Genomic DNA, 57,671 nt, shown 5'->3' with positions numbered 1-57,671 from the left:
AAGCTTCACAAAACCAATCATTGGAAGCTCGACCTCTCCATTCTTATCAACGACAAAGCCAGTGGCTCTTTGCTGCCCCCCAGGAGCAACGACTGTGTTGTCTGTAGCCGCTTCATTTACGGTTGCCGATGCCGATGGTTCGACGGTCTGAATGGATATATCTAAAATATCATCAGGCTTAATTGTTGGTTCACCGTACGGCGCTTCGGCTATCTTACTATATTCAGAAGGCGATATATTTTTAAAGTATGGTATCGTTTTATTACTACTGCACCCACACATTACAAAAGCTGCTAAAAGGGACATAACCCATAAATTTCTTCTACGCATATAATATTCTGTTTGTCTATACTACTTTTTGCTATCTGTTAATTCTTGAAGATCTTTTTCAAATCTTGTTAAAATTTGGTTCTTGTCGAGATTTGTTGCCGCATAATTTCTGGCATTATCTCGATATTTTTTTAAATCGCTATTTAACGCTGTTAATATGCCCGCCATCAAAGCCTCTTCATTTTCAGGTTCTGTCAAGATTCCAAGAGTGTTTTCGTGGATTACATCATATAAAGAGCTTCCCGGGATCGCCGTTACGATTGCACAACCACCGGAAGCTAATATACTTGTTAGCTTTGAGGGCATCACAAGATCGCTTGCAGACTTTTTTTGCAATACTAAGTGCAAATCAGCAGAGGCCAAAAGGGCAGATAATTTTTCATATGGCTGTAACGGAAAAAACTTGACGTTACTAAGCCCTTTCCCGATAGCTAAGCCTTCCAACTTCTCTCTTCCAGCTCCAGAACCTACAATCACGAAATGAACATTAGTCAAATTTTTCAAACGTTCCGCAATAGTTATTATGGATTCTAATCCTTGTTTTTCTCCTAAATTTCCAGCATATAAAATAACTTTGTCTGAAAACGGTATGCCCCACTCAATTCTCAATGACTCTCTTTGCGATAAAGGCGTTATCACTTTTGAATCAACCCAATTTGGAAACATTCTAAATTTATCTTCAGGAACTTGTTTTGCAATTATCTTTCGTCTCATCCCTATACTTATCGATGTCACCATATCACTTCGCTGTAAAAGACTTTTTTCAAACTTAAACATAAAGTTTAATAAGGCTTTGTTTTTTATCATTTGCAGATCCTTAGCTGCGTCAATTTGTAAATCCTGTATATGTGTAACAAGTTTCGCATTTCTAAGCTTGGAATAAAGGAATGGATATAATCCCAAATGAAAGGGAGGATTGATATTCACCACAATATCATACTTCCGTTTAAACAAGAACGTGAACCATATAGGAAAAACACTTACTATAAAAGAAAGCTCATGTATAATACGTTTAACCGAATTTACGTTTTTAGGAACGTATATAGGGACCCTAAAAACCTCAGCATTATCAATTATCTCTTTGTGCCAACCCCTCTTCGAATAATCCTTATGAACCCGCCATTCTGGATAGTACGGCATTGCCGTTACAACTGCAACCTTATGGCCTCTTTGTGCAAACCAACTGCCCATTTCTCCAGTATATTTACCTATTCCAGTTAGCTCTGGAGCATAGTTAATGCGTAGCCGCCCGACGAACTACATATTTGATTTGTCGCTAATTTGTTTATAGTTCTGCGGGTAAAGATCTTTTAGATTCTTATGGTTGATGGCGGGTATGTTGAGCAAAGTATGCTTTAGCCATTTGAAGGGGTTTACCTCATGCTTCTTGCAGATAGCGAAGAACGAGTAGATCATTGCCGATCGCTGTGCTGCCTCATGGCTACCTGCGAAGAGGTAGTTTTTCCGGCCCAGAGCAACCGGTCTTATGTATCCGTCCTATGGACTACGTGTTTGATTTGAGCATAATTTGTTTATAGTTCTGCGGATACAGATCTTTTATGTTTTTATGGTTTATTGATGCAATATTTAGCAGAGTATGCTTCAGCCATTGGAACGGATTGACTTCATGCTTTTTACATATAGCAAAGAAGGAATAGATCATAGCGGCCCGTTGTGCTGCCTGATGGCTACCTGCAAATAAGTAGTTCTTGCGACCCAGACAACAGGGTCTAAGGGCATTTTCGCATTGGTTTGTATCGATCTGCAGATTCCCATCATACAGGTAGGCTAAGAGGGCATCCCATCTGGAGTATGCGTAAGCCATTGCTTTACCGAGCTGGCTTTTGGGGAGTGTGCTTTTTATCTCCTGAAAGATCCATTTGCCCAGTTCGTTGATGATGGGCAGGGATTCTTCAAGACGCAGTTCTTTGACCTGCTCTGCGGTAAGCTGTTCTTCTTTTGCCCTTCGTTCAATCTTATAGAGCCCCTGTATCATCAGAAGTGCTTTTTCTGCCCTTGGGCGGTCATTATCCAAAGCACGCTCGAATTCCCTTCTTGTGTGTGCCCAGCAGGCCAGATGCGTAACATCTTTTTTCTGCCCATACTTTTCGTAGACCTTGTACCCATCACTCTGCAGGTAGCCTTTGAAGGTATCCAGCAGCTTCTTTGCGGCCACCTGCCCGCGCGTGGGCTGGTAGTCGAACAGCACCATACCGTCCAGCGGGGCATGGTACACCCAATACCAGCCCTGGTGGGCAGCGCCCTTTTTGTCACTGTCCAATACTTTTATTCTGGTTTCATCCACCTGCAGATATCCTTTTGACTTTATGTCAAAAACAAGCTGTTCATAAAGCGGCTGGAGTTTTATCAGGGATTCCTTTGTCCATCCTTCGATCGTTGAAGAAGCGATCTGTATGTTCTCTCTGGCGAAGATCTGTTTCTGGCGGTACAGGGGGAGATGATCGACGTATTTTCCTGTCAGTATCATCGCCAACAGGCCTGCTCCGGGGATACCTCTGTCGATGACACGCTCTGGAAGTTCGCCGATACGTACGCCATCTCCCTTTTTAGGCGTGTATTTATAGCGGATATAGCGTTTGATATAAAACTTTGCAGGCTCGCACTCCAGTTCCTCGGTGATCTCTTTTCCGATGCAGACCATTTCCGACAGGTCTCCTTCGGGATAGATCTTGATCTCTTCTACAGATAGATGTTCAGGTAACTTCGCACGTCCCTTATGCTTTGGGCGTTTGCGGGTATACTCGATCTTTTGTTTGATTTCCTCCTGTTGCTGCTCTACTGCTATAGGCTCTGCCTCAAACGGGAGTGCAGTCTGGTTGGGATCGCCTTCAAAGCGTTCGCGCTTCTGGCCGAACTGCATACGCCTGTACATGGCAAGCTGGGACTCCAGATATTCGATCTTTTCGTCTTTTACAGATGATTCCCGGGACAGCGATTCCCGGTCTTCGGAAAGCGACGATATCTGTAGGGTCTGGGTGGAAACAAGCTCCAAAAGCTCCTCTTTTGATAGATTTTCCAGCGCTGTTTCCATACCCTAAAGATACGGTTTTAGCTGCGTTCCTGCAATCAGAAAAGCTGTTTTTGTGGCAATGAATAGCGTTTTTTCTGTATGCATTTTACAACCTGGACGCCCTCGATGAGCAATACCAGATCGCTCCATGACAGTTCACCTTTTTTAAGTGAGGATGTACCAAAAGTACCCTGCTCCAGCCGTTTGTAATAAAGGACAAAGCCGCCGTGTTCCCAGTGCAGAAGTTTGATATGGGTACGGCTACGGTTCAAAAACACAAATACCTCACCGCTGGTCGGCTGCCGATTCATCACCGAAATCACCAGCCCGCAGAGTCCGTCAAATGATTTGCGCATGTCGCAATGCCCATCGTAGAGGTAGAACCGGTGAGAGGACCCCAATGAAAACATATCAGTAAAGACGGATCAGCCGGGAAAGTAAACCAAGATCGGTATCTACCTTGATCCGCACCCCATTGGGATAGATAACTTCAACTTCGCTTTTCTTGACGGACTTTTCCATTGCTACAAAGCGACCGCTGCACGTGTCGTTTTCTTTGCTGCGCGAAAACCAGTAATAAAACGTAGCTTCATTGATACCTTTCTCCAAACAGTAAGCCTTCTTACTTTTCCCGCTCTGCTGCCAATCTGCTATCACCGATAGCATCTGCGATCTTTTTTCTTCTTTGCTCATACAGCAAAGCTAGAAACAACATAACACTATTCATAGACGTGGACCATAGGGTGGATACGTTAATGCCAAAAATCAGTATTCTCATGCGATAATATATACAAACTCTTTACTCTACTACATAAATAGTAGAAAGTTTTTTTTCTTTATTTTAATCTTTCCACCGTGTACTTACACGTACGGCTGGGTTGCCTCGATATATACTATTTCCCTCAGTTGACTTTGTAATTACAGACCCTGCCGCAATTATAGTATCGGTAGCAATTTCGACATTCGGTCCTACAAAACAAGAGGCGCCAACCCAACACCCACTATCCAATACTATAGGCCCATTTTTATAAGGCATATTAAATTCTCTATAATTGTGATTGCCTCCACACAAAAATGAGCGCTGACTTATACAAACATTGTCACCAATCGAAACACCTTCAAAATTTAGAATAAAAACTTCTTCTCCTAGCCATAAATTCTGTCCTGCAACCATTTTCCAAGGAAAGTGTATGTTAACTCTAGGCTTTATCACCAAACCCCTCCCTATTTTTGCACCGAACCAAATTAGAATCTTCCTTTTGAAGCCGTTAGGAAAGGGAATTGAAGAAAGAAAAAAAAGAACCTTGACACAATACCACAAAATTTCCTTAAACCTGCTTGCGCCACGATCAAGTCCGGCAGAGGCATTGAATGCGCCTAAATCGACCTTTGACTCTTTATTTATATTATTTCTCATGTACTTCTTTTAAACCGTTCACATATACTTATATATTGAGAAGCCCGCTCTGCAGCTGACGGGATAGTTTTTAAAATCTCGAGTCCCTTTTCGACGAGTTCTTTATACACACTTTCATCGGATTTAAGACGAATAAGTATATCGGCAATACTCTTTGGGCTAAAAGGATCGAAGTACATAGCTGCATCACCACAAATTGCTTTAGCAAAGTCCAAATTCGAAGTTACTATAGGCTTTCTCATCTTCATTGCCTCTGGATATGTCGCAGTGAAGCATTCCAACTGAGTCGGCAAAAACATTGCATCACACTCTGCATATAACCTTGGGCATTCGGAAGCCTTTACTGTTCCTAAACAATGTATATTGGAATTAGAACCAAAAAGCAAAGTTCCATCCTTAGGTGGAATTGTAACATAAAAATGGAAGTTGTTATACCCCCTGTTTTGCAACTCTAACGAAACATCTTTTATTATTGATAAATTTTTATGAGGGAAATTAGAAGAGACGGTTAATAAGCGAAACTCATCACCTTTTTCTCGATCTATTAGTTTAACTTGTTCTTCATACTTATAACTGTCAAAATAATGGTTGAACGTATTACTGACAACTTCAATCTGAGATTCAGGAATAGATAAATGTTTTGTCAAACGACTTTTAACATCTTTCGTTTCAACAACATATAAATCAGCTTCTCGTTTCATGAAAAATGTCTTAAAAGCTACTTCTAACCGTTGTTTAAGCCATTGCTTTAATGGAAGTGCTTTGATAAACTTTGAATCCTGATTAATTGCCCATGGATACGCAAAACCATAAATATGTGGTATAGAAGGTTTCCAATAAGTTGGACCGAATATAGAGAAGACACAATCAGGGTTCTCCTCATTTATTAATATAGCTAATTCTTTTCGATAAGACAAATAACCTTTTGTAAAAGGAGGAACAAACGACACTTCCACGAACCGGAAATTGTCTGGGAACGAGGTCATATCTATCTGTGATTTAACCTGTGATGAGAGCAATATCAAGTAAGCATGTTTCTTTATATTTTTGAGTTCTTCTATGAACGACAAAGTTACTTGCAAAGCACCACTTTGTTTAATGTTAGATGTATTTATGACTATTCGCATCAATGTATTATTTAGTTGAAATAATCCGATTTACCGAGTTAACTGCGTTATTCACCATAAAATCCATTGAAAGGTTATTCTTAGCAAACATTCTTGCTTGCTTAGACATTTCCTCAATATCTTTGATATTAAGACTATTAACATACTCCAGAAATTCCTTAAGTGAATCGAAGAGTTTACCATTAACGCCGTCTTTAATATAAGCATATTCCACACATTGTCTAAAATCCTCCGATCTACGGAAAGTAAATATAGGTTTACCATAAGCCAACGCTTCGACAATTGACAACCCAACCCAACCTGGTTGAAAATAAATATCCGCTAGCTGGAACAAGTCATCCTTTATTGCACTTTCATAAACTGCCCCAAAATCATATACATTCTTAAACGATGAAAAATCAGGTTTCAAATATCCCTCACCAATAATAATAAATCCGTACTGAGAGCTATCTAATCTTTTAATCGTTTCAATTAGAATGTCAACCCGTCTTAATGGTTCGTTAAACCTTGCACAATAAATAAACACAGTCGAATGTTCTATCTTATACCTTTTTTTTAAGGAGTCTTTGTCAAATTCGATCATCTCAAGAATCCTACTAATACCTGATATGGTATTGTTAAGACTTACACCCTTTTCAACTGAATTTTTTTCCCAAATAGCTTTCTCCCTAAATGTATAATACCAGACAGAATCCGATAGACTGATCATATAGCTCAATAATCTGCTCGGTTTTTGTTCCTCTTTCAAATACCTTTTAACAGAAATGCCATGCCCCCATAAAACAATTTTTCTCTTATGCAGTAGCTTTGTCAACAATAAAAACCATGTAGTCAAATGCCCAAAATGTAGCATTAATATAACGACGGAATATTCTCTTTTTAAGAAAACTAATGGATTAAATACAAGAAATTTTGCCAGGCTAAATGACTTGATATATTTAACTGATATATTATTTGTTACACTGAAATTGGCAGAATCAGATTTCTTTTGGGTTTCGTAACAATAAATGTCCACATCGAATTGTTGACTAAGTTGCTCAAAAAATTCTTCTCGATAATGAGGAACTAAAGGTTGTAATATTGCAATTCTAGTCTTCATAATTTTCTTAACTGATACTTCTTTTTCTATATGCTATTCTGTCAACCACAAAACATGCAGCTAAAAAACCTACGTAATATGCTATGCCATTCATTAGGTCGCCTCTTAGTAAAAAGAAAAGATAAAAGGAAAAGTAAACAGCACTGTAGAAGCGGCCATCATGCTTTAAAATATTAAACTGAAGTTTTGAGAAATATAAAGCTAGTGCGATACAAAATACTATGACTCCTAATAACCCAAAATTTATATATCCCTCTGCAGGATAGGGAAAGGAAATATTTGTAAAATCAGGTCCATAACGATATATGTAACCCTCTACAACTGTTTGCCCAGAACCATATGGTTTTGTCGCCCACACAGATCTTGGAACAAAAAAGAAAATAGACCCCAACAAAAGCTTGCCAAGTGAATAACCGTAAATCTCAACATAGGTAATGCAGTTCGAAACAACTGACCAAGCATCATAGTGAATTTCAAGAAAGTGCGCATATACTACATCGCCTATTTTATCAATACTAGTTATTGTTGTAACAAATCCATTCCATTTCTCATTTAATGTACCGCTTTTATGTGTAAAAAGAGATGAAAGGGGAAAAAGTACCACGAATACGGAAAAAAACGTTATAAAAAAGTTCTTCCTCTTCTTGAAGAAGTCTTCGAAAAGAAAAAACAAAATAGTCATATACATCGGACCAATGGCATTCCGTTTTTCAGTAATCGGGTTTTTCACGATAAAAACACACATCAATAGCACACAGAATAAAATAATGAATTTTGATTTCGCAATTGCTTTCTTTTCCGACATTAACCTTAATAGTGCAGCGAATGGGATCATCAATAAAAATTTCTTGACTATTAAACTAGAAGAACGTTCTTCCTTAAAATCGAACTGGCTTTCACCTTGAATGGAGCTCAAAAGAAAAGGGACAGAAATACAGACAACAACGCCTACTAAAACAAAAAGAACTTTGATATTGAGTGATCCCATATCTGAAGCAATACCTAGATAATCCACTTTCTCTTTAAAATATCGCGACTGATTAACGTTAACGTTTACAGTATAAATGGTAACAAAAGATAATAGAATAATAATATTTGTTAGTATCGCATTATCCAGCCTAAACAATGTTCCATTAACCAAATTACCCTGATTTACTGAAAGTTGGACTAAAGGTGCTACGAAGAAAAATAATAGATAAAATATGTAGGTGCAAATCAAAAACGGATTAAACTCTGGTCGAGCACTTGATTTGTAGAGAAGAAAACTAAACACCAACAAATTAACGGCAAAGGAAACTTGCAAAGCTATAGGTATTGGGCAAGTAAACACATATAGAAAGCACGCTATGCAAATAAAACCAATTATCTTATACATCTATACTATCTCCGTGAATATCCTTTAATCGTGTTTTCAATTCTCTTTGCGAAGGATTAATTAGTAAATATTTCACTCATTGAGTCCTTAGCTAAATTATATTGAAAATAGTTTACCTTTTTAATTTCCTCTACAAGAAGTGAACTCTCATTGAAAGTTTTATTGAGCGTTTCAAATGTCAAACTTGAGTGGAACACCAATTTGTCAAGGCCTATACTACTATATATGTTATCTATTTTAGAAGTTTTCGCATTTCCATCGGTTATTGCAATTGGAATCGCTTCATAAATTTGCGAAAGTAGCAAAACATGAAGCCTATTGCTTATCAAGCTTAAAAACTCATTATAAAAATCTCTGTCATTCCAATGGAGACACTTTTCGTTAAACAAAACTTTATCACTATGCTCTCCATTTATACTATCGTAAAGTCGCTTGTTGAATTCGCGATCCCGCTCCACCTGATAAAATACAACGACATCAAATCCCTTTTCAATAAAAAACTCTGAATATGTCCGTACGGATTCAAATATAACCTTATTTAGTTCATCATTTTTCAGGTCTCTAAAAGAAATCCCAACTTTACTTCTATTATCTGATAAGATTACCTTTTCTCTCATTAAAAAACACAAGTCTGGAAAGTATTTGGCGTTCAATATATCTATACCCTGTAGTAAATCACGATTCGCAATACTTCGCACATAAATTCCTTTCAGTACGCTAGCATATAACTTTTGCAGTTTGCTATCGAATAAAGATTTTACAATCAAATCCACTCCAACCAAGAAAGATAAACATTGTCGAGATTTCATTACAGCAAAAATGTAATAAAATATAAGGTACCGTAATGCCTCCGACAAAGATGAGGCTCCCCCAAAAGGACCAGGGCTTTTAAAAAGATGCGTAAATCTAAAGTTCTTAAGAAAAGGAAGCAATAGTAGCCCTTTTCCTTTTAAACTGATTGTACTAATATCAGACAACTGATGTACTTTTGGATTATCAATTAATATATTGACAAATTCTTTAGATGCGTTCTTCGAATCTATATAGACTTCACCATAGTTCGCCAATTCATCTACTAAACACTTGTTAATTAAAAGATCACCCATATTATCATACTGCGTAGCAAGTATGAATAGTATTTTTTTTGCCATTTTAAATATATTATATTACTTTGTCGCTTTCGATAAACCAGACAGCGTTCTCGCAAAACCATGGTAATTCATCTTTGCGTTGTATTTTGAGTTCCATATTTGTTTCACCTGTTCTCTCCTTATTGTACTACTTATTAGCTGCTCTATAGCTACGCAAACACTTTGGATATCGATGTTTAAAGGCAATAGCTTCCCTGTCGAGTTGTCTACAATTTCTTTAGTGCCACCCACATCAGTCGCAACAACAGGAATGCCGAACGACTGTGCTTCCATTATCGACACAGGTATTCCTTCGGATGTACTTAGATTAACAAACAAATCAACAGGAGCACTACCGTAAAAATCGTAAATCTCTTGGTTCTTAACGTTACCTCGTAAATCCACTATCAAGTTGTAAGAATTGGTTGAATCGACAAGAGATTTTAAACTGTCAAAAAGAGAACCGGCACCAAAGTGTGTCCACTTTATCTTCAGAGTAGGATTTCTTTCTGAAAATTCTAAAAGCGATCTAAATATCAATTCAACTCTCTTGAGCCCTTCCACTCTAGACACAGAAACTATTGATAATTGCCCATTCTCTGACGTCAGAGAGATCTGGTTCCTATCGAAAACACCCAATCTGGAAACACTAACCTTATCTTTAATTCCGTATCGTTGCTCTAAAAATGTTTTGCCATCGTCAGATACAGAATAAACTTGATCGACGTTCTCCAAACAAAACTTCCTATACGGCCAAAATTGCAAAGTGTCTATTCCTTCTTCATATATATCATACCTATGTGCTCGTGAGACAATTTTAATATCAAGATTTAGCTTCTGCCGAAGTTTCAAAAGCGTATATGTTGATTCGCTAAACCAATAAGTGTATATGATCTTATAATCATTAAAAAGTTCAATATTATTGAGAAAAAATTTTCGAAAAGCAACGACTCGTGAAGTAAAATGAAACACTAACAAAAAATCTTTGTAGGTAGAAACCTTACTACGATGGTCCCATAAACATTTATAAAACATGCCAGAACACAACGTGATTATTGCCCTTGCCACTTTTCGTTTAAAAATTGCTGCAAGCTCCTTTCCCACACGCACATTAGCCGGAACCTCCCTCCGGAAAACCGAAATTTCCGAAGGAAATATCTGAATAGTTTCAAAGTATTCCGACAGTATATTAATTTCGGATTCTAAAAAAGCTTCAGTTTTAAAATAAGGAAATCTCCTCGTTATTAATAGCAAATTATTCTTCATATAAGCGTCTTAAACAAATAGTAACTGATCCACACCGTTGCTCTCAACTGTTTACAAACTTCTCACACCGATCGATCAAATCGTTCGCGTATTTAATATGATCGGTCTTATTTGCTATAAAATTATTGGCAGACAATTTTCCTTCAAAATCGAAATTACGTGTAATGTTTCCGTTTTTGTCAATGTCAATTCTGTTAAAAAAGTCTATCAGGCCTTCAAACCTACTAGTAAATTGGTTGTTTTTGTTTTCAAAGCCTCCATTTAGGAAAATCACCGGAGTACCCATTGCTAAACAGGGTAACGCGCAATGAATGCGAGATGTTAGAACAAGTTTCGCGCTGCATAATTTTTTAAGATACTCATCGGCAATCTTAAAACTGGTTTCAACATCTGTCATAGGCATAACTTGTGTCAACTGTTTACCATTCTCTAAGATATCCTTGGCAAAATTTCCCTCTAGCACTTTGTTTTTTAATAGAAAGTCCGTAAACCGACCTTTCATTATACGGCCAATTAACTTTCTTGGATTTTTTAGCATTGTTCCTAAGGACCAATAGTGGAATAATGGGTCAACAATAAAAATGTCATCCGTAACTGTTTCCCTCTTATAGGTTTTACCAAGAGTCAGCGTTAAGCATCCTGAAAAATATGCATCAATACCTTTAGATTGCAACAATCTTGCAGTTGCTTTGTCTCTGCACCCTATTGGAGAATGTGCTTTAAAATGCTCCACACTTTTCTCTGTTGTCATTGGTGAATAAACAGATGAGTTTATATGCATTGACACATATAAAGGATCAATTTTATCAGATGGGGGCCAATTGTCAGCATTGTGCATGTACCATCCATTCATAATCATTTTTACCTTTTCGCCATTATAAGTATTGAGCTCTTCCCTGTCGCAATATGCATCGACACTTGGTAAAAATTGTCTAGCGGCAATTGCTTGCACGAAATCACCAATGTTAGTAAGAGGCCTAGAACAGGCCATTACTCCGTATTTATTATCTGCCATTATTGAATTTTGTTTTAATTTTATTAATGTAACTCTTATTTAAAAAAACCACCAACGAAAGAGATAGGATGAGGCAAAGTACAAATAGACTATCACGATAGTAATAGTTACTCGCACTAACAAATAGAAACATCAAAGTCAATCCGCCTACAAGCACTGTAGGAAACTTAACGTTTATAAAGCTTTTTGTCTGCTTAATTCTAATGGCTAACATTATAAAATAACCAAGGAGAATTGAAAAAGAAACTCCGTAAAGTCCATACAGTTTAGTAAGAGGAAAAGAAGTTAATACCGTAACTAGACCTCCTGTAAGAGAAGAAGTAAATACTCCAACAGTTTTTTTCGTACTTAAATACGAAGCTCCATAAAACGCTGAAATAGCCTGCAAAAAAACTGCGTATAACAGGATAGGCATATACTTCCACGCCTCAACAAACTCCTTGCTAACGAAGTTTTCAATAAAAAACCTTGACGTGCAAGACAGAACAATTATTAGACAAAGTAAAAATTTCGCGTACTTTTCCAAAGTGTCTGAAAAACGCTGTTCCAACTGTTCACTTTTAGCTTCCTTAATCGCTTTTTCCTGCCACGCTAAGTTAAAAACATTTGAAAGCACAAGCAGAATAGTGGGATATTTATAAGAGATTGCAAATATTCCGTTGCTCTGAACACCAAGATATAACAAAATTGTGTATCGTGTAGCAGAGCCTACTAACCACCAGCTCAAGCTATTTGGTAAGAGTGGTAATGAATATACAACAAGCGTTTTTAAAAAATCTCGATCAAAGTATTTGAAAGAAATATATTTAATCCAACCCAACCTGATCAAAAGGTAAGCGACAACTAGAGCTACGGAAATTATGTTTGCTATAAGCACACCCTCAACGCCAGTTTTTATTACTACAAGGAAAACTACTGTTGAAATAACGTTAAGAAAAGAGTACACAACGCCAATGGTTGCATACAATTTGTTTTTTCCTATTCCTCTTGCTCCTTGTTGAAGGACCGGCAAACAAATTTGGAATAATGTAAGTAAATACAAATACTCTGCATACTTTATATCGGTTATTTGATACAGTACCCAAAAAAGTACCGAGTAGATCAATACATTGAATCCAAGCATAACAAAGGCATTCCCCAACACCTTTTTTCTGTTTTCTTCACTGGGATCGTCTAATAGCCACCTTAGGACGGCGCCATCAATTAGTAAAGAAACACAAGGAACAATAAAGGATGCGGTCGTTATAATTAAGTCGTATTGCCCAATTTCCTCTCTTGTCAAAAAATAAGTCATGACAAATACAAGAAGAAAAGAGAATATTTTCGACGAGAAATTACCGATGACATAAATCATCGTCAGTTTTGCTAAACTTGTTTGTCCGGATTGTGCCAAAGCTTTCTATTAACTTTTCTAATCTACCCTACTAAATGCTCCCATTGTGTTGTATTGTCTTTCTTGAAAATTTCGACGTCACTAGCAACCATCTCTTTACAAAGCGCCGCTAAATCGTATTCAGGCTCCCATCCTAATTTTGTCTTCGATTTAGTAGGATCACCTATTAATAGTTCCACCTCAGTTGGCCGGAAATAAGCAGGGTCTACAGATACGACTTCTTGGCCAACGACAAATTTGAATTCAGGATTAGAAATTGATTTAATATATCCTTTTTCATCCACGCCTTCTCCTTTAAATTCTACTTCGGCGCCTACTTCTGCAAAAGCCATTTTAACAAAGTCGCGCACAGGCGTCGTGATACCGGTAGCAATCACATAATCCTCAGGCTTTTCTTGCTGAAGGATTAACCACATAGCTTTCACATAATCTTTCGCATGTCCCCAGTCTCTTCTAGCATCTAAATTTCCCAAGAACATTTTCTCTTGAAGGCCTAACGCAATTGCAGCAACCGCTCTTGTTATTTTTCTCGTAACAAACGTTTCTCCGCGCAAAGGGCTTTCATGATTAAACAGAATTCCGTTGCAAGCAAACATTTTGTAAGCTTCACGGTAATTCACTGTGATCCAATAGGCATATAGCTTGGCTACAGCATAAGGGCTTCTAGGATAAAAAGGGGTAGTTTCAGATTGAGGCACTGCCTGAACTAAACCGTAAAGTTCAGAAGTTGAAGCCTGATAAATGCGTGTTTTCTTCTCCAAACCTAAGATACGAATTGCTTCCAATATCCGTAAAGTTCCTATACCATCTGCGTTAGCAGTGTACTCCGGTGTATCGAAACTTACTTTTACATGGCTCATTGCCGCCAGATTGTAAATTTCATCCGGTTGCGTTTCTTGAATTATACGGATCAAGTTGGTGCTATCTGTCATATCCCCATAATGAAGCTTGAACTTTACATCTTTGCTATGAGGATCTTGGTATAAATGATCAATTCTGTCAGTATTGATTAACGACGATCTACGTTTTATACCGTGAACCATGTATCCTTTTTCTAATAAGAGTTCTGCCAAATAGGCTCCATCTTGCCCATTCACTCCAGTGATTAATGCTGTCTTCATATCCTTAATTACAATATTATAGTGAATTCAAATACCTTATGTTTACCTTTCTGCTAATACAGCGGTTTCTAAAAAATCCTTATATGCTTTCTTTAAACCTTCTGCCAAGGATGTATGGTGTTTCCAACCCAAACCGTTCAATTTTGATACATCCATCAACTTGCGAGGAGTGCCGTCCGGTTTAGTAGGATCAAAAACAAGCTCGCCTTTATACCCGACCGTTTCTTTTACCAATTCCGCAAGTTCTTTAATAGATAAGTCCTCACCTGTACCGATGTTAATTAATTCCTTTTCTTCATAGTTCAACATCAGGTAAATGCAAGCTTCGGCTAAATCTTCAGAATATAGGAATTCTCGTTTGGGCGTTCCTGTTCCCCAAATAGTAACTGACGGTAAATTGTTCTCTTTGGCTTCGTGGAAACGCCTAATTAAAGCGGGTAGTACATGAGAGTGCTCTGGATGGTAATTATCACCTAAACCATATAGATTGGTCGGCATAACGCTGATGAAATTTGCTCCATATTGATCCCTGAAGGTTTCGCAGAGCTTTATTCCGGCAATTTTTGCTATTGCATAAGGTTCATTGGTTTGTTCTAGGAGACCAGTGAGTAGGTACTCTTCCTTAAGTGGCTGAGGGGCCATCTTGGGATAAATGCAACTGCTTCCTAAAAATATAAGCTTCTTTACTTTGAAATCAAAAGCGGCTTTAATGACATTGCTTTCGATCATCAGGTTCTCGTATAAGAAATCAGCCCTGAAAGTATTGTTTGCCAATATTCCACCAACCTTTGCCGCTGCTAAAAAAACGTACTCGGGTCGCTCCTTCTCAAAAAAGTCTCTAACTGATTGCTGATTTCGTAAGTCAAGTTCTGATGAGCTTCTAGCTATGATGTTGTTATATCCACTGCTTTTTAGATTGCGAGTGATGGCTCCGCCAACCATGCCTCGATGTCCTGCGACATATATTTTAGCGTTTTTATCCATGTATATTTTTCAGAAATATTTTATCAATCCAATAACCTTACTATATCTCTCTCATCCGAAGGATGCTCGCCATCCACATGCTGCCATACCTGCGCAATAATCGCCCAGTCTTGTAAGCCTACTAAACGATGGCGCGTACCTGGCTCTAGCATAATGAAATCGCCTTTTTTCTTTAAATAGGGATCGGGCTCTTCATCGCTATCACTTAGCTTTACACCTATTTCGCCCAGCACTACTTGCCATAATTCCGCCCTTCGTAAATGATACTGCCAAGAAATAGCCTGATGAGGCGCTACCACCAAAAGCTTAGGGCGTAAAGGTAGATTTAAGGTAGCCTCCGCCATGCTCGCCGCCTGCTTGAAGTAGGTTTGTAAAAAAATCGAGGCTTGCGCCTCGTCAATCAATAATGATCCGCCCCATGCTTGCTGATCATCATGATCTACAATGCGGAAACCTTGCGACACTAATTTTAACCGGATTTCTTCAAAAAGGTCTTTCTTCTTCGAAATTCTCATCTTTATTGCCGTGTTTGTGGGTTGACTTCTTTCTTATTTTTTATTTTGCCGCATTAACAGCTTTTATATTGGCCCTCAAAGTAAGGGCTAATTCACAAACACTCCCTGTGTTCTGCCATTTTTACAATTATCACGCCACAATGTGCCATCCACTCAAATTAATCAATTTTCATAAAAACAATCATTTTAACAAAAATTTAATAAAAAATAAATGCCAAAACAAAGAACTATTCAATTTTTACCGCAAATCTTCATCATTGGCAAAAATAAGAAAAGCTTTCGATTCTCATTTATATACATACTGTGATGTATATGAACTGGGTGTTTTTGTATATAACTTTTTTATTTTTGCCTCCAAACTCAGTAGTGTGGACCGAACCCCCAACTAATCCTCCACTCAATTACTTAGCTATTTGCGCAACTGACAACACAGAATTAAAAAACCTCCTTTTGCAGCTTACATGCATCTGAAAATTTAATAAGGGGAACGTATTTTTGTGCTAAATTGTATACAATTGTATAGTTTTTTATACATACAAACGAATCTGCACAAAAAAGCTCACAAAAAAAACACAAAAACACCTGTTTTCAGGGAGTTTATGGGAAGAAACGAGATTTAGGCGCAGGCATTTGAGATCGAGAACTAATATAAGACCCTCGATCGAACGATCGAGGGCTGCTGGTTGGTTCGAAGGCTATATTCAAGAAGCTAATCGATAACCAATTGAAGCACCACGGCAGGACCATTATGGGATACTAGCTGACCGCAATCTCCCGCCTGTACTGCAAATTCGTCGCCAGAGACGAGCAGATATTCCTTGTTTATATTAATGTTGTTTATATACAATGCTAAATTCCCTGTTAAAATCTTGAAATGAGCCGTCTTTTTTATCTCCAGCTTCAGAGCCTTCCCTTCGGCTATTATTAATAGGCTAATTTTAAAGACACCTAATGCCAGCCGGTTCATTAAATGTGGATAGTGGATTCTGGCAAACCCATACTGATACATGGGCAGTATCTCTGCCAAAATACCCCAGTTACGGGTTACGTACTTGGTTGATAACTCAAAGCCTTGCTTGAGCATCATGGAATAGGTGGCATAAAGTGCCTCTTCACTTGCTTTCATTTCTCTAAAGATTGGAAAACACCGCTGCCGCCTTCATTCAATCATCAAAAAGCATCAAGTAATCGTCACTAATATCAAAGTCACCATACTCTTCCTTTTCTTCCGAAAATTGAGCTTCATTTAATTCATTACGACAGCTGTCTGCGTCAAATGGTGTTATTGTTGTTGGTTTGAGGTCCGCCATTTTTTTCTCTTGAAAGATGGCGGACCAATTTGTTCTGAAATTCATTCGTTCCTCCCCTCATTAGGTTTATAATTGGCTCGACGAAGACAACAATTTCATCGAGTAAAAAATAGCGCTACGCTATTTTGATTTGACTGTATGGTTATCTCCAGACGTAAAAGGTTCGCATACATCGTGGACAACGATAATGCTTGAGCGGAAAAACCCCTAGGATTGATTTCGCGAATATTCCCCTTTTAATACGAAAACAATCTGTAGTGTGGCAATTACGGCACCTGACATCGGCTTTTACCGATGATTTATGGGCAGTTACGGTATTTGGTAATGTTCCCATACAACTGTTCGTTTAGATGACTCCTTACTTAGATCGACAATCAATATTAAAACTAATAGCGCAGGCTACAAAATGAACGTGTATGAAGTGAGGGGAAATGTGTAGGAAGGAATTTTTACTTTCTTTTACCTCAAAAGAAAGTAACAAAGAAAACTCGCAGCTGCAAAGTTTTTTTCATCGCATCTACAGTTACTTAGCCGCTGCCTGCCAAAAACTTTGGAGGCTGCATTTTAGGGTTTATGATGGTTTTTCCTTCGATTTATTGCCCGTTTCAGCTTTTGTTTCTCATACGGAAGCTTCATTTGGATCGTCCGGGCCCTATGGTGGTGCAGTTTGTTTGAACGTGTATGAAGTGAGGGGAAATGTGTAGGTAGGAACTTTACTTTCTTTTACCTCAAAAGAAAGTAACAAAGAAAACTCGCAGCTGCAAAGTTTTTTTCATCGTATCTACCGTTACGTAGCTTGTGCCTGACAAAAACTTTGGAGGCTGCATTTTAGGGTTTATGATGGTTTTTCCCTTCGATTTTTGCCCGTTTCAGCTTTTGTTTCTCATACGGAAGCTTCATTTGGATCGTCCGGGCCCTATGGTGGTGCAGTTTGTTTGAACGTGCATGAAGTGAGGGGAAATGTGTAGGAAGGAATTTTTACTTTCTTTTACCTCAAAAGAAAGTAACAAAGAAAACTCGCAGCTGCAAAGTTTTTTTCATCGCATCTACAGTTACTTAGCCGCTGCCTGCCAAAAACTTTGGAGGCTGCATTTTAGGGTTTATGATGGTTTTTCCTTCGATTTATTGCCCGTTTCAGCTTTTGTTTCTCATACGGAAGCTTCATTTGGATCGTCCGGGCCCTATGGTGGTGCAGTTTGTTTGAACGTGTATGAAGTGAGGGGAAATGTGTAGGTAGGAACTTTACTTTCTTTTACCTCAAAAGAAAGTAACAAAGAAAACTCGCAGCTGCAAAGTTTTTTTCATCGCATCTACCGTTACGTAGCCGCTGCATACCAAAAACTTTGGAGGCTGCATTTTAGGGTTTATGATGGTTTTTCCCTTCGATTTATTGCCCGCCACGGTGTCCCGGTTTCCGTATGCAGAAGCCCGTACCGTTTGTCCGACTTTCTGCGAATGTGAAATCTATTGAAGGCCGCAAAAATGAACGTGTATGAAATGAGGGGAAATGTATAGGAAGGAATTTTTACTTTCTTTTACCTCAAAAGAAAGTAACAAAGAAAACTCCCAGCTGCAAAGTTTTTTTCATCGCATCTACCGTTACTTAACCGCTGCATACCAAAAACTTTGGAGGCTGCATTTTAAGGCTTATGATGGCTTTTCCTTCGACTTTTGCCCGCCACGGCGTCCCGGTCCCCGTATGCAGAAGCCTGTACCGTTTGTCCGACTTTCTGCGAATGTGAAATCTATTGAAGGCCGCAAAAATGAACGTGTACGAAGTGAGGGAAAATGTGTAGGAAGGAATTTTTACTTTCTTTTACCTCAAAAGAAAGTAACAAAGAAAACTCGCAGCTGCAAAGTTTTTTTCATCGCATCTACCGTTACTTAACCGCTGCATACCAAAAACTTTGGAGGCTGCATTTTAAGGCTTATGATGGCTTTTCCTTCGACTTTTGCCCGCCACGGCGTCCCGGTCCCCGTATGCAGAAGCCCGTACCGTTTGTCCGACTTTCTTCGAATGTGAAATCTATTGAAGGCCGCAAAAATGAACGTGTATGAAATGAGGGGAAATGTGTAGGTAGGAATTTTACTTTCTTTTACCTCAAAAGAAAGTAACAAAGAAAACTCGCAGCTGCAAAGTTTTTTTCATCGCATCTACCGTTACTTAACCGCTGCATACCAAAAACTTTGGAGGCTGCATTTTAAGGCTTATGATGGCTTTTCCTTCGACTTTTGCCCGCCACGGCGTCCCGGTCCCCGTATGCAGAAGCCCTGCCTGGCTGACCCTACGAGCGTGAAATTTATTTGAAGGCCGCAAAATGAACGTGTACGAAGTGAGGGGGATGTGTAGGTAGGAACTTTACTTTCTTTTACCTCAAAAGAAAGTAACAAAGAAAACTCGCAGCTGCAAAGTTTTTTTCATCGTATCTACCGTTACGTAGCCTGTGCCTGACAAAAACTTTGGAGGCTGCATTTTAGGGTTTATGATGGTTTTTCCCTTCGATTTTTGCCCGTTTCAGCTTTTGTTTCTCATACGGAAGCTTCATTTGGATCGTCCGGGCCCTATGGTGGTGCAGTTTGTTTGAACGTGCATGAAGTGAGGGGAAATGTGTAGGAAGGAACTTTACTTTCTTTTACCTCAAAAGAAAGTAACAAAGAAAACTCGCAGCTGCAAAGTTTTTTTCATCGTATCTACCGTTACGTAGCCTGTGCCTGCCAAAAACTTTGGAGGCTGCATTTTAAGGCTTATGATAGTTTTTCCTTCGATTTTTGCCCGCCATGGCGTCCCGGTTTCCGTATGCAGAAGCCCTGCCCTGCCTGGCTGACCCTACGAGTGTGAAATTTATTTGAAGGCCGCAAAATGAACGTGTACGAAGTGAGGGGAATGTGTAGGAAGGAACTTTACTTTCTTTTACCTCAAAAGAAAGTAACAAAGAAAACTCGCGGCTGCAAAGTTTTTTTCATCGCATCTACCGTTACGTAGCCTGTGCCTGCCAAAAACTTTGGAGGCTGCATTTTAAGGCTTATGATGGTTTTTCCTTCGATTTTGCCCGCCACGGCGTCCCGGTCCCCGTATGCAGAAGCCTGTACCGTTTGTCCGACTTTCTGCGAATGTGAAATCTATTGAAGGCCGCAAAAATGAACGTGTACGAAGTGAGGGGAAATGTGTAGGAAGGAAATTTTACTTTCTTTTTCCTCAAAAGAAAGTAACAAAGAAAACTCGCAGCTGCAAAGTTTTTTTCATCGCATCTACCGTTACTTAGCCGCTGCATACCAAAAACTTTGGAGGCTGCATTTTAGGGTTTATGATGGTTTTTCCCTTCGATTTATTGCCCGTTTCAGCTTTTGTTTCTCATACGGAAGCTTCATTTGGATCGTCCGGGCCCTATGGTGGTGCAGTTTGTTTGAACGTGTACGAGGTGAGGGGAATGTGTAGGTAGGAATTTTACTTTCTTTTACCTCAAAAGAAAGTAACAAAGAAAACTCGCAGCTGCAAAGTTTTTTTCACCGTATCTACCGTTACGTAGCCTGTGCCTGACAAAAACTTTGGAGGCTGCATTTTAGGGTTTATGATGGTTTTTCGCTTCGATTTTTGCCCGCCACGGTGTCCCGGTTTCCGTATGCAGGACCCCTGCCCTGTCTGGCTGGCCCTACGAGCGTGAAATTTATTTGAAGGCCGCAAAATGAACGTGTAGGAGGTGAGGGGAATGTGCAGGTAGGAACTTTACTTTCTTTTACCTCAAAAGAAAGTAACAAAGAAAACTCGCAGCTGCAAAGTTTTTTTCATCGTATCTACCGTTACGTAGCCTGTGCCTGACAAAAACTTTGGAGGCTGCATTTTAGGGTTTATGATGGTTTTTCCTTCGATTTTTGCCCGCCGCGGTGTCCCAGCCCCCGTATGCAGAAGCCCGGTACCTTCCAAATTAGTAAGCGTTACCTAAAAGAGTTCTTTATTCTTTAATCCTAAATGGCCTAACTCGCGGTATGCGTCACCGCTTTTAATGTATTTAGTCAGTTTGGCTAAATGACGTTCATGATGCAAATCGGTTCCTACTAAATCGTATAGCCCATTTTTTATCATGTAAGACGCTGCTTTGGCTACTTCTCTACCATAATAGCCTGTGGGAGATAAGAGGTTTAATTGCAGTAAACAACCCATCTCTTTTAAACGATGATAGGCTTGTGGATTGTTAAAATAGAAAACATAGCGCTCGGGATGGGCCATGATGGGTTTATATCCTTTTACGCCTATCTCAAAGATTGTCTGTTCTAACTGCATAGGCTCGGCGATATAAGGCATCTCGATTAGCAAATGCTGGTCTGGATAGACTTTCATATCGCCCGCCGTTAATAGTGACGAAAATTGCTCGCCTAACATGTATTCAGCAGCCGAGTGCAAATAAAGATCCGCCAAACCGCGTTGCTCCATGACGGCATAGAGTTGCTGGTGGGCCGCGTTTATACTTGCGGGTGTATTGGGATGCACCTCGTCATAAATATGGGGCGTTACTATAAATTGTTCGTAACCTAAATCAATGAGCGCTGTGATAAATTTTATACTCGTTTCTACGTCTTTTACACCATCATCGATGCCAGGCAACAAATGCGAATGAATATCAGTACGTACCCATGAGATATCGGTTACTTGCTTTTTTTTTGATTTAAAAATACTGAACATCTTCTTTTTAAGTAATAAGTGTTAAGTTGTAAGTAATGTGGTATAACTTAACTGTCAGCCATCTGAGAGTAGCTTTAATATTTCTATTAAGCTGAAAACCGATGGCTCAATGCTGAATTTTCATTTTACAGCTGCAAAGATAGTTCCTTTTTATGAGGTTTTAAGGATTTAGGTTTTCGAGACCAAGATGTTTTAAGTTGTAAGTCGTACGTTTTAAGTAACAACTTACAACTAAAGAAGGTCTTGGCGTTAATGATCGGTATGAGTACTCTTCCTAATAGGCTTGTTTATCGCCGATTACCATCCGCCAAAAGGTAAGAAAGATAATCTTTAAATCGAGCAGGAATGTCCAATGCTCAATATACCATATATCGTGCTGAATACGAGCTTTCAATAAATTGGGATCTGCCGACTCACCCCGTAGGCCATTCACCTGCGCCCAACCGGTAATACCGGGTTTGGCTTGATGGCGCACCAGGTAGTTTTTGACGACATGTGTTGACTCAATATTCATTAATGAAGCATGCGGACGTGGGCCAACGACACTCATTTCTCCGGAAAGTACGTTTAGAAATTGCGGGAACTCGTCCAGACTGCTTTTCCTAAGGAACCTACCGATCGGTGTAATACGGGGATCGTCTTTTTGCGCTTGTTGGAACTTTCCGTCGTTATTGGTATCGGGTGCCTTTACATACATCGACCGGAATTTGTAACATAAAAAGGGACGGTTGCGTTTTCCCCAGCGTTCCTGTTTATAAAATACCGGGCCCGGCGACCCGATTTTGATAAGCAACGCAATGATTGGAAAAAGCCACGAACATACAAAAACAAGTACGAATAAACTAAATATGATGTCGAACGCACGCTTGGCTGCCCGATTGTACACATCTTCTAATGGCTCATTACGCACGCTGAGTAACGGAAAACCACCCATCATACTAAAGCTGTACATGCCCGAGCTGCTCATATTGAACATACTTGGAATAATACGCAAACGCACGGCATAGGCACTTAATACCGTTGCGATTTCGCGGGCATTAAGATGCCCGTCAGTTTCTTCGGTAATGAACACTTCATCAATGTCATTAATGTTCTCTAAAGGGCTATTACCGATCAGTAAGGTACGGTTATTGTAATCTCTAGTTCCGTTTTGCGATAGGGTAAGCGATCCGTTAATGTATCGAACCAGCTCATAACCGTAATACTTGTTTTCGCGCAGGTATTTACAGAACAATTGCCCATTCTCTCCTCCACCTATAACCAAGGCCCTCTTACGCAAATAACCATGACGATATAAGGCTAGATAGATTCGCTTGAGGGTAATCTTACTTAACGGCACCAAAAAGCCCATCGATAAACCGTAAACCATAACGAAGGTGCGGGAATACTCTTTTTCTTTGATTACAAATATGAAGAGTACCGCCAGCATTACCTGCCAGATAATGGTGTTGATGGTTTTGAAGAGCTCACGCATTTGATTTTCCTGCACTTTATCGTCATATAAACGATTAGACCGCGCCGTAAAATACCAGCCGCAAAGCAGAAATAACAAAAACCCGGCATCATACAATCCAAGATGCGAAATGGCATCCCGATCGCTGATAAAAAGCCCAATAAAAAATGAAAGCACCAATATACACATATCTGCTACCACATGTGTAAAATAGAAAAAAGTACGGTTACTTATGTTCATATTTAATCATATCTAATCAACATTTTTTCACATAGCTTGTGTCGATCTAAGCTAAAGGTCAAGTCGAGGAGAGACGCCCACTCTAAACAAAAAGTATACCGAAAACCGTATATTTTTAAAAGATCGAATTAAAATTTTGTTAATATTCCATTCGCTCTTTTTAAATAACATAGCATTTTATGGCAAATAAAAGAAAAATTTTCAAAAAAAGCAATACTTATTGAAATGACCGCGTTTTATTCGATTAACGCCCTTCTGATTTACCTATCAAGTTAACTACCTATTAAATAGCTTTATTTTTTTATACAATCACAAAATTTTTACGTGCAAAAATGTAAATTAGCCTACACAATAAGAACATGGCTGCCATGTGGGTATCCAGAATTCATTAGTTGAATAGCAATGCAGCAGTTAGTCTCTTGGTGGTTACTTATTTTTTTTTACTTTTATGTCTCCTCGACGAAAACGTTTGCTCAGGACCGGATCACCACCGAGCTTGAACATTCTTTTTTCGACAAAAAGACATTCCTCGAGAACACACCTATAACAGAAAGGTGGTATCTGTTTGTATCGACAGGCCTGAATATTGTAGCAACACGGCATGAAAGCATAATAACAGAAGGTGACAAACAGGAACAGTTGTTGCTACAAGAGTACAGGCATGAGGGAGTTACAACTCAACAGAAAGTGGTAATTACTCTTATATTGTTATTGTTTATGGCATTGGGCTTTATAAACTACATACGTTTTAGAGATAAAAGGCGGCACGCAATTGAACTGGCAAATAAGAATAAAAAGATTGATCGCCAGTACAATCAGCTTAAACGTACGAATGAGCAGAATGAGCTCCTATTACGTGAAATCCATCATCGTGTAAAAAATAATTTACAACTTGCCGCCTCGCTCCTAAATCTGCAAATACGAACTACCGACAATCGGGAGGCAATTGATGCGTTGCGCGAAAGTGCCAGCAGACTTTATTCGATGCTACTGGTACACCAAGAGCTATATGGACGCGACCAGCTTGGCGCCATTAACATCGATACTTATGTGACGAATCTTACAACGTACTTGGAGCAAAGCTATGGACTAACAGATTACAGCGTGATTGCTAAAATTGATATTGAACCGGCGATCTACCTGAATACGGATACGGCTGTTCCGTTGGGGCTTATTGTTACTGAGCTGTTTACCAATTCGCTTAAATATGCCCGGCCCAACGAACCGCTCATTTATATAGCTATTAATTTGTATGCCGTGGATGAAAAAGAATATAAGCTATCTTACACAGATAATGGAAAGGGTTTTCCGCAAGATCTGGACATAACCAAGGGAAAAACAATGGGCTTACGTTTAATACGAGACTTGACCCGACAGCTGAAAGGCACCATTGATTTACCTTATCAAAACTCTTCTTTTATAACAATTACTTTTAAAGACATTTAAATGCAACATTTACGAATTGCCATTGTGGAGGATGAAATGATCATTGCCGGAGATATCTATGACTTTATCCTCGAGTTTGGGTACGAACCCTGTGAGATTGCCTCTTCATATGAGGAAGCAATTAAAATAGCAACGGAACAGAAACCGGATTTATTTTTATTGGATATTACTTTAAAGGGTAGCAAAAGCGGACTTGATATCGCCAATACGCTTCAGGAATTAAGGATACCTTTCATTTTTATCACTTCGCATGCCGACAGCAATTATATAACAGCTGCCAAAGAAACCCGGCCCTACGGTTACCTCATTAAGCCTTTTACTAAACATGACCTTTTTGCCGCTATTGAAATGGCAGCGAGTCACGTGAAACATCACCCCCTAACTTCTAGCCTCTTCATCCCGATGGGAAAAGGAAAACAACGCGTGGCGCTGAAGGAAATCATCTTTGTAAAGGCGAATGGCAATTACGTAGAGCTTCAGATACAGACAAAGCGTATTGCCTTACGTAAAAATTTAAAGGAGTTTGAGGCAAAATTGCCGTTGTCACACACCTTTGTACGTGTTCATAAATCTTATTTAGTAAACCGCAAACACATCGTTTCGTATAATCAAATGGAGCTGAACCTAAGTGACCAAACGAAGATACCAATTGGTCGTACGTTTTATAATGATCTACGTTATGCCCTGGGGGTAGCATGATTTCAGTTATTAGCTAGTTATAAGCCATACGTTTTAAGTAAGGATTGTCCTAGGCCGCTCGCAATGCGCAACCAGCAACTAACTACACGATACGCTGTACGCATACTACACACGTTTATACACATTTATGTGCATTTCAACACATAAACATGTGTGATTATGAGAAAAATTGGCTGATTTATCTAAATTAGAGCTGGCATCTATAACGCCCTAGACTTTACGCAACATGCTCTCTTTTTTACGCGCGAATACACCTGATACCTTAGGTAGTTTATTGAAGCTGGACATCTGTTTTGATTTGTACGCAGATAAAACCAACGATAACTGGTTAGTGGAACTAGGCAAAACACAACAGCAAGCCGGGTTCGAAGCCATATTGAATGTGGCACACAATATGAATGTGGAATCAATACGATCGCCGAATTTACCGCTCCCTTTACATGTCGTTCCGTTGGTTGGCATAAAAAAGGACGCTGCTTCCGAAATACCTAATATTCAAAAGACGAAACAATCTCAAACCTACGTCTTTATTGAAACTAACAGACAATGCGCTGGAGGTGAATTAGAAGATGTGATTTTTAGGCTAGAACTGCAAGGTTATCTACCAATTCTAACCCAAGCCGACCGTTATACTTGCCTACAGGATAACTATCGAAATGCAAAAAGGTTAATAGACAGAGGCTGTTTGCTACATACAAATCTCCTCTCTTTAACAGGGCATCAAGGCACAACGGGAAAACGTCTGGCAGAGAAACTACTAACAGACGGTCTTGTGAGTTTCTTTGGTACGGGAATCGCTTCAAATGAAGGACTCCAATTAGTTAAATCTTTTAAAGGTACGCGCAAACTACTTCGTGTATTGGCTAATAATCCGATAAAAAACTCAGAGTTGTTAGCAAGTTCTACATTATAAGTATTGCGCTTTAAGTGGTGCCGGTGCTACGACAAAGTCCCTAGAATATTAAAGTTGAAGGCTGCTAGTTGACAGCTTTCCGTTAATAGGCATGCTTATCGCCTACAAACATATTAAAGGCGGTTAAGAAAATAATGCGTATATCCAGCCAGAAAGACCAATTTTCAATATACCATACATCGTAGGCAACCCGCGCCTCTAATAGGGCACGATCACTTGATTCGCCCCGAAGGCCATTCACTTGCGCCCAACCCGTAATGCCGGGTTTAGCCATATGCCGGGTGAGGTAACGATTGATTCGCTCTACCGACTCCAAATTCATGAGCGAGGCATGGGGACGAGGGCCAACAATACTCATATGTCCTAACAACACATTAAAAAACTGCGGAAACTCATCAAGGTTAGTTTTGCGCAAAATACGACCGATCGGAGTAATACGTGCATCTCCTTTAGTGGCTTGCTTAAAGGTTCCGCTTGCATCGGTATCACTTAAATGGGTGTACATAGAACGAAATTTGTAACAGACAAAGGGCTTATTACGACGGCCCCAGCGCTCTTGTTTGAAGAATACCGGTCCTTTGGAACTTAGTTTGATGGCCAATGCAATTAACGGGAAAAGCCAACTACAAACGAAAATAAGAATAAATAGGCTGAAGAACATGTCGAATACCCGTTTGAAAGCCTGGTTATAAGCATCTTCTAATGGTTCTCGCCGCACGCTTACTAACGGAAAACCGCCAAGCATCGTAATACGACGGGGAGCTCCTTTGGCTAGCATGTCATTGATTTTAGGCACAACCCGCAAACGGGCCGCATAACCGGTAAGGATATCGGTAATTGTATTGACATCGTATTCACCGCTGTCGGCCTCTACAACAAATACTTCGTCAATTTGCCCAATATCTCCATTACCAATGGCAATATTGTTGATCTTTGCAACGGCCGAACCGTTTGCCCGGATAATCATTTTGCCATTAATGTACTTAACCATATCATAGCCAAAAAACTTGTTCTGTTGTATATAACGAAAGAAACGACGCCCCGTCACTCCGTCACCAATGACAATGGCCCGTTTACAAAAAAGACCGCGGCCATAAAAATAGCTGAATACTTGCTTTACCAATAAGCGGGTAAGAGGTAATAGCAACGCCAGCGTTGCCCCATACAATGCAACGAAAACACGCGAATACAACAGATTCTTAATCACGAAAATGAACAATATAGCGGCTATTGCCTGAATGGCAATACAGTTTAGTATATTGAGGATTTCTCGAATGTGTAATCCTTGCGCATGGTTAACATATAGATTATACGATCGTGCGGAGAAGTACCAAACCGTCAGTTGATAACCCAGAAAGCTGAAATCCAACGAATAGTTAGCCACGAGGCTATCGGAAAAATAGGCCGCGATACTGAAGGACACACTCACCATCAATAAATCGGCAAACAGTCGCATAAAGTAAAATGCATTTTCACTTTTTGGCATCATAATAACATAAGGTATAGCGATAAGCTGATTTTGTTTACACACAAAAGTGTGAAAAATTGGTTAATTGCAAAATCCCCGTTTCTAGCTATTTTTTCAGCTTATCGTTTATTATAATTGATTCACTCTTCGTTTGGGTAGATCAAAAGCGATACATAACCCCCAGACGAAGCTGCACATTGTTTTTATCCCGGCGTTCAAAGTTCCAAAATTCATTCTTCTCGAAAGTATTCTCGCCGATTTCATACTGGTAATTATAAGCGTGCATAAAAGCCAGATTACCGGTAAAAATAAATTGTTTATAGTCCCAGACGCCGTTTATTGAAGCTCCGACATCTACCCAATTACGACGGATATCGCCACTTGCGTCGTAATAAAAATCATTATTGTGTACTAAACGTTCTAACTGCAAACCTATTTGTTTCATCCCACGTACCCAATCAACACTGAAGGATTGCAAATTGCTTCCGGGGCCAATGCCCGCACCCAGCACCTGTCCTTGATGGGTGTATCCGTGCTGTACAATATTGCTGACATACCAAGTGGGGCTTGTGCGCACCTGAGCTGTACGCGAACGCTCTAACTGGGTAAATTCGAGATTAAATTGCAAAAGGTCATGCTTTGGCCCTTTTAGGGGTACGAGCTTGGTGAAGCCGATGACATAGGCTCTGGAGTGCTCCAGCTGCACCACTAAATCACGCGTGTTCCAAGGAGGATCGGTACGGCCGTACTCCGCATAAATTTCCGCTTTTCCTTTTGGAAAAGCCCAACGGCCAAAAACGGAGCTGTACTGATCGCGCATTTTCTCTTCCTCTGCGTTCGCCGGCCGATCGGGATTTTCCATATCCCGATAGTCAGATCCGGAACCCAAAAGTGGGAAAATATTATTAAGCGAACTACCTCCGTCGTTGTGATAACGCACGAAGCTTCTAGTTAAACCGAAAGATAAACCTGGTATCCACTTAGGTTGGTAAGAAAGAATAATACCCGACAAGTATCGCCAATCATCCCGTTTAGGCTCGTAATATTTGTCGTAATGATCGGGATTACCTAAAGGAGTTGGAGGGTAGCCGGAATTAGCCAGACGGCCGGCAATGAGCTGTCCCTCGAATGAACCGATAGGTGTATGTATCGGCCGAGTGGTATTTAAGGTTAAATGGGCAAATCCCGGCGCCGTATTACTCATTAACAAGGCGTTGCGTCTACCAGGTCCCCACCATATATTCTCGGTAGATAACCCAACTGAAACGGGATCAAAATTAAGGCGTACATGACTTTGACCCCAAAAAGCTTTGGTATAAGAACCATCTCCAAAGCGCTCTGGCATATCTATGTTATTGGCCCATTGATACCACACTTGCCAAGAGGGCTCAGTTTTCCCGTCGAAGCCCAAATAAGCTTTGTTTTGTGCCGAAACGAGTTCGGGTCGAAACTGAACGCTGATAAATTTATATTTAGCATAAATACCGGCGCTGAGATACGTTTGCCATCCGCGTGCGGGTATCATAGCCCCATCATTCCAGCCATAGGGATAAGCACTGGTATATTGGTTTTGCCATACGACCGGCATAAGCTGCACCAGTCCATCGTCACCAAAACGGTGTAAGATACTCCGGCTGCTAGTTAACGATGAATCAGGGTCGTAGATATTACCACGCATTAGAACATCTTGGCTTAAAGGACGAATAGAGAACGAAAGCGTTGAATCCAAACGGCCCAATAGCTGCTCTCTTCTGTAGCGCTCTTCGAGTGCGGGCATACCCACGGGTAGAACCTGTCCGATGAGGGTGCTGCAAGCTGCCAGGCAAAGGACAAGGATAAGAACGAGGTTTTTATGGTGAAGTTGACACATATTCATTTTCTACTAGCTTAAAAACGATACGATGCTCCCAGTTGTAATTGCACATTACTCCAGTCCTTTGGCTCGAAATCCCAGAACAGATCGGGATTTTCATTTTCTTTCAAAGCATATTGATAGTTGTAGGCTTTGGTTACCTGCAATTTTCCGTTAAATATAAAGTGCTTATAGTTCCACATGCCTTGAAGAGCCACACTCAAATCGACCCAGTTTTGACGTGGATCCTGAAAGTCCCAGAACTCAATTCCCTTATAGGATTCATAATATAAATCGTTATTGTGCACCAAGCGCTCGAAGCTGATGCCCAGCTGTTTCATGCCGCGGATCCAGCTGACATCAAGGCTTTGCACATTGCTTCCAGGGCCTACACCTGCGCCAAGTACTTGGCCTAAATTAGTATATCCTTCCCGAACTCGTGAATGGGTGTACCAGGCTAAGCTTTCCCTTAACGTCGCAGTTTTGGGTGTTTCCATCTGGGTGAACTCCATCCCTAGCTGCAAGAGATCACCTGTACTTTTCTGTAAGTCGACCAGCTTCCGGAAGCCGATTACATATGCCCGTGTATGTTCAAGCTGTACCAAGAGATCGCGAAAATCCCATGAAGCATCGGTACGACCGTATTCGCCATACACTTCGGCAAGGGCTTCGGGGATGACCCAGCGACCAAATACCGAAAAGTACTCGTCGTCAAAACGCTGATCGGCCAACACCTCTCCCGTTTCCGGATCGAGCGTACCAGACTTACTCAGGCTGTTAAAAAGTGGAAAGTAATCTTTAAAGCCATTTCCCATGTCTTTTTCATTTACAATAACACTACGGGAAAGGCCCAAGCTGAGCCCGGGTAACCACTTGGGTTGGTAACTTAAAACAGCACCTTGAAAGTAGCGCTTGCTAAGATCATCTTTGATCCGATAAAATCGGTTATAGCTGGCATCCTGCTCAAAAGGCAGAAAACCGGAGGCTTTTGTATAGCCACTTACAAACTGACCTTCAATAGAACCAACGGCCGTACGGATGGGACGCGTTGTATTTAGGGTGAGGTGTGGAAAACCGGGAGCGGTATTTGTCATTAATAGGGCATTGCGCCGACCCGGACCCCACCAAATATTTTCAGTTGACAATCCTACGCTGATGGGATGGAAGTTGAGTCGGATACTACTTTGCCCCAAAAAAGCCTTACTATAGGATCCTTCGCCAAAATAGGTAGGCAAGTCAGTCCGGTTACCCATTAGGTTATAAAAGCGACGCCAAGCTTGCGGATCATCATGTTGAAAGCCTAGATAACGCTTGTTCTGTGCATATACCCATTCCGGCTGCAACTGGATGCTAACAAATTTGTAACTGGCATAAATGCCTGCGCTAAGGTAACTTTGATAACCAGCAGTGGGCACCATGGCACCATCATTCCACCCATAGGGATAATTGCTGGTATATTGGTTTTGCCAAGTTAGTGGCAACAACTGTACTTTTCCTTTACCTGCATCTTGCCAAAGTATGCTATGGCCTTTATTGAAATCGTTTGTCGGGTCGAATATATTCTCCCTTTTTAGGACTTCTTGGCTCAGGGGACGAATAGAAAAAGATAAGGTGGAATCCAATCTTCCCAACAGCTGTTCTCTACGATAATAATCGTCTAAACCGTTGCTGCCTACCGGAATGGTTTGGCTATAAAGAAAGCTCGTACTGAATAACAGTACAAATAAATATGTAAATTTTTGGGCCATAAAAGGGCTCTTTGCTGCAAAATTGTGTAAAAAATGCGAAACAAATATGAAAATTCGTTACTTTTCGACACCGTTTACCAGCAAAGGTCGGTCCAATTCTTCGTAAATTGAGTTTTTACTCTTAAATTCAGGTACAATCTGCTTCATTTTGAGTACAACCGCATGATCATTCTGCTGGGCAAGTGATGCGATCAGGTCGTTGATTTGCTTAGAAACGTCCTGAAAATTGTACAGCCGGACTTTAGCAATCATCACTTTTTCGTGATGGGTTGGTAGCGTATTCTCTTGATCGTTCAGTAATTCTTCATACAATTTTTCTCCCGGACGAAGCCCGGAATAAATGATTTGGATATCTTTTTCGGGTGTAAGCCCGGAAAGGCGGATCATTTTTTTGGCCAGATCGACAATCTTAACGGATTGCCCCATATCAAACACATAAATTTCGCCACCGTTACCCATAGCACCCGCTTCTAATACCAGACGACAGGCCTCCGGGATGGTCATGAAATAACGCGTAATTTCCGGGTGAGTAACTGTAATGGGGCCCCCATGTTCTATCTGGGCACGGAAGCGAGGAATAACAGAGCCATTTGAACCCAGTACATTGCCAAATCGCGTGGTGATAAAACGTGTCGGATTTGCTTTTCGTTGGTCTAATAAGTGATGGAACAAGCTCTGTACATAGATCTCAGCAATACGTTTGGACGCGCCCATTACGTTGGTTGGATTCACCGCCTTATCGGTAGACACCATCACAAATTTCTCTACGCCATGAGCCACCGCCAGATCCGCAATGACCTTAGTGCCCCACACATTGGTATGCACGGCCTCAAGTGGATTGTTTTCCATCATCGGCACATGTTTATAGGCGGCGGCATGATAGACGAAATGAGGTTTAAACATCTCAAAAAGCAAGGACATACGCCTTTCGTTACGCACATCGCCAATAAAGGGATGGAAGCTTAGATTAGTGTAACGGTCTTTTAGCTCAAGGTACAGATCGTGCAGTGGGCTCTCTGCCTGATCGCAAAGGATGATCATCTCGGGCGAAAAGTTGGAAAGTTGATGAACGATTTCGCTACCAATAGAACCGGCCGCACCGGTGATTAGTAAACGCTTGCCCGTTATTTCATTGGCAATTAGCTGCAAATCGATTTCTATGGGTTTGCGCTCTAGCAAATCTTCTATATTCAGTTTCTTGATCTGTATAGGCTTTATTTCCCCATTTATCAGTTGTCGAAGAGGTGGTAGGGTAAGTACTTTGACGCCACATTCTAAACATAGATCGACAATTTGGGTACGCTTTTCTACTTCAATGTTATGGGTAGAGAAAATAATTTCATCGATACGTCCGCTTTTTATAAAATGTCTCAGTTCACCGGAATGGTAGATGCGTACGCCATCAATTACTTTACCCGCCAGCTTCCTGTTATCTTCGATAAAACCAACGATATCTTTATTGACATAACGATTATGGTCGAACGCTCTTTTTGCGGCAATTGCAATTTCTCCTGCTCCAAAAATAAGTGTTCTACTTTTTTTCAGGTTAAGGTTCTTAATGTACATAAAGAAGTACTTCACCAGACCACGGTAAACGATTAGCAGAACGAAATTAACCAAGGATGCAATAGCCAGTGTAGCAGCCGTTATAAATCTTTCATAACCAGAATATTCGCCGATAAGATTGATAGCGTATACCAAGGTATGACTAACCATGATTGCGCCTAGGATTCGAACCGAATCTTGGGAACTGGTATAACGAATGATGCCGGCATGCAATTTAAAAATAAAGAATATTATTCCATTTATCGCGATATATATGGGCAATCCCTTTTCAACGAGCCCAGGTGTTAGGTTGTAAAAATTAAAGTCATGCTTAATGAGGTAAGCTGCGAGCAAAGCTATTGCAGAGCATCCAAGGTCAAGCAAAAAAATAATCCATCGAGGAACGATATTAATATTTTTTGACATTTGGTAGATATTATTCAATAATATAGGCAATTACTTAACGTATTCTTTTCAAACATTAGCCTGTAGAATAAACAGTTAACCGGATAAAATGTTTCCTGTCGTCAAGCAGACTGTCAATTTGAGTCCTGCTAAATTTAAACCAATTATTAAACGAAACTAAATTCTAAATTGTTACACGTTCTGCAAAAAACTCTAGAAAGCAGTTATAAAACCAGCACTGAACTATCCCCGTCTCCAGGGATAAGATGTATCCTGCCTCTGTCCAAATCGTTCAATTTAAACTATCTTGCCTCAAATCAAACACAAAGATAATATTTTGCGTACTTTAATTTTATTTATTTAAGAAAATTATGATATATTTTAATTCTTGATACCTGGTTGCACATACTTACGATAAACATACCACCGCAAAGTGGCGTACCCGCTTGCTAGTATCAGCAGCAGAAAAACAGAAAACAGGAGTTGATGGACAACAGAAAAACCTGCTATCCAAATAATAAAAAACCCAATAAATAACTGAACAGAACTGTAAAAAAAGGCTATCATCAACCTGTTTAAACCTGCTTCATTGCCCAAATATTGGTAGAGATGCATACGATGTGCTTTAAAAATATTTTCCCTTTTTAATAGGCGAATACCAATAGTAGTTACAACATCAATTCCATAAACACTTAAAAATAAAAGGTAAATAGGATTTGCAGCTTTAATGATCAGCAAAAATAGTGCATATATCAGTATAAAGGACATACTGACACTACCGACATCGCCTGCAAAACATTTTGCTTTATTTCTGAAATTAAAATAAAAGAAAACTAAATTCCCGATGGCTAAAAAATATAACAATTGATCATCGATAAAATCATAATGCTCATTCGCAAGCCACAACAGCCATATGATCACAAAGCTATACGCTGCCGTGATGCCGTTGATTCCATCCATAAAATTGTATGCATTGATAACGCCAATGATGACGAATGCCGCAACCAGGATGAGAGGCCAACTTTGTTGGAAGAAATCGAGCTGATGCAGCAGGAATGCTACGGAAATCAGGTGAACAACTATTCGGAGCTTGTTTGAAAGCGTATAAATATCATCTAGAAAGCTGACGAACGCCATGAGACTGAGCCCGATAAAAAAAAATGGATAACGATAACCCGACCAAAAGAAATAGAATAGAGCGGCAAAATAAAAGATGACACCTCCTCCTCTAATCGTTATAAGGGTATGTGAGCTACGCTGATTGGGTTTATCAATAATATTAAAATGTTCGGCAAGCCGAAAATAGCCTGATATTACAAGAAATAAAAAACAAAAAAGGTAAAAATAAATCATATGATTTCTTGGATTTTGCTTAAAACCGGCGTCGGATTCCATCCTATCAATTGCCTGGCTTTACGATCATCAAAGGTAAGGCTGGAAGTAATTTTGTCGAGTTTTACAGAGTTAAACGGAAACTTAGGTCCAATTAGATCTCCTGCCCTCGCCAACAACCGAGCTGCCCATAAAGGTATTTTTTTAGGTTTTTTTTTACTGAGTGCTTCGGAAATTGCGGTTTCCAGTTCCGCGAAACTAGGGTGATAGCCATCGCTTAAATTATAAATGCCTCCTATGGTGGCGAGCTTCGGCAATACTTGTGCGATATCAGCGGCCCAAAGAATGCTCTTCCGCGCGGCTGCTGGTCCAATGCTTAAGTATTTCCCCGTTCTAATCCCACTCACCATTGCTCCTAAATTTCCAGGAGGCTTCGCGCCCGCTAAAAGTGGTAAGCGCAGAATACTGCAAGTAATGCTTCTTTCTTTGCACCATGCCTGAATAAAGTTTTCCGCTAGGATTTTGCTTCGGGCATAGGGCGACTTCCCATTTAGTGGGAAGTTTTCATCTATATTTTCTCCTGATTCCTCTCCATAAACGGCAACGGTACTGATAAAGAAGAAGCTACTTGGCAGGCGTTCTAATGAATCCAACGCTTGACAAAGATGTTGTGTGCCTTGTAAATTCGTTGCATAGAAGGCTTGCTCTTCGGCATTAGTTTGAGGGATAAGGTGGGCCATTCCAGCTGCATGAAACACCCAATCAACACAAATTTCTCGGTCGAAGCTAAACGGACGTGAAATATCTATGTTGAACATAGCGTTCGATCTGCTTAATGTAAGCAATTCGTCTTCGTATACGTTTTTAATTATCTTGCCAAGAAACCCTTCTGAGCCGGTTAATATCATATTTGCCATAGCGTTAATAAAGAAAGGTGTCCTCAATTCTCTTCCACATATCCCGTTGATCAAAATGCTGTACTACAAAGTTACGTCCATTTTTACCATGTTCCAACCGTAAACGGGGATTGTCAATATAATATGCAATTACATTAGCAATCTCTACCGGGTCATGTTCTGTCAGAAAACCTGTATATCCTGTTAAGACGGCATCAACACAGCCGGTAACCTTGGTGGCGACAACCGGAACGCATAGAGACGAGGCTTCGAGGATCACTGTAGGCAACCCCTCTCGATAGGACGGTAAGACAAATACATCTAAAAGTCCATAATAATTACGGGTATCCTCAATATGTCCTGTGCTGATAATATCTTCGTCTAAGCGGATCATATCCTGTAACTGATCGTCGATATTATCGCGTTCGTCGAAAGGCCCTATGAGTACCAGTTTAATATCACGATACCTAGCTTTCAATAATTTCCACGCCTCCAACAACACGCCAATGCCTTTATCAACGGCAATCCTACCAACAAATCCAATGACAATATCCTGGTTTTGGATATTATGTTGGCCGCGGAGTTTCATTATATTAGTTGAGTCTAATTGGTCCGGATTAAATTTTAGGCGCGTATCAATGCCATTAAAAGTACCTTTCCCTAAAACTACATTCTTCTTTTTGTCGCTAAGATGTTCTTGATTACTGATTGTAAGTATGGATGGACTCACACAGACTACCCGTTGAGCCATATAACCGGTAATCCGTTCAATACTTTTTAGCAAGGTTCTTTTTAATCCCTTACTCGTTTCATAAACCAGGCCATGTCGAACATAAACACGCTTTTTTACCCCCGCCAAAAACGCAGCCACCATGGCGATTAAACCGCCTTTAGGTGTATGTCCAAATACTACCTCTATTCGCTCATCACGAATGAGCTTTCGTAGTTTGAATATCGCTTTAATATCTGCTAATGGACTTATTTTCCTATTTATCGCAATCGGGTGAGGAGTGAATTTCTTTTCCGCTGCATAATCATTAAAATGGGCCGATTGGCTACAAACAACATGCATATCCCATCCTTTATCTCGAAAGTGATCAAATTGATCGCCAATAAAATAAGTTAAAGAAAAAGACACGCTTACCACATGTAAAATTTTTTTCTCACTCTGCCTTCTTTTCATGTACTACTTCCTCATATAAATTTGTGTGGGCGCTAAGCATGCGATGAATATCGTATTGTTTTACATACTGTACCGCATCTTTTACCATTGCGCTTGCGTATTGCGCATGTTCAGTGATATGTATGATACGATCTGCCAAACCGTTCACATCACCGAAAGAGAATAAAAATCGAGAGTCGGGTACTACATCATTGATTCCAGGGACGTCTGTACCCAAAAATGGTTTGCCGCTGGCAAGGGCTTCTATTGCAACACCCGATAACCCTTCGTAAGCCGACGATAGGATATTGATGTCAACTGCTTTCATTATGCGAATCGCATCATCACGGAAACCGAGTAAATGCACACGATTTACCAGCGCTTCTTCTTCGATTAACTCTTCCACCTTCTTCAATAGTTCCCCTTCACCTGCTAACAACAAATGATAATTTTCCGGCAAGAACTTAAGAGCTTTAACAACACTTATCTGATCCTTTGGATACGCAAACCGAGCAGCCATAAAGAGCAGACAGGTATTGACCGGAATCCCTAGGTTGTTGGTCAATTGAACTTTCGTCAATGCGGGTAGTTTGTTGATTTGCTCAAGATTAAGTCCGTTGGGTATGATGAGGATTTTGGCACCAAGCTTATAATGTTCCTTCAGCTTCTCGGCGATAGGCTGCGAGATGGCAATAATGCGATCGTACCGTATATAGACATAGCGATCAAGCCACCGCCACCATTTGTTTTCTAACCGACGGTTTACGGTGCTGTGCTCCGTGAAAATGAATCCCGTGCATAAACGCTTGGTTAGCAAGGTAGACAAGATGGCAAAATACATTGCGGGAAACAAGTGAACATGAATACAGTCAAAACGGTGCGATTCCAAGTATTGTTTAAGTCGAAAGATAAGCAGCGGATTATATACGCTTCCATCTCCTAACGAACTACAGGTAATTCCTGCGCTTGCAAGCTTCGCCAAATAGTTTTCAGAGGAATGCCGAGATGAAAGTTGTAGTAGACTCATATCGTAGCCCAACGACTTATATAATGGCAATGTTTCGACCAATAATCGTTCCGCCCCTCCTTTGTCCAGATTATTGATTATATGCAAGATTTTCATGGAAAGCTTCTTACTACTGCACGGTTAATCGAGCAGATAAATCGTTAAATCCATTTGTACCGTTCCACATATTTAAATTGGCAAAACGGATCGCATAAGCCGGTCTTGAAGAAATCTTCTTATTTGCATCGGGCAGATATAACGATACGCGATATGTACCTTTGAGCACCTGTTTGGTAATAGTTAGCTTTTCATTAAGTGTGGTATTACCTGGCTTCCAACTTTTGATATCTGTTCGAAACGGAAAAAAATAGGTTAAACCTGCCTCGTTTGATAATACGAGATATACAGTCCGTGCATTATAAACAGAAGCATATCCTTCATTGACGATATTGGCGCGAAAACTAAAGTTAGATCCCCGAGCTATCGTTAAGGGTAAACTAATGTCCTTTAAGTAAAAGCGATAACCTAGTTTCTTCTTGATATCATCAATACACGGCCTCCAACTCGCCAGCACTTTTTCATTATAAGTGGAATTGAGGTAGGAATAACCATAGGCGGCTAGTTCTCGATCCGCAATCCCACCCTCAACCTGACATTTGCACATTGGGGGGTTGAACGTGGAAGTTTCTCCGCCTACTACATTCGTCATTTGGCGCCTTACATAAGAACGCAAAGCATCGGGCGTATTCTTGCGAACAAAAGCAGGATTGACATCATAGGAGCGAAAGGTTCCGAGGTCATCCTCACTTCCTAAAAAAGCATCGTTATGAAAACCTATTCTGTTTAATTCGGTGCCGTAAAGACGCTTATAGTCTTGAAAGGCTGTAGGTGTACGCACCTGGATCATTAATTCCTTTGGCCATTCGCTGAGCATGGTTTGAAGCAACTTAGCGCGATCCTTTATTTGCTGTTGATTATAGTTACCCGGTATGCCGAAATGGTCTGAGTAATAGCCCTCCCCCCAAAGCCCGATAAAGCCCTGTTGAATGACGGCTATAATATCTTTGTTTGCCTCTATCACTGGTGCTAATTGCTTAATATGGGTAGTAACGATGGGGAGCGACGCGTCTTTATAGGGGGGAGAAAAATCCGGGGCAGGTGTAAAATTATAGCAAAACCTAATAATAAGCTTGACGCCTTCTTCGCGTGCGACGGCAAAATCTTGACTGATTTTCTCCAATAAATCGGCGGATAAAGGTTTTTCTTGGTAGCCATCCAATACGAATACCCGATGTACTAAACTGCAGTTTATTGTATAGCCCGCCTGCTCGAAAGGTACATGCTGCTTCGTAAAGGGACGGATAACCTGTGAACTTAAGGGATCATATTGAGATGCGTATGTGATCGTTGCCCGATAAAAACCGCGTTCGGGATTACTAAAATCAGTTGTATCACGCTTAAATTGAATTTTATCAACCTGGGGCCGCTGCACTCCTGTGCCAAGGGCAATAATGACCACAGAAAATATGATCATGAATGTCCATTGCTTCATGTTTCTTTTCATACTACTTTAGCTTTAAATAGAGTCAGATATTTCTCAACTGTACCTTGTATATGAAATCTTTCTTCGAAGGTTTTTATTGCTTGTTGACTTATTTCTTCTTTATTATCAGCTGCTAATGCACGCGATAGTGCATTTACATAATTTTCCACCTGAAGCCCCTGTGATAGGAACCCCGTCTTGCCCTCCGTAACCATATTTACGATACCTCCAACGGCTGTTACGATTGGTATACACCCACAGGATAGCGCTTCGATAAGCGAAATTGGCATACCTTCATACATACTGGATAAACAAAAGAAATTAGCAACCGAGAGATAATCGCCTATATTGGATTTGCCTCCTACAAATTCTATGCTGTCGTCAATCACCAAACTCTGCAATTGGCTAAAATACGTCTTATCCTGCACTTCACCAACTATTAACAGTTTAAGGCGAATTTGCTGAGTTCTATTTATGTAATTCACTGCTTCAATAAGTAATCCTTGATTTTTTGGTGGATTCAGTCGGGCAATATTCACGAGCAAATAATCATAACCTTGTGTTTGGTACGTTTGCCGAAGGGATTCGAAATCCGACGATTTTTGTATGGGTGGGCTGCCATTTTCAATGAGTGTATACGTCGCTATGCCATAAAACTGAGCAAATGACCTGGCACTCTCATTTGAAATGACTACGGGATGAATATATTTCTTAGTAAATAAATATTTTCGGACACGCTTAATAATCGATTGAGGTCCTGGACATTCCTTATCGGCTTCATTATGGACCGTAAATAACAGTTTAATATCTGGGGAAGAGAACTTAATCGGAATGATATATTCCATTGCACCCAAATGTGCATGAATGACCGATGGTTGAAGCTTCTTAACTAACTTACTAAGTTTGCCGAAAATTCGTAAGTCTACCCCTGATTTTTTACCAAGTGAAAAATAAGAAACCCGCGCATCAATATCCCTTAGAAAAGTAGCTTCGTTACTGTTATCGTATAACGATATTAAAATGACTTCTATCCCTTTACGATTAGCCAAGCCATTACTTAAATCAACAACAAAACGCTCTGCACCTCCTCTAGACAGCGACGGGATAACTTGTATTATTTTCATTCTCTAAAAATCTATTACCTAAGCGAATACCAACATAAAACACAATAAAATAATCGATTTTGTATAACATCGGTCTTTGATAAAATGTCAAAAATATGAATAGGATGGAGAAGATGGAAAAAAGAAGTTGTTTGCGCCAATTATGCATTAGGATATATATCAATAGAATGTAAGCAACAATTAAAATACCCTTGTTATAAAGCATAACATTTAAGCTCAAACCGTCAGCGCCGAACTCTTCCATAGTTGCTCCTTTTCCTTTGCCAAATAGAAAGTCAAAAATATCCAAATCCGTTTTAACTGCTGTGTTTATATCGTCGGTAGTGCGATTGTCAACCAAACCAGTAATCCAGTTACCGCTCCACTCAAAACGATGGTATACTGCAAAAGACAACACGGGATCTTCTTTCGTAGCTAAAGCAAGTTGCACAAGTGTAAAATATCCAAGTATTACAACTAAACTAAAGGTAACCACTTTTCTGACTTTTTTAACAAAATTTAAGGTGCGAAGATTCGAAAAATACAAAATAGGGCCAATTAACACACAATAAAAAAGGGAGACGCTAAGTAGCCCACACAATAGGAAAATATAATATTGCCTTTTTGTGAGTAGATTCCGATAGTAAAGGACGACAATGGCCGCCATTGTTCCTACTACTCCAGGTTCATCCCAAACAGAGGAGAATCGATAGAGTACATTGCCCTGTGCATAGTATAGAAAGAAATAGTTTTGGTAAAGGCGTTGATCCGAATCACGGATATAATCTATGTGCGGAATATTTAAACCGGTTAATAACAAAGCGTAAATAGGTAAGCCGATAATAAAAAGTACAAACCAAATTTTAAGAAAAGACTTTACGACAGATAGTTGTTCTTCATCTTTTAACAGCAAAAACGTCATAATGGGGACTGTGGCCGAAAAGACGTATTGGAGAGAGCTAAGAAGTGATTCTTCTTCCCATAGAACCCAACTGAAAGGGATAATCAAAATAGCCCAAATATACTTCTTGGCCACATTATGCTGAAGTAGATAAAACAACGCAAACAGATTCAAGAACTTCAAGCCATAATTGATGAGCTTGCCGACTAGCGGATCATTCCACATGACAAAAGAATCCATCAGCGCAATGAATGCCACCAAAAAGCATATCAAGTTACGTATACTGAACCTTTGCTGCAGGAATCTATTACTCGTCATTTGTCGCTACCGACTTAAGAAAATTTAAACGTTCCACTTCCTTTACTCTAGTTGATATTAAAGGTTCTATAAGGGATAATGGCACGCGCTTACCTTTCCAACATCGAATGAAATGATCTATTTTTGCTATATTTTCTTTCACGGAATGCTCTCGATTTGGCAAATTTAATACAAAGTCTTGTCCTTCTATATCTTTGTCTAGATAGCCTAAGATCACCGGAATTCCAAAAGACAAGTATTCGCGTACTTTTAATGGACAAGCTTCTTCCATCTTATTTCGATGCAAGGCAAGTGTGCCGATTGCCACGTCCGTCTTTTTATACACCGCTATCAGCCGTCCCTTGTCTAAAAAACCATATTGCGTCAAATTGGGAAGAAGGGCTGGATGACGAGGGCCTACTAAATTAAATTGAAATTGGGGCATCAACCTAGCCATCTCTATAAATTTATCAATGCCATGCCAAGGGCAGTCAGGGCTACCGACAAAGGTTATCTGAGCCTCCTTGTCCTCATTCAAATTAGGCAACGGGGATAAATCCGTCGTCACAAAGATACTATTTGCAATGGTAATAGATTTCTTATCATAGCTGATAAATTGCCTACATATTTCATCTGTAACGCCTATAAAAGCGTTACATCTTTTATACAACTTTTGCTGAAACCACTTATACATCTGTCGCAATTTCAACGATGAATGTTCTAATTCAGTAGACAGGACGGTGTTTGATTCCAATACAACCTTATAATTATTGAAGATGGACAGTAACCTTGGAAAGGCGATCATCTCCCTAAAGTAAATAATATCCGGATTCACTTCTCCTATATACTTACGAACTTTGCTGACGGTAAAAATTTTATTTAAAAAATTAGCAATACCTGTTGATCGAATACGCATAGCTGTGGAATTTTTTGCAATAAAATATCCTTCTACACGCTTTGTCAGTAAAACTTCGTCCGAATTAACGGATGTCATCGGGATGGAAACCACATATACTTGGGCACCGAATGACGACCAAGCATTGATTTGCTCATTCATCTTATGTAGGACACCGCTTGGTTTTTCTAAATTGAACTCGGTTACATATACAATTCTCATAATCTTTGCTTGATCAACTGTACAATTTCTTCAGCTGCGTTACCCTTTCCATACAAATCTTCCTGATAATCGGTCAACGGCTTATTCAAATTTTCCTGTAGACATTCTAAATTATCATATAACAGCGTGTTCCACCCTCCTTTTAGCGTCTCCTTCCATTCTGTTTCTGTTCGAATGGTTATACATCTTTTTTTTAGCATATATGCTTCCTTCTGTATTCCACCTGAATCTGTAATAACGGCTAAGGCAAATTTCTGCCAAGATATAGACTCGATGTACCCAACCGGAGAAATGATGTTGATATTTCGAAAATCTCCCTTCTTAAACCCGTAATTATTGAGTTTGGTGACTGTGCGTGGATGCATCGGAAAAACAACTGGCCAATCGAGTTTATTGAGATGATTAAGTACCTGTAATAACCTTTCTTTATTATCCGTATTATAGGGCCTATGCAACGTTACAAAATAATAAGGATAATCGGCCAGCGCCTTCGCTCTGTTCTCCACCAGTTTGAGCATGTCACACATGACGTCACCAGAGACGAAGACATTTTCGTAATTTATACCTTCTTTCTTTAAATTTTCAACGGCTTCTATCGTCGGACAAAAGAGTAAGTACGCGAATCGGTCTGCAATAATTCGATTAACCTCTTCGGGCATAGCCATGTTATAACTTCGCAGCCCCGCTTCTATATGTATCAGAGGTATTTGCATTTTTGCCGCGACAAGAGTACCTGCAAGGGTACTATTTGTATCTCCATATACCAGTAATGCATGTGGTTTTTCCCGAATACAGACTTTTTCTATCTCTGCCATCATAATACCTGTTTGCTCACCTTGCGGTTTACTCCCACCTATATCAAAAAGATAATCCGGTCGAGAAATATTTAGCTCCTCAAAAAAAACTTGGCTCATATTTTCATCGTAATGTTGTCCAGTATGAACAGTAATGTCGTTAAAGAAACGTTTCAGTTGAATTTGTATCGGGGCATGTTTAATAAACTGGGGTCTAGCACCTACTATAGAAATTATTTTTTTCATCTGAAAAGGGGTCGATATTTCAAAATTTACTTAACATTGATTTTAACTTTGGGATAATCATTATAATTATTGCAGTCATTATCAGCAAAAAAAACAATATTTTTGAAAAAAAACTGTCATTGAAATAATACTTTGAAAATCCTAATAATAGTAGCGACCCTATACTACTTAGAAGGGTAATTTTCCAATCATATGGTATGGGGTAAATCCGTTCGGCCATAATTCCCAAATAAATCACAACAAATATATTTGAACAAAGGGTCGTAAAGGCGGCTCCTTCCTTTCCTAACCAAGGGATAAGTACCGTGTAAAGCAAAATACAAATCGCTGCCGATAATACAATGGCATAACCATACGGCTTGTTATTTTTAGCAATATTGGGGCCAATATTGATGATACTCGGAATCCCTGAAACAAAGACATTAAAAGCCAAGATACCTACCACATTCTCTGCCGAATAATATGATGGTTGAGTGAATAGCATCAGCAGCTCTGACGAGAACATCCAAATAAAAGAGGCTGCGATACTTCCCAACCCTATGTATAAAAGAAAAACAGCCGCGTACACTTCTTTGTGGTTCTCGCTTTTGGATATAGAAAGGGCAAAAGCAGGGAAGGCAGTTTGAAACGCCGTGACAACGACACCCACAATACTACCAAAGGATATCCCAATCTGATAAAGCCCGACCTCTGTTTTACTGGCAAACTTCTCTACAAAATAGCTACCAGCACCCCCTAATATCCAATAAGAAATGCTTGCCGGAATCAAAGGAATGGCAAATTTTAGCATGGGTTTCAGACGATCACGTTTGAAAGTACTAATTGAATACCAGCCCTTCATAACGATTAAAACTACAAAAAAACCGATGGCTGAGCTAATAAGTTGCGAAATAAACACCCCTTTAACGCCTATACGAAGATATACAACAAAAAAAATGGTTAAAAGAATAGTTATCAACGTAATTGACACCGTAAAAGCTACTGTAGGTAGTGCTTTTCGTTGTAACTTATACCAATTCTGTAAAAATCGATGAGAGGTAGCTAAGGGTAGGTTACATCCCATAATAATAAAAATATAATAATAACTTGTCGATGATAGAATGAGCTTGCTCATAAAGCTACTGCTTAGAACAATAATTACTCCAATGAACAAGGCTAAAGAAAATTGAAACCAGATCCAGGAAGAAAAAGTTTTTTTTCGGTCGCCCGTATCATCTGTATCCCAAAACCACACAGCTACTGAATTATCCAATCCAAAGACAACAAATATTTCAATTAGTACAAAGGTTACAGCAATCAGATTAATAACCCCATAATCTGCGGGCTGAAATACCCGCGTGTACATCGGGATTAACAGCAAACCAATAAAACGAGTTAAAACTGTTGATAAGCCATATATCAAGCTATCCCCTCCGAGTTGTTTGAGATATTTTAACATCATATTAGGCCCCTCTCCTTCAATGACGGAATAGACTGCCCGGCGTGTTCAATCCATTGTCTTAGAATTTGTTCATTATAAGCTTTGTCGGTAATGGTCAAAGGGCCTTCCGGTATAAATTTGTCAAGAAAAAAACGTGGGGTATAATCATACGAGTGAGGGCCTGCTTTTTCATCAAGCTTATTTATGAGTTCAATTGCGATTTTATTAGCATCATTGTTCTCTTCCACATATTTTCTCCCTGCAATAGCAAGTTCTTTTCGTAGATGCTTATTAACGATAAGTTCTTTAACCCGCTCATAAATATTATTTGCATCAATAGAAACAATTGGCGGACGAAAACATGAAGGGGACGACTCTAAGAAACGTGTTGCCACTGCACAGCCCGACCCCATTGCTTCCAAGCTCAATACACCTGGTCCATGCAATATCAACTCATCTACCAGGATATCAGCGTCTTTAAGCAATTCCAACAACTTGGCGTTACTCATGTTCTGAATGTGAACAAGCTTAAAGTTCAATCCATCGTCTTTTAAACGTTGTAAAGTATTTAGTATAATATCGGTACCTTTAATTGCTGGCGCTGATGGAGCATGAACAATAATGGGTACATCCCGATCATGAACCTGAAATTGTAAACGTTTGAGATCAATAGGAAGGTGAAAATGATCGTACGGACGTATGGCTAAGCCCATTTGATCGGGTACAGAAAGAATGATGTCACTATATTTTTCAACATTTCGCAAAATATGATTATAATGGCTGTAAGACTCTCTATAGTGTACCGGCCACTCTTTGGTGTCAATGCTGAATTCTTGTTGGAAAGCGGATGCGTAACGGACGTCGCTACCGACTAAAACTGAAATAATTTTTTTTCCTTTGCCACTTATGATGCTTAAATCTTTTGATTTAGCCATAAGTGTTTGCCCCGCCCAGATAAAGATAAAAACATCAAAGGGGTCAATAAAATCACGCTCAATCTTCTTTTCGAAGAGCCCTGTCTCATTTCGCAGCTTTAATACCACTTTGTCCATAAACGTTAGTGGTTCACCGGGCGGAAAATCAGTTTTCCTCCCTAAAAGATAATCTAACCAGAAATCGTACTCGATATCATATTTTTCGGTAGGATAATATTTATTTTTTGAATAGCTGCAGGTAGTAACTGAATGCCCTAAGGCACGCAGAGCACGAGCATAGGTGTTGATCATCCCACAAATTTCAATACATCCGATAAATATATTCATATTAACTAATCTTGCAATAAGCGCTTCGAGAGAACGCTCCGATCAGGGAAGTTCACTAACACACCTAACCCCTTTTGTTGGTATACCACCATACTACCTAAAGCAACTGCAGATGCACCGGCAACTTTTACCGCATCTACAATGTGGTCTATTTTACCGGCACCACCATTTGCAATTACAGGTATTCTTACCGCTTCGGTTACTTTTCGTATCGTATCGAGATCATAGCCACTCCAGGTACCTTCCTGATCAATAGAAGTCAACAAGAGTTCACCTGCTCCTCGACTTTCCAGCTCTTTCGCCCATATAACAGGGTCCTTCCCCGTTTTTTTAGATCCATCGTGACTGTAAACCATTTGTTTGCCCCAGAAATTTTTCTTTGTATCTATAGAAGCGACAACACTTTGGCTGCCGAAATGATTTGCAATCTCTGTAATTAGCGTAGGATTATCGTGAGCAGCCGAATTGATAACAATTTTTTCAAAGCCAATAGAAAGAATGGTTTTAGCTGTAATCAAGTCTTTAACGCCACCACCATAAGATAAAGGCATAAAACACTCATCCGCGATTTCATGCAAGATCTTAAAATTCGGTGTACGCTTTTCAAGCGTCGCTCTTATGTCAAGAAAACATAATTCGTCCACTTCCAGTTCATTAAAAATGCGTACAGTATTAATGGGATCGCCTATGTAACCATGCTTCCCAAATTTCACTGTCTTAACCAGTGCATCATCAATAAGTTGCAAACAAGGGATCAATCGTGTCTGTAACATAATTATAATGCAGCAAAATTCTTAAATAGTTTCATGCCAAACCTATGGCTTTTTTCCGGATGAAACTGTGCACCAATTATATTGTCCTTTATAATCGCTGAATCGAATTCAATTCCATAGGATGTCTTCATTAGGGAGTTATGTTCATCATCAACACAGACAAAATAAGAGTGAACGAAATAATATCGAATCTCTTCTTCTTGTTCGAATCCTCCAAGTATAGCCGAACGCTGCTGTAGCTTCACCGTATTCCACCCCATATGAGGAACTCTAAGATGGGATTCAATCCGTTCCTTAAAATGTCTGGCATAGCCCGGTATCCATCCTAATCCCGGCAATTTCCCCTCTTCACTGCCATTTGTAAGTAATTGCATCCCTAAGCAGATTCCCATTATAGGAATTTTTTCCTCCAGAGCTTTCTTATTAAGGATTTCAAGCATACCAGCGTCCGCAATCTTTTTCATTGCGACATCGAAAGCGCCAACGCCCGGCAATAGTATTTTATCTGCACGGTCTATTTCTGCTATCTCGGAAGAAATTCTGCAATCGGCACCGACTTTTTTGAACATATTTTGCACAGATCCGAGATTTCCCATTCCGTAATCTACAATTACAATCATATTAATCTATCGGGGAAAACAATATTTTAAGTAAAAACTCATGGTAACCCGATGCTTCTTTGCCATAATATAGAAGAATGGTCTCCATTTTTCGAAGCGCTTTTTATAAGTACGAAACTCTTTCCAAGAACGTCGCACTCCTTTCATAACTGAATCGTATTCAGCATCTGACACACCCAATCGCTTCTTTACGTAATTCACGAGCTCGGGATCAGGAACTATCGGTGTATTGTAAATAGCAAGCGCTTCATCTCTTGACATTTTGCCGCTTCGGACGGCTGCGGCTAAGCTCCAATTTCGATTGTCTATCCCAAACTTCTGTGGATTATACACTGTATGCAAAAAGCCCGTAGCCCTATTTTCTAAATGATGACCTCCATAGTATTGCCAACCAGTATTTTCAGTTAACCATTTGATAGCCTCTTCCTTTGAATAATTTAGATACCACAATGGACGAATAAATTCTACTTTATTGAAAAGAATAGATTTTAAAAATTTGAAGAAGGTCATATTAGGATAGGTCCGCATTTTACGCGTCCCGTATTTATGATGAATGTCTTCTATATATTTTCCATCGAAATAGTTATTCCCTTGAGGAGAAATACCCTCTGCTGCGTAAGAATGCCCTTCTAAAACATATTTAATGTTAAACTTTGCGCATGCGTCGCGCAACACTTGCGCGAAGGCAATATCAGTTGACGCATCGAATTCGGGCACGCCCGAGAAAAAAAAGGCCCGGAAAATATCATCGGCTTCCTTATTGTCAATAACGTATGTATAAAGATCAACATCGCAGTAAGCACATATTTTCCGAATATTCTCGGTAGATATGGCGGTGTTCCACGTGTTGTCATAATGAACTGCCAATGGACGTAAACCCCATTCTTTAGCCCTACACAAAAGATACGACGAATCTGTTCCACCACTTACACCGATGATGCAGTCATACTTCTTCCCTTTTCCTTCGTTTTTTATTTTTTCGATCAAATGTTGGAGCGCTTGCATTCCTACCTCATTCCCGGGCTGGTATTGCTCGTTTAATTGTTCTACCTGTATGCAATAATTACACACCCCATCGTTATTAAAAGTAATATGAGGAATTCTATCGTCATAAATGCATCTTGAACAAATTGTCATCATTTCTAAATATAGTTGAATATTACTTCATTATTGTCAGAAATTTCTACCGCTCCAATCTTCTTTGCGGGGTTACCGGCAAAAATTGCTTTATCAGGGATATTATCCTTTACAAATGAGTTAGCACCGATCACTACACTATTACCTATTTCGCAGCCTTTAGAAATGACAACGTTTGGACCAATATAGACATTGCTTCCAATTTTAGTAGGAGCACGTTCAATGGCCGCTCTTTTAGAAGTAAGCGTCTGTTTTACGTTATCGTGAGTATAAATCTGTACACCGGTAGAGATAGTACAGTAGTCCCCAATCACTAATCCTCCTGATCCGTCCAAAACGGTATTCGGTCCAACCCAACATTCTCTACCAACGTGAACGTCACCAATAATTAGCGAGTTATCATAAACACTGGTCCCCGTTCCCCAACCTAATTTCTGAGCTTTTTCCCACCGATCAATTAACAAATCCGAAAAACCGGGAAGTCGATGGAACTCATTCATAAATGCCGCACCTAATTCTTCGTAGAGTCTTTTCATTTTATCGAAAAGCTCAAGTAGAATTGGATCCTCTTTCAAATGGTTTCGTCTATTCATACTGTTTTTTCATCCAGTCGGCCATCCGCAGAATGCCCTCCTCCAAATCCACTTTAGCTTTAAATCCAAGTAATTCAGCAGCCTTTTCAACACTTGGAATACGAAGGGCTATATCGGCGCTTAACGGTGGATCAAACACAATCTTTGATTGAGATCCCAGTACTCTACATACAGTTTGTGCTAGCCCTAAAATAGTAATGACAGCCCGCGCATTACCAATATTAAAACTCTCACCTACAGCTAAGGGGTTTTCTACACAACGCAAAATGCAGTCTACAAAATCGTCCACATAACACCAAGCTCTAATTTGAGCCCCGTCGCCATCGATATGTAAGTCCTCGTTCTTAAGTGCCTTTTTTATAAAAATCTGAATGGCCCCTTCTCCAGTCTGTCCAGGACCATATACATTGAATGGCCTCACTGTAACCACCGGTAATCCGTATTGTTTATAATAAGCATGCGCTAAATGTTCGCCTGCAAGCTTGCTTACTGCATAAGTCCATCTAGCCTCACCAGCAGAACCCGCTACGGTTTGATCGGTCTCAGTTGATCTGAAAGCCATACTGCCAAATACCTCCGAAGTGGAGAAATCGATAAACCGATCTTTTATGCCATTGACCTTTGCTGCTTCTAAAGCATTAGCTGTTCCCATCATATTTACCCGCATGGTACGTACGGGGTCTTTAATTACTGTATCAATACCCGCTATACCCGCCGCATGGATGACAATGTCGGACCCAGCCATGGCTGCTGTAAGCGCATCAATATTTAGGACATCGCCCTTTACGACCTCTATATTGTTATGCCCGGCTAAATCGCTTCCACTTAGCGTATCTCGGTGAAAATTGTCATAAACGGTAATCTGATTCTTCTCCACATAGTTTCGGATTATAGTGTTTGCAATGAATCCAGCCCCGCCTGTCACAAATATCTTCTTATTTTCTATCATAGTGAGTTTATTATTTTAGCAATGTATTGTATAGTGTCATCGTTCAGCTTCTCGTACAATGGTAAGGCAATGCCCTGAGTAAATGCTGCATACGCATTAGGATACAGTAATTTATAATCCATGTCGTATTTATTTATATAATATTTTTGCGCGGGTATGCATTGCGCCCCGTAGTTTGCTCCAATGTTATGTTCGCGTAAATAGTTTAGCACATCTGCTTGTTTTCTGCCATCGTCTATTAATATATGGAATGTCTGCCACGTATGATTTCTATCCGATGGAACGATTGGTAGCGCAAAACTACGGTTTTTTATTCCATTTAGGTAGATTTCCGCTAAACGCTGTTTCTTCTCAAGGATTGCTGACAACCTGGATAGCTGACTGTAAGCAAGCGCGCCTTGAATGTCCGTTAATCTATAATTAAAGCCAGCCTCTTCAAAAACCATCTTACCTTCAACCATGTCAATACCGTGGTTCCTTAACCTACGAACTCGTTGTGCATAGAGGGAATTATGCGTCGTCACAACTCCCCCTTCGCCCGAAGTGATCGATTTTCGCGGATGTAAAGAAAACGAACCAAAATCGCCGAAGCTTCCCACCTGCCGCCCATGCTGGGTAGCCCCTAAAGCGCAAGCAGCATCTTCGATTACATACAGATCATATTCGATTGCTAGCTGCATAACCGCTTCTATATCGCAAGCTAATCCAAATTCATGAACAGGTATAATAGCTTTAGTCTTAACAGTGATTGCCTCTCTGATTTTACTTACATCTATATTATACGTGCCTAAATCGATGTCGACAAATACCGGTTTTGCACCAACCAATTCAACGACATTAGCCGTCGCAACGTAGGAAAACGCAGGAACAATTACTTCGTCTCCCGGCCCAATTCCCAGTAGCCTCAAAGGCAAGTGTAAGGATGCAGTTCCGTTAGAAACAGCAATGCTCTCGGGCACCTGGACAACCTCCGAGAACGAATGTTCCAATTTTTCAACATATCTGCCCTGCACTAACATTCCAGACTTTAAAACCTCATTCACTAAATGGATATCAGCTGCTTGTATATCGGGGCTCGCCAATGGAATAAAATCCATACTACTATTTTCTTAAAGAATAAATACGCTCAATTATATCAACTACTTTTAACCCTTCCAAGGCATTTGTCGTTATACTTGCTCGGCCATTTAGTACATCTACTACATTTTCAATCACATAGTGATGGTTTGCGGCTGAACCTTTATAGGCTCCATAATCATTCCCGGGATTGGTTGGCGCAAGCTCCGGCATTTCATAGTTGCTTACGTTACAAACTTCTACTTTATCCATGTATTGCCCCCCAATTTTCACTGAACCATTTTCAGCAATAATGGTCATGGAACTTTCCAAATTCTGATTCCAAACTGATGTAGAGTAGTTCAGTGACCCCATGCCACCATTTACAAAATCAAAACTGACGAAGCCGCTATCTTCAAAATCTGTTAAGTCGTGGTGGTTAAAATCATTGAATTTGCCCTGAATATTGGTAATATCACCAAAAAGCCAATACATAATATCAATAAAATGGGAAAACTGCGTAAAAAGCGTTCCGCCATCCAAATCTTTTTTGCCATGCCAGCTTTCCGGTTTGTAATAGCGGTTATCTCGATTCCAATAACAGTTTAATTGAATCATATATATTTGGCCTAGTTTGCCGCTCTCAATTAAATCCTTAATCCAAACAGAAGGTGGTGAATATCGGTTCTGCATCACGGCAAAAACCTGACGATGCACATGCAAAGCTTTAAAAATAACCTTTTCTGCATCTAACTTTGTTAACGCCATTGGCTTCTCTACGACAATGTGCTTTCGGGCTTCTAAACATTGCATTGCTTGCTCAGCATGAAAGCCGTTCGGACTGGCAATGTTGATCACATCTACCTCAATCTCGCTGGCTAAAAAAGTAGCCAAATCTTTAAAAAATGGCACATCGTATTGACTGATGCTGAGTTCTGATGGATCTTTTACATCGATTAATGCCACCAATTCGCTTTCTTGATTTCTTATGATCATCTCCGCATGCCGCTTTCCGATATGACCACAACCTACTACAGCAAATTTCACTTTTCTATTAAGTGCTGTCATCTTATTTTGTACGTTTTACAGTATTATCCTCTAATTTATATTCTTGTCCGGTTTCAGGACAGATCGCGATGTAATCCGCAGAAAAGATTAAACGATGGCCATATTCGCTTACCCATCCGATCTGCTTTGCTGGATTCCCAACCACCAGCGCATAAGGAGCTACCGTCTTCGTAACCACAGCCCCAGCCCCAATGAATGCATAAGAACCGATATCGTGGCCGCAAACAATGGTAGCATTCGCACCAATAGAAGCACCCTTGCCAACATAGGTCGTTAAATACTGATCTCTTCTGTTTACTGCGCTTCGCGGGTTAATTACATTCGTAAATACCATAGATGGCCCCAAAAATACGTCATCATCACAAATTACTCCTTCGTATATCGAGACGTTATTCTGAACTTTCACATTTTTACCCAAGGTGACCCCCGGAGAAACCACTACATTTTGCCCAATATTACATCGCTCGCCTATTTTACAACCACTCATTATATGGGAAAAATGCCATATTTTGGTACCGGCTCCAATTTCAGCTCCTTCGTCGACAATGGCCGAGTCATGGACAAAAAATTGTTCTCTCATACACATATTTTATTTGTTAAAAAAATTTCTCACCTGTTCAATGATATACTCCTGCGTTTGTTCCTCCATTTCGGTATGTATGGGAAAGGAAAGCACTTCTTGACATAACTGCTCGGCAACGGGGAAATCACCGGCTTGATAGCCATACGACACATAAGCCTCTTGCAAATGAACAGGGACTGGATAGTAAATCATGCTTGGCACACCCTTTTCTGATAGAAATTGTTTTAGTTGATCCCTCATACCGTGTTTTACCTTACAAGTATATTGATTGAAAACATGGGTAGAATGTTTTGCTCTAAATGGAATTTCAAGGCCATCTAAATCGCTAAACGCTTGGTCATATCGCGCTGCTACATCCTGACGGGCCTCAGTATATTGCGGTAAATATTGAATTTTCACATTTAAGATCGCCGCTTGAATTGTATCTAAACGTGAATTGACACCAATTTCTTCGTGTCTATACTTTTTTCGCTGTCCATGATTAGCTATCATGTCCAGTTTTTCGGCTAAAAGGGCATCATTTGTAAAAAGTGCACCGCCATCTCCGAAGCACCCCAAATTTTTTGAGGGAAAGAAAGAGGTGGTACCCACATCTCCCAAAGTACCGGCAAAGCTACGGCGCCCGTCCGAAAATATCATCTCTGCTCCGATTGCCTGTGCCGTATCCTCAATGATTTTTAGCTTGTACTGTTCTGCAATACGTAATAGGGCTTCCATGTTGGAACATTGGCCGAATAGATGCACTGGCACTATGCCAACAGTTTTTTCGTTAACGACAGAAGCCAGCTGCTCATAGTCAAGTTCAAAGGTGTCGGGTCTTACATCAATAAATCGAGGTATTAAACCCAATAAAGCGATCACTTCTACCGTGGCAATGTAAGTAAAAGCTGGAACGATCACTTCGTCGCCTTGCTTAAACCCTAATCCCATCATTGCAATTTGCAAAGCATCTGTACCGTTTGCACAGGTTATCGTGTGGGACACCCCGTTGAACCGACACAGTTGTTCCCGAAACTCTTGGACGCTAGGCCCATTAATATACGCACAGTCTTCTACCGCTTGAAGCAGTGCTTGGTCAATTTCCTCTTTGATGCGATAATATTGACTTTTTAAGTCAACCATTTGTATAGGTTGTGACATTCAGTTTATTTAAATTTAAGTATTCACTAATGCTCCTGTGATATATTTGCCTATTGATAAACACGACGTGGCAGCTGGTGATGGCGCATTGCCTACATGTATAATACGGTTCGAACGTTTTATATTGAAATCGTCCAGCAAGTTTCCTTGTCGATCGCATGCTTGCGCGCGAACGCCTGAACCTCCAGGGGCTAGATCATCCTCGTGAATGGATGGTATTAGTTTTTGTAAAGCCTTCGTAAATGCGCGTTTAGATAGGGATCTATACATTTCACCCATTCCTGTTCTTCCATATCGGGCTACTACCTTCCAAAAACCTGGCCACGTAAAGGTTTCCCAAACGTCGGTCATATCGAAATCCGAAAAATGATACCCCTCTCTTTTGAACGACAGTACGGCATTTGGTCCTGCTTCAATACCGCCGCTTATCATTCTTGTAAAATGAACGCCCAAAAATGGAAATTTTATGTCAGGAACCGGATAAACCAGGTTTTTAACCAAATATTCCTTTTCAGGCTTTAACTTATAATATTCACCTCTAAAAGGGAGGATTTGTAACTCGTAATTGGAAGAAGTCAACCGAGCGACATTATCCGACTGCAAACCTGCGCAGCTCACAAGTTGTATAGTGGTAAACACCTCCTTATCAGTGTGAACGATCAATTGATTTTGCTTCTCATCAATCTTGATCACTTTCTGACCGAACACAATCTCGGCCCCACGTCCACGACAAAGTTCCAGCAGCTTTTCGGCCATCTGTGGATAGTCAATGATTCCGGTTTGTGGCACATAAATGGCCTTTGTACCCTTTACATAAGGTTCATAATCGGCTATTTCATCTGTCGACAGGAGTTTGAGACCGGTTAAACCGTTTTTTAGTCCTCTATCATAAATAGTTACGAGGGCCGGTTCTTCCGTTTTGTCAGTAGCAACAATGATCTTGCCACAAATATCATGTGAAATTCGATGTTTCTGGGCGAAGTCTAACAACTGCCTATAGCCTTCCATGCAATTTCTAGCCTTCAGGCTCCCGGGTTTGTAATAGATGCCACTATGAATGACACCACTATTGTGCCCCGATTGATGATGGGCAACACCTAATTCTTTCTCTATTATGAGAACCCTTTTCTCAGGGCACCGCTCAAGTAAATGATAGGCTGTTGAAAGGCCTACTAATCCAGCACCTATTACAATGATGTCAATCTCCTTACTCATTTAGCTATAACCTTGCATCAACGAAAGAACGCTCCAAGCAGGCTTTCGTATCGAAAATAACACCATTATTCCGTTTTACTTTTTGATAATCAAAACGGAGGAACTCATTGTGCGCAACGGCGACAATGATAGCGTCATATACGACATCTTCTTCTAATTTGGTCAGAATCTCTAATTGATATTCCTCTTTTACTTCCACTGGATCTGCCCAAGGATCATAAATATCTACTAACAGGCCAAACTGCTTGAGTTCATGGTATATATCAACAACGCGCGTATTACGGACATCCGGGCAGTTCTCTTTAAATGTGATTCCCATAATGAGGGCTTTTGATCCTTTAATTTTATGGTCTTTTTCGATCATTAACTTCACCACCTTATTAGCGACGAAAGATCCCATATTATCGTTCACCCTTCTTCCTGACAAAATAACTTGGGGATGATAGCCTAACCTTTGCGCTTTATGGGCTAAATAATAGGGGTCTACCCCAATGCAGTGCCCTCCCACCAAACCGGGCTTATATTTGAGAAAATTCCATTTGGTGCCTGCGGCCTCAATAACATCATTGGTATCAATCCCTATACGATCGAAAATAAGTGCGAGTTCGTTCACGAAGGATATGTTAACATCGCGCTGCGCATTTTCGATGGCCTTGGACGCTTCTGCAACTTTGATAGATGACGCTTTATGGGTACCCGCACTGATAATAGAGCGATACAGGTCATCCACACGTGAGGCTATTTCAGGTGTTGAACCACTGGTAACTTTTTTTATTTTTGTTAACGTATTTATTTTGTCGCCTGGATTAATCCGTTCAGGAGAATACCCAACAAAAAAGTCTTTATTGAAGGTTAATCCAGATACTTTTTCTAATACAGGTACGCAATCTTCTTCAGTACAGCCCGGATAAACCGTAGATTCGTAAATTACTATATCTCCCACTTTTAATATTTTTCCCAGCATTTCGGATGCTTTTAATAAAGGCCTAAGATCCGGTGCCTTAAAGTTATCAATGGGGGTAGGCACTGTTACAATAAAAGTGTTATATGCTTTTAGATCATTGCCTTCACTAGAAAAAACTATACCACAATCTTTGGTGCCACTTTCTTTGTCAGCAATCAACGCGCGCAAATCTTTTAGATTAGCTTCCTTCGTTCGATCTTCTCCGGCACTCAGTTCCTTAACGCGTTCTTCATTGATGTCAAACCCTAAGACATCATATTTCTTTGCAAACTCAATTGCTAAGGGTAAACCAACATATCCCAGTCCCACAACTGCAATCTTGGCATTTTCGACCTTACTATAGCTTTTAATTTCCTCCATTATATTTAGTTATATATATTCGAAGTCTCTAACCTTTTAAAATTAAATGTAGATAGGTAAACTTTAGAATCTATACAGCGCAGAAAGCGTCCAGTATAAATTGCTCTTATCTTGATGAACAAAATTCCAAAAATTATTCCCCGTTCCGCCTCTTTCCTCTAACCGATACTGATAGTTAAAGGCTTTGGTAAATTGGAGATTACTCGATAATAAAAGTCTCTTAATATCCCAAGCGGCAACAGCGGTGATATTGAGGTCAACCCAGTTACGACGAAAATCTTCGATCTGACGGTAAAAGGTATCATTATCGTGAACCAGTCTATCTAAACGGATCCCAAGCTGCTTTAAGCGGCGTACCCAGCTGATTTCAAGTGATTGAATATTATTTCCCACACCTACGCCAGCTCCTAGAATTTGCCCTTCGTGCGTATAACCGCCGCGTACCACTTGATGCACATACATGGGTGCTGTACTTCTTAAAATTGATATCTTTGGCTGCTCCAGTTGCGTCACCTCTCCTCTTATTTGTAACATGTCTTCTGAGGAAGTCTTTAGGTTTACTAATTTATTAATA

General features: G+C 40.0%; 52 protein-coding genes and 1 pseudogene (2 of these 53 cut by a window edge). 5 read left to right on the top strand and 48 right to left on the bottom strand.

Annotated features, from left to right (window positions below):
• The 19 genes and pseudogenes from ACH11B_RS09510 to ACH11B_RS09420 form a co-directional block, all read right to left on the bottom strand.
• Window positions 1–330 carry the beginning of a polysaccharide biosynthesis/export family protein gene (locus ACH11B_RS09510; protein ID WP_377612052.1) on the bottom strand. The gene continues 444 nt to the left of window position 1, outside the view, so 330 of the gene's 774 nt are visible here — the first part of the coding sequence; the start codon lies at window positions 328–330; its stop codon lies off the left edge, out of view.
• Window positions 331–351: 21 nt separating this feature from the next.
• Window positions 352–1,569 carry a WcaI family glycosyltransferase gene (locus ACH11B_RS09505; protein WP_377612062.1) on the bottom strand — a complete coding sequence of 406 codons (1,218 nt, stop codon included), beginning with the start codon at window positions 1,567–1,569 and terminating at the stop codon, window positions 352–354.
• Between the two features lie 18 nt (window positions 1,570–1,587).
• Window positions 1,588–1,818, bottom strand: a pseudogene (locus tag ACH11B_RS09500) (IS66 family transposase); the annotation flags it as partial.
• Between the two features lie 16 nt (window positions 1,819–1,834).
• A complete protein-coding gene (tnpC, locus tag ACH11B_RS09495) occupies window positions 1,835–3,382 on the bottom strand; it encodes an IS66 family transposase (RefSeq protein ID WP_134089258.1) in 1,548 nt (515 codons plus the stop codon).
• 35 nt (window positions 3,383–3,417) lie between these two features.
• A complete protein-coding gene (gene tnpB / locus ACH11B_RS09490) occupies window positions 3,418–3,771 on the bottom strand; it encodes an IS66 family insertion sequence element accessory protein TnpB (RefSeq protein ID WP_013668143.1) in 354 nt (117 codons plus the stop codon).
• Between the two features lies 1 nt (window position 3,772).
• Complete coding sequence (tnpA, locus tag ACH11B_RS09485) at window positions 3,773–4,054, bottom strand: IS66 family insertion sequence element accessory protein TnpA (RefSeq protein ID WP_041387005.1); 282 nt, start codon at window positions 4,052–4,054, stop codon at window positions 3,773–3,775.
• A 148-nt stretch (window positions 4,055–4,202) separates the two neighbouring features.
• Entirely contained in the window at window positions 4,203–4,778 is a 576-nt protein-coding gene (locus ACH11B_RS09480; RefSeq protein WP_377613358.1) for a WcaF family extracellular polysaccharide biosynthesis acetyltransferase, read from the bottom strand.
• Window positions 4,775–5,905, bottom strand: coding sequence for a glycosyltransferase (locus ACH11B_RS09475; RefSeq protein ID WP_377613357.1), 1,131 nt, complete (start codon window positions 5,903–5,905; stop codon window positions 4,775–4,777). Before ACH11B_RS09475 ends, ACH11B_RS09480 begins: the two co-directional genes overlap by 4 nt.
• Before the next feature lie 7 nt (window positions 5,906–5,912).
• Window positions 5,913–7,004 (bottom strand): glycosyltransferase, encoded by a 1,092-nt coding sequence (locus ACH11B_RS09470; protein WP_377613356.1) that lies wholly within the window; start codon window positions 7,002–7,004, stop codon window positions 5,913–5,915.
• 7 nt (window positions 7,005–7,011) lie between these two features.
• Window positions 7,012–8,307, bottom strand: a complete 1,296-nt coding sequence (locus ACH11B_RS09465; RefSeq protein ID WP_377613355.1) for a hypothetical protein — start codon at window positions 8,305–8,307, stop codon at window positions 7,012–7,014.
• 128 nt (window positions 8,308–8,435) lie between these two features.
• The gene (locus ACH11B_RS09460) at window positions 8,436–9,530 is read right to left on the bottom strand and encodes a hypothetical protein (RefSeq protein ID WP_377613354.1); all 1,095 of its coding nucleotides are present in this window, start codon (window positions 9,528–9,530) and stop codon (window positions 8,436–8,438) included.
• Window positions 9,531–9,545: 15 nt separating this feature from the next.
• Window positions 9,546–10,775 (bottom strand): glycosyltransferase, encoded by a 1,230-nt coding sequence (locus ACH11B_RS09455; protein ID WP_377613353.1) that lies wholly within the window; start codon window positions 10,773–10,775, stop codon window positions 9,546–9,548.
• Between the two features lie 43 nt (window positions 10,776–10,818).
• Complete coding sequence (locus ACH11B_RS09450; protein ID WP_377613352.1) at window positions 10,819–11,790, bottom strand: polysaccharide pyruvyl transferase family protein; 972 nt, start codon at window positions 11,788–11,790, stop codon at window positions 10,819–10,821.
• Entirely contained in the window at window positions 11,780–13,183 is a 1,404-nt protein-coding gene (locus tag ACH11B_RS09445) for a lipopolysaccharide biosynthesis protein (RefSeq protein WP_377613351.1), read from the bottom strand. The genes ACH11B_RS09450 and ACH11B_RS09445 overlap by 11 nt, the downstream gene beginning before the upstream one ends.
• A gap of 23 nt (window positions 13,184–13,206) precedes the next feature.
• Window positions 13,207–14,304 (bottom strand): GDP-mannose 4,6-dehydratase, encoded by a 1,098-nt coding sequence (gmd, locus tag ACH11B_RS09440; RefSeq protein WP_377613350.1) that lies wholly within the window; start codon window positions 14,302–14,304, stop codon window positions 13,207–13,209.
• 42 nt (window positions 14,305–14,346) lie between these two features.
• Window positions 14,347–15,288, bottom strand: coding sequence for a GDP-L-fucose synthase family protein (locus ACH11B_RS09435; protein WP_377613349.1), 942 nt, complete (start codon window positions 15,286–15,288; stop codon window positions 14,347–14,349).
• Window positions 15,289–15,311: 23 nt separating this feature from the next.
• Window positions 15,312–15,803: a cupin domain-containing protein gene (locus ACH11B_RS09430; RefSeq protein ID WP_377613348.1), complete on the bottom strand. Its 492-nt coding sequence runs from the start codon at window positions 15,801–15,803 to the stop codon at window positions 15,312–15,314.
• Window positions 15,804–16,512: 709 nt separating this feature from the next.
• Window positions 16,513–16,929, bottom strand: coding sequence for a hypothetical protein (locus ACH11B_RS09425; RefSeq protein WP_377613347.1), 417 nt, complete (start codon window positions 16,927–16,929; stop codon window positions 16,513–16,515).
• 37 nt (window positions 16,930–16,966) lie between these two features.
• Window positions 16,967–17,158, bottom strand: coding sequence for a hypothetical protein (locus ACH11B_RS09420; RefSeq protein ID WP_377613346.1), 192 nt, complete (start codon window positions 17,156–17,158; stop codon window positions 16,967–16,969).
• A 386-nt stretch (window positions 17,159–17,544) separates the two neighbouring features.
• Between ACH11B_RS09420 and ACH11B_RS09415 the strand changes: the two genes are divergently transcribed.
• Both ACH11B_RS09415 and ACH11B_RS09410 read left to right on the top strand, forming a co-directional pair.
• Window positions 17,545–17,817, top strand: a complete 273-nt coding sequence (locus ACH11B_RS09415) for a hypothetical protein (RefSeq protein ID WP_377613345.1) — start codon at window positions 17,545–17,547, stop codon at window positions 17,815–17,817.
• 256 nt (window positions 17,818–18,073) lie between these two features.
• Window positions 18,074–18,346, top strand: a complete 273-nt coding sequence (locus tag ACH11B_RS09410; RefSeq protein ID WP_377613345.1) for a hypothetical protein — start codon at window positions 18,074–18,076, stop codon at window positions 18,344–18,346.
• A gap of 2,704 nt (window positions 18,347–21,050) precedes the next feature.
• Here ACH11B_RS09410 and ACH11B_RS09405 read toward each other — a convergent pair.
• Both ACH11B_RS09405 and ACH11B_RS09400 read right to left on the bottom strand, forming a co-directional pair.
• On the bottom strand, window positions 21,051–21,791 hold the full coding sequence (locus ACH11B_RS09405; RefSeq protein WP_377613344.1) for a tyrosine-protein phosphatase: 741 nt from the start codon (window positions 21,789–21,791) through the stop codon (window positions 21,051–21,053).
• 274 nt (window positions 21,792–22,065) lie between these two features.
• On the bottom strand, window positions 22,066–23,484 hold the full coding sequence (locus tag ACH11B_RS09400; protein ID WP_377613343.1) for an exopolysaccharide biosynthesis polyprenyl glycosylphosphotransferase: 1,419 nt from the start codon (window positions 23,482–23,484) through the stop codon (window positions 22,066–22,068).
• Between the two features lie 402 nt (window positions 23,485–23,886).
• Between ACH11B_RS09400 and ACH11B_RS09395 the strand changes: the two genes are divergently transcribed.
• From ACH11B_RS09395 to ACH11B_RS09385, 3 genes are all read left to right on the top strand, one after another.
• Window positions 23,887–24,930, top strand: a complete 1,044-nt coding sequence (locus tag ACH11B_RS09395; protein ID WP_377613342.1) for a sensor histidine kinase — start codon at window positions 23,887–23,889, stop codon at window positions 24,928–24,930.
• Entirely contained in the window at window positions 24,931–25,629 is a 699-nt protein-coding gene (locus ACH11B_RS09390) for a LytR/AlgR family response regulator transcription factor (protein WP_377613341.1), read from the top strand.
• A gap of 226 nt (window positions 25,630–25,855) precedes the next feature.
• Window positions 25,856–26,542 (top strand): CpsB/CapC family capsule biosynthesis tyrosine phosphatase, encoded by a 687-nt coding sequence (locus ACH11B_RS09385; protein ID WP_377613340.1) that lies wholly within the window; start codon window positions 25,856–25,858, stop codon window positions 26,540–26,542.
• 82 nt (window positions 26,543–26,624) lie between these two features.
• On the opposite strand, the gene ACH11B_RS09380 is transcribed toward ACH11B_RS09385, so the two are convergent.
• From ACH11B_RS09380 to ACH11B_RS09250, 27 genes are all read right to left on the bottom strand, one after another.
• Window positions 26,625–28,031, bottom strand: coding sequence for an exopolysaccharide biosynthesis polyprenyl glycosylphosphotransferase (locus ACH11B_RS09380; protein ID WP_377613339.1), 1,407 nt, complete (start codon window positions 28,029–28,031; stop codon window positions 26,625–26,627).
• 139 nt (window positions 28,032–28,170) lie between these two features.
• Window positions 28,171–29,886 (bottom strand): capsule assembly Wzi family protein, encoded by a 1,716-nt coding sequence (locus tag ACH11B_RS09375; RefSeq protein WP_377613338.1) that lies wholly within the window; start codon window positions 29,884–29,886, stop codon window positions 28,171–28,173.
• 11 nt (window positions 29,887–29,897) lie between these two features.
• Entirely contained in the window at window positions 29,898–31,610 is a 1,713-nt protein-coding gene (locus ACH11B_RS09370; RefSeq protein ID WP_377613337.1) for a capsule assembly Wzi family protein, read from the bottom strand.
• Window positions 31,611–31,667: 57 nt separating this feature from the next.
• A complete protein-coding gene (locus ACH11B_RS09365; RefSeq protein WP_377613336.1) occupies window positions 31,668–33,581 on the bottom strand; it encodes a polysaccharide biosynthesis protein in 1,914 nt (637 codons plus the stop codon).
• Window positions 33,582–33,941: 360 nt separating this feature from the next.
• Window positions 33,942–34,913 carry a UDP-GlcNAc--UDP-phosphate GlcNAc-1-phosphate transferase gene (locus ACH11B_RS09360; RefSeq protein WP_377613335.1) on the bottom strand — a complete coding sequence of 324 codons (972 nt, stop codon included), beginning with the start codon at window positions 34,911–34,913 and terminating at the stop codon, window positions 33,942–33,944.
• The gene (locus tag ACH11B_RS09355; protein ID WP_377613334.1) at window positions 34,910–35,809 is read right to left on the bottom strand and encodes an NAD-dependent epimerase/dehydratase family protein; all 900 of its coding nucleotides are present in this window, start codon (window positions 35,807–35,809) and stop codon (window positions 34,910–34,912) included. Before ACH11B_RS09355 ends, ACH11B_RS09360 begins: the two co-directional genes overlap by 4 nt.
• Window positions 35,810–35,813: 4 nt before the next feature.
• A complete protein-coding gene (locus ACH11B_RS09350) occupies window positions 35,814–36,971 on the bottom strand; it encodes a glycosyltransferase family 4 protein (RefSeq protein ID WP_377613333.1) in 1,158 nt (385 codons plus the stop codon).
• Window positions 36,952–38,073, bottom strand: a complete 1,122-nt coding sequence (locus ACH11B_RS09345; RefSeq protein ID WP_377613332.1) for a glycosyltransferase — start codon at window positions 38,071–38,073, stop codon at window positions 36,952–36,954. The genes ACH11B_RS09350 and ACH11B_RS09345 overlap by 20 nt, the downstream gene beginning before the upstream one ends.
• 13 nt (window positions 38,074–38,086) lie before the next feature.
• Entirely contained in the window at window positions 38,087–39,520 is a 1,434-nt protein-coding gene (locus ACH11B_RS09340) for a DUF4832 domain-containing protein (protein WP_377613331.1), read from the bottom strand.
• Entirely contained in the window at window positions 39,517–40,623 is a 1,107-nt protein-coding gene (locus ACH11B_RS09335; RefSeq protein WP_377613330.1) for a glycosyltransferase family 4 protein, read from the bottom strand. Before ACH11B_RS09335 ends, ACH11B_RS09340 begins: the two co-directional genes overlap by 4 nt.
• Window positions 40,589–41,821, bottom strand: coding sequence for a hypothetical protein (locus tag ACH11B_RS09330; RefSeq protein WP_377613329.1), 1,233 nt, complete (start codon window positions 41,819–41,821; stop codon window positions 40,589–40,591). The genes ACH11B_RS09335 and ACH11B_RS09330 overlap by 35 nt, the downstream gene beginning before the upstream one ends.
• The gene (locus tag ACH11B_RS09325) at window positions 41,811–42,917 is read right to left on the bottom strand and encodes a hypothetical protein (RefSeq protein ID WP_377613328.1); all 1,107 of its coding nucleotides are present in this window, start codon (window positions 42,915–42,917) and stop codon (window positions 41,811–41,813) included. Before ACH11B_RS09325 ends, ACH11B_RS09330 begins: the two co-directional genes overlap by 11 nt.
• The gene (gene wecB, locus ACH11B_RS09320) at window positions 42,914–43,957 is read right to left on the bottom strand and encodes a non-hydrolyzing UDP-N-acetylglucosamine 2-epimerase (protein WP_377613327.1); all 1,044 of its coding nucleotides are present in this window, start codon (window positions 43,955–43,957) and stop codon (window positions 42,914–42,916) included. Before wecB ends, ACH11B_RS09325 begins: the two co-directional genes overlap by 4 nt.
• A 19-nt stretch (window positions 43,958–43,976) precedes the next feature.
• Entirely contained in the window at window positions 43,977–45,398 is a 1,422-nt protein-coding gene (locus ACH11B_RS09315; RefSeq protein ID WP_377613326.1) for a lipopolysaccharide biosynthesis protein, read from the bottom strand.
• Window positions 45,395–46,639, bottom strand: coding sequence for a hypothetical protein (locus ACH11B_RS09310; protein WP_377613325.1), 1,245 nt, complete (start codon window positions 46,637–46,639; stop codon window positions 45,395–45,397). The genes ACH11B_RS09315 and ACH11B_RS09310 overlap by 4 nt, the downstream gene beginning before the upstream one ends.
• 5 nt (window positions 46,640–46,644) lie before the next feature.
• Window positions 46,645–47,412: an AglZ/HisF2 family acetamidino modification protein gene (locus ACH11B_RS09305; RefSeq protein ID WP_377613324.1), complete on the bottom strand. Its 768-nt coding sequence runs from the start codon at window positions 47,410–47,412 to the stop codon at window positions 46,645–46,647.
• Between the two features lie 2 nt (window positions 47,413–47,414).
• Entirely contained in the window at window positions 47,415–48,032 is a 618-nt protein-coding gene (gene hisH / locus ACH11B_RS09300) for an imidazole glycerol phosphate synthase subunit HisH (RefSeq protein ID WP_377613323.1), read from the bottom strand.
• A gap of 6 nt (window positions 48,033–48,038) precedes the next feature.
• Complete coding sequence (locus ACH11B_RS09295) at window positions 48,039–49,172, bottom strand: N-acetyl sugar amidotransferase (protein ID WP_377613322.1); 1,134 nt, start codon at window positions 49,170–49,172, stop codon at window positions 48,039–48,041.
• 2 nt (window positions 49,173–49,174) lie between these two features.
• The gene (locus tag ACH11B_RS09290) at window positions 49,175–49,762 is read right to left on the bottom strand and encodes an acyltransferase (protein WP_377613321.1); all 588 of its coding nucleotides are present in this window, start codon (window positions 49,760–49,762) and stop codon (window positions 49,175–49,177) included.
• Window positions 49,755–50,711: an NAD-dependent epimerase/dehydratase family protein gene (locus tag ACH11B_RS09285; RefSeq protein ID WP_377613320.1), complete on the bottom strand. Its 957-nt coding sequence runs from the start codon at window positions 50,709–50,711 to the stop codon at window positions 49,755–49,757. Before ACH11B_RS09285 ends, ACH11B_RS09290 begins: the two co-directional genes overlap by 8 nt.
• On the bottom strand, window positions 50,708–51,808 hold the full coding sequence (locus tag ACH11B_RS09280; protein ID WP_377613319.1) for a DegT/DnrJ/EryC1/StrS family aminotransferase: 1,101 nt from the start codon (window positions 51,806–51,808) through the stop codon (window positions 50,708–50,710). The genes ACH11B_RS09285 and ACH11B_RS09280 overlap by 4 nt, the downstream gene beginning before the upstream one ends.
• A 4-nt stretch (window positions 51,809–51,812) precedes the next feature.
• A complete protein-coding gene (locus tag ACH11B_RS09275) occupies window positions 51,813–52,835 on the bottom strand; it encodes a Gfo/Idh/MocA family protein (protein WP_377613318.1) in 1,023 nt (340 codons plus the stop codon).
• A 1-nt stretch (window position 52,836) separates the two neighbouring features.
• Window positions 52,837–53,415: an acyltransferase gene (locus tag ACH11B_RS09270; RefSeq protein WP_377613317.1), complete on the bottom strand. Its 579-nt coding sequence runs from the start codon at window positions 53,413–53,415 to the stop codon at window positions 52,837–52,839.
• 9 nt (window positions 53,416–53,424) lie between these two features.
• Window positions 53,425–54,558 carry a DegT/DnrJ/EryC1/StrS family aminotransferase gene (locus ACH11B_RS09265; RefSeq protein ID WP_377613316.1) on the bottom strand — a complete coding sequence of 378 codons (1,134 nt, stop codon included), beginning with the start codon at window positions 54,556–54,558 and terminating at the stop codon, window positions 53,425–53,427.
• A 15-nt stretch (window positions 54,559–54,573) separates the two neighbouring features.
• Window positions 54,574–55,773 (bottom strand): L-2-hydroxyglutarate oxidase, encoded by a 1,200-nt coding sequence (gene lhgO / locus ACH11B_RS09260; RefSeq protein ID WP_377613315.1) that lies wholly within the window; start codon window positions 55,771–55,773, stop codon window positions 54,574–54,576.
• A gap of 4 nt (window positions 55,774–55,777) precedes the next feature.
• A complete protein-coding gene (locus tag ACH11B_RS09255; protein WP_377613314.1) occupies window positions 55,778–57,097 on the bottom strand; it encodes a nucleotide sugar dehydrogenase in 1,320 nt (439 codons plus the stop codon).
• A gap of 63 nt (window positions 57,098–57,160) precedes the next feature.
• Window positions 57,161–57,671, bottom strand: partial view of a capsule assembly Wzi family protein gene (locus ACH11B_RS09250; protein WP_377613313.1) — the final stretch only. The gene runs 1,160 nt beyond the window's last position; 511 of the gene's 1,671 nt are visible here — the last part of the coding sequence; its start codon lies beyond the right edge, outside the window; the stop codon is at window positions 57,161–57,163.

The sequence above is a fragment of the Olivibacter sp. EAT-5 genome, assembly GCF_044784325.1.
Taxonomy (GTDB): Bacteria; Bacteroidota; Bacteroidia; order Sphingobacteriales; family Sphingobacteriaceae; genus Olivibacter; species Olivibacter oleidegradans.
Note: the sequence above shows the minus strand (reverse complement) of the source record. Positions and strands in the feature narration are given on the sequence as shown.

What these genes read in the sequence shown, in the direction of transcription:
- tnpC (WP_134089258.1), bottom strand. Translation starts at nt 3,382, where the DNA reads ATGGAAACAGCGCTGGAAAATCTATCAAAAGAGGAGCTTTTGGAGCTT.
- tnpB (WP_013668143.1), bottom strand. Translation starts at nt 3,771, where the DNA reads ATGTTTTCATTGGGGTCCTCTCACCGGTTCTACCTCTACGATGGGCAT.
- tnpA (WP_041387005.1), bottom strand. Translation starts at nt 4,054, where the DNA reads ATGAGCAAAGAAGAAAAAAGATCGCAGATGCTATCGGTGATAGCAGAT.
- ACH11B_RS09480 (WP_377613358.1), bottom strand. Translation starts at nt 4,778, where the DNA reads ATGAGAAATAATATAAATAAAGAGTCAAAGGTCGATTTAGGCGCATTC.
- ACH11B_RS09475 (WP_377613357.1), bottom strand. Translation starts at nt 5,905, where the DNA reads ATGCGAATAGTCATAAATACATCTAACATTAAACAAAGTGGTGCTTTG.
- ACH11B_RS09470 (WP_377613356.1), bottom strand. Translation starts at nt 7,004, where the DNA reads ATGAAGACTAGAATTGCAATATTACAACCTTTAGTTCCTCATTATCGA.
- ACH11B_RS09460 (WP_377613354.1), bottom strand. Translation starts at nt 9,530, where the DNA reads ATGGCAAAAAAAATACTATTCATACTTGCTACGCAGTATGATAATATG.
- ACH11B_RS09455 (WP_377613353.1), bottom strand. Translation starts at nt 10,775, where the DNA reads ATGAAGAATAATTTGCTATTAATAACGAGGAGATTTCCTTATTTTAAA.
- ACH11B_RS09450 (WP_377613352.1), bottom strand. Translation starts at nt 11,790, where the DNA reads ATGGCAGATAATAAATACGGAGTAATGGCCTGTTCTAGGCCTCTTACT.
- gmd (WP_377613350.1), bottom strand. Translation starts at nt 14,304, where the DNA reads ATGAAGACAGCATTAATCACTGGAGTGAATGGGCAAGATGGAGCCTAT.
- ACH11B_RS09435 (WP_377613349.1), bottom strand. Translation starts at nt 15,288, where the DNA reads ATGGATAAAAACGCTAAAATATATGTCGCAGGACATCGAGGCATGGTT.
- ACH11B_RS09430 (WP_377613348.1), bottom strand. Translation starts at nt 15,803, where the DNA reads ATGAGAATTTCGAAGAAGAAAGACCTTTTTGAAGAAATCCGGTTAAAA.
- ACH11B_RS09425 (WP_377613347.1), bottom strand. Translation starts at nt 16,929, where the DNA reads ATGAAAGCAAGTGAAGAGGCACTTTATGCCACCTATTCCATGATGCTC.
- ACH11B_RS09420 (WP_377613346.1), bottom strand. Translation starts at nt 17,158, where the DNA reads ATGAATTTCAGAACAAATTGGTCCGCCATCTTTCAAGAGAAAAAAATG.
- ACH11B_RS09415 (WP_377613345.1), top strand. Translation starts at nt 17,545, where the DNA reads ATGTGTAGGAAGGAATTTTTACTTTCTTTTACCTCAAAAGAAAGTAAC.
- ACH11B_RS09410 (WP_377613345.1), top strand. Translation starts at nt 18,074, where the DNA reads ATGTGTAGGAAGGAATTTTTACTTTCTTTTACCTCAAAAGAAAGTAAC.
- ACH11B_RS09405 (WP_377613344.1), bottom strand. Translation starts at nt 21,791, where the DNA reads ATGTTCAGTATTTTTAAATCAAAAAAAAAGCAAGTAACCGATATCTCA.
- ACH11B_RS09400 (WP_377613343.1), bottom strand. Translation starts at nt 23,484, where the DNA reads ATGAACATAAGTAACCGTACTTTTTTCTATTTTACACATGTGGTAGCA.
- ACH11B_RS09395 (WP_377613342.1), top strand. Translation starts at nt 23,887, where the DNA reads ATGCAGCAGTTAGTCTCTTGGTGGTTACTTATTTTTTTTTACTTTTAT.
- ACH11B_RS09390 (WP_377613341.1), top strand. Translation starts at nt 24,931, where the DNA reads ATGCAACATTTACGAATTGCCATTGTGGAGGATGAAATGATCATTGCC.
- ACH11B_RS09385 (WP_377613340.1), top strand. Translation starts at nt 25,856, where the DNA reads ATGCTCTCTTTTTTACGCGCGAATACACCTGATACCTTAGGTAGTTTA.
- ACH11B_RS09380 (WP_377613339.1), bottom strand. Translation starts at nt 28,031, where the DNA reads ATGATGCCAAAAAGTGAAAATGCATTTTACTTTATGCGACTGTTTGCC.
- ACH11B_RS09375 (WP_377613338.1), bottom strand. Translation starts at nt 29,886, where the DNA reads ATGAATATGTGTCAACTTCACCATAAAAACCTCGTTCTTATCCTTGTC.
- ACH11B_RS09370 (WP_377613337.1), bottom strand. Translation starts at nt 31,610, where the DNA reads ATGGCCCAAAAATTTACATATTTATTTGTACTGTTATTCAGTACGAGC.
- ACH11B_RS09365 (WP_377613336.1), bottom strand. Translation starts at nt 33,581, where the DNA reads ATGTCAAAAAATATTAATATCGTTCCTCGATGGATTATTTTTTTGCTT.
- ACH11B_RS09360 (WP_377613335.1), bottom strand. Translation starts at nt 34,913, where the DNA reads ATGATTTATTTTTACCTTTTTTGTTTTTTATTTCTTGTAATATCAGGC.
- ACH11B_RS09355 (WP_377613334.1), bottom strand. Translation starts at nt 35,809, where the DNA reads ATGGCAAATATGATATTAACCGGCTCAGAAGGGTTTCTTGGCAAGATA.
- ACH11B_RS09350 (WP_377613333.1), bottom strand. Translation starts at nt 36,971, where the DNA reads ATGAAAAGAAGGCAGAGTGAGAAAAAAATTTTACATGTGGTAAGCGTG.
- ACH11B_RS09345 (WP_377613332.1), bottom strand. Translation starts at nt 38,073, where the DNA reads ATGAAAATCTTGCATATAATCAATAATCTGGACAAAGGAGGGGCGGAA.
- ACH11B_RS09340 (WP_377613331.1), bottom strand. Translation starts at nt 39,520, where the DNA reads ATGAAAAGAAACATGAAGCAATGGACATTCATGATCATATTTTCTGTG.
- ACH11B_RS09335 (WP_377613330.1), bottom strand. Translation starts at nt 40,623, where the DNA reads ATGAAAATAATACAAGTTATCCCGTCGCTGTCTAGAGGAGGTGCAGAG.
- ACH11B_RS09330 (WP_377613329.1), bottom strand. Translation starts at nt 41,821, where the DNA reads ATGACGAGTAATAGATTCCTGCAGCAAAGGTTCAGTATACGTAACTTG.
- ACH11B_RS09325 (WP_377613328.1), bottom strand. Translation starts at nt 42,917, where the DNA reads ATGAGAATTGTATATGTAACCGAGTTCAATTTAGAAAAACCAAGCGGT.
- wecB (WP_377613327.1), bottom strand. Translation starts at nt 43,957, where the DNA reads ATGAAAAAAATAATTTCTATAGTAGGTGCTAGACCCCAGTTTATTAAA.
- ACH11B_RS09315 (WP_377613326.1), bottom strand. Translation starts at nt 45,398, where the DNA reads ATGATGTTAAAATATCTCAAACAACTCGGAGGGGATAGCTTGATATAT.
- ACH11B_RS09310 (WP_377613325.1), bottom strand. Translation starts at nt 46,639, where the DNA reads ATGAATATATTTATCGGATGTATTGAAATTTGTGGGATGATCAACACC.
- ACH11B_RS09305 (WP_377613324.1), bottom strand. Translation starts at nt 47,412, where the DNA reads ATGTTACAGACACGATTGATCCCTTGTTTGCAACTTATTGATGATGCA.
- hisH (WP_377613323.1), bottom strand. Translation starts at nt 48,032, where the DNA reads ATGATTGTAATTGTAGATTACGGAATGGGAAATCTCGGATCTGTGCAA.
- ACH11B_RS09295 (WP_377613322.1), bottom strand. Translation starts at nt 49,172, where the DNA reads ATGATGACAATTTGTTCAAGATGCATTTATGACGATAGAATTCCTCAT.
- ACH11B_RS09290 (WP_377613321.1), bottom strand. Translation starts at nt 49,762, where the DNA reads ATGAATAGACGAAACCATTTGAAAGAGGATCCAATTCTACTTGAGCTT.
- ACH11B_RS09285 (WP_377613320.1), bottom strand. Translation starts at nt 50,711, where the DNA reads ATGATAGAAAATAAGAAGATATTTGTGACAGGCGGGGCTGGATTCATT.
- ACH11B_RS09280 (WP_377613319.1), bottom strand. Translation starts at nt 51,808, where the DNA reads ATGGATTTTATTCCATTGGCGAGCCCCGATATACAAGCAGCTGATATC.
- ACH11B_RS09275 (WP_377613318.1), bottom strand. Translation starts at nt 52,835, where the DNA reads ATGACAGCACTTAATAGAAAAGTGAAATTTGCTGTAGTAGGTTGTGGT.
- ACH11B_RS09270 (WP_377613317.1), bottom strand. Translation starts at nt 53,415, where the DNA reads ATGAGAGAACAATTTTTTGTCCATGACTCGGCCATTGTCGACGAAGGA.
- ACH11B_RS09265 (WP_377613316.1), bottom strand. Translation starts at nt 54,558, where the DNA reads ATGTCACAACCTATACAAATGGTTGACTTAAAAAGTCAATATTATCGC.
- lhgO (WP_377613315.1), bottom strand. Translation starts at nt 55,773, where the DNA reads ATGAGTAAGGAGATTGACATCATTGTAATAGGTGCTGGATTAGTAGGC.
- ACH11B_RS09255 (WP_377613314.1), bottom strand. Translation starts at nt 57,097, where the DNA reads ATGGAGGAAATTAAAAGCTATAGTAAGGTCGAAAATGCCAAGATTGCA.